The following is a 57,671-nucleotide window of genomic DNA, read 5'->3' on the forward strand; positions in this document are numbered from 1 at the left end:
ACACTAACGGCCATCTGACCCGAAGGATGTTCTAACACAATCTCCAAAGGTCCACGCTCAGGCACTGAACAGAGACCCTCGGCCACTGAGCCGGGCAGCAAAAGGCAACTGGCAAGGCATTGTGCGCCGGTCACCGCCAAGGTCGGATGACAGCGTACGGGCATGAAATACCGCACTGACGCTTGTCCACCCTGCTGTGCGGGCGCGATCAGGGCAAATTTGGGCGTGACGCTATCGGACACGTCTCCCATCCCCATCAGTGCCCCTGCCTGGACTCGTATTCTTTCGCGACGTGCCGTGAAAACCATATTATCGTCAAGCTCTTGCGCCGTCTCATAGCCTGTGAGACCAAAGGTGTCGGCGCGTGCAATCACCACCGGCATCGCAACGTCAAGACAAGTGACTGGAATCCCGTCGATCACATCAAGAGGCAGGCCTGTCGGCAACATCATGCCAGTGCCTGCGCCTACGGTTTCGCGAAACATCAATGAGACGGGGGCCGCAGTGCCTGGAACACCGTCGATCGCAGCAGCGCCTTCATAGTGCATCTGCGCATTTGGCGTCTGGATCACAATGTCAATCAACGCCCCGGTATTAACTGCGCGCACCCTCACCGGGGTTTCCCGCTGTTGCGCCGTTATCAATCCCATCTCAATGGCCGCTGGACCAACCCCCGCCAACATATTTCCGCAGGTTGGTTTGAAATCGACACGCCGCTCCTCCACTGAAACCTGAGCAAAGAAATAGTCGATGTCGACATTGGGATCGTCTGACCGCGACAGCATTGCCACCTTCGTGGTGACGGCCACACCACCGCCAATCCCATCAATGTTGTTGGGTTGCCCCGCGCCCATAACTGCGATTAAGACTTGGGCCAATTGCTTGCTGTTTTCGGGCAGGTCCGCACGATTGAAAAAGGGCCCGCGCGACGTACCGCCACGATAAAACAGAAAAGGGAGGGGATGTTGTGACATGGCAAAGCTCTCCTGTCAGGGCGTCACTGGGGGCGCTCCGTTTGGTTCATGAAAGGGCTGGGGAATGGGCGCGGAGAGGCACCCCTTCGGGCGATCAGGTTAGCGCATCGCGAATATGCAGCCGATAAAGCGGATCTGTCTCAAGCGTTTCGCGATAGGCCAAAAGATGTGGCAGCTTCGGAAGGTTTGGCTCCTGCGCGCTCAAAAGCCCCAATCTATACACTGAGGGGGCCGCCGCGATGTCTGCCAGACTCAATGTGTCGCCTGCGATAAACGGGCTTTGGCCCAATTGCCAATCAAGCAGAGTAGCGGCCTCGATCACCGCAGCCAATTCGCCTTCGCCACCTGCCGCTCGCACTTTGCGCAGCCGAGTCAAAGGTGGCGTCAGTGACAGGGAAGTCCAGTCCATCCAGCCGTCTATTCGGGTCTGTTGCCTCTGATCTTCGGGCCACACGGTGTTGCGCTGTGTGCGTTTGGCAAGAGACCGCAGAATCGCGTTTGATTCCCATGCGACCAGCGCCCCATCGGTGATCACGGGAACCTTGCCAAACGGGGTGAGGCGTTCAAACGCAACAGTGTCCCGCGCGCCAGATCCGCGTCCCATAGGGATAAGATCAAAAGGCAGATCAAGCAGATCGAGTAGCCAAAAAACTTTGGCGCAATTTGAGGAATCGCGGCGAGCGTATAAGGTGATCATCAGCAGGCCTCCTTGGCGGAAACCCGTTGGAGGAGGTCTACGAGACTGTCCTGAGGTTGCAACGCAAGGCAGGCGGAAAAGGCCGCGCACGCACCTTGTTCGCCCAAAGTGCCTGCGGCACAATCGGTGAACTTCTCTTTCAGTTCTGTGTCACTCATTGGGTTGGTCGGGCCGCGGCCAAATCGGGTGGAGGCGTCGGCTTGTAAAATTGTCCCATCCGTCAAGGTCACGGAGACTTGGCCAAAATAGGCGTCCTCCTTTTGATGTCCTGTCGAGGTGATCTTTGGCAAAACGGCGGCACATTCAGGGGTCAAAAAGCTGTCATCCGCAAAATCCCCAAGGCGCAACCGCCCTGCCGTCAATGCTTTGGCGGTGAGGAACTGCACTGAAAACTTCGCATCAAGACCGGACTTTGGGTCGGAGCGATTGGTATGCGCCAAACGGCGTTCGTGGGTCTGAGTGGCAATCGAAGCGATGCGCTCGGGTGCGAAAATGCCATGTTCGGATACCAAGGCCAGCGCGGCATCAATGGCGGAATGGGCACTGCCGCAACAGGGGTGTTGTTTGATCGCAATGCCTGGATCAAGCAGTTCCAACGGCCCGTCCCAGCCCGTCAAAATCGCCTGGATGTCATAGGTGCCCGCACCATTGAACAGGTTGAAAAAACCGTAATTATGTTCAAACGCTTCTGGATTTGCACTCATGCCCTGCTGTGTCAACAGGGCGGCCAAGACGCCGTTATGTGCCGCTTGCCCCACATGTATCGGTTTGACCGGGGTCCCAAAATTGGATTTTAATCCTGTGGCCATTGATGCCGCCATGGCCAAAGTATTGGCCATAGCGGCAGCGTCAAAGCCCAACATGCGGGCAGAGGCGGCTGCCGCGCCAAAGACCCCAAGCGTGGCGGTCGGGTGCCAGCCTTTTTCGTAGTGATGCGGCAAAAGTCCGCGGGCGAGACGGGTTTCGACCTCGACCCCCGTCACATAAGCCTCAATGGCCTGTCCCGCGGAGGCATCAAGTTGCTCTGACAGGGCCAAAACTGCAGGCACGATTGGGGCCGACGGGTGCCCGCCCATCGTTGTCGAGCAATCGTCAAAATCCAACGCGTGCGCTGCCGTACCATTGACCATCGCGGCATGAAGGACCGACGCCTTTGCGCCACCCGCTCCCCAAAGAGTGGCCTCTCCTACGGCTGATGTGATCTCAAGCGTTGCCTCAAGAGTGGTCAGATATGGAACGGAGCGGCCGGCAAGGGCAACGCCAATCGTATCTGCGACAGCGCGGCGCGCGATGTGAAGGGCCGCATCAGGGAGCGTGTCGAGCCGGATCGACAGGGCGCATTCGGAAAGGTGTTTTGCGAAACTCATAGTGTTTTCCTCTGATCTACAGCGTGGCGGAGGCGATGGTGGTTGTGAGCTGTGCCACATCGGGCAACGAGTCGAGGCGCATCAGCATGTCAAACACCTCCGCAGTTCCTGCATCGCTCAGACTGCGGCTGGCGCAGTCGCGAAATTTGGCCTCAAGCATTTCCTGTGGCAGTGGGGATTCTGGTCCGCGCCCCAGGGGAACGTCGACGAACGCGCGAACTGTGCTGCCATTCTTGAGACGTACCTGCACCTCGGCACCATAATCGGAAAACTCGGGGTCGGTTTCTTCCATTCGAATAAGCTCCATCACCCGAGTGACCTCGGGATCGTGCAAGGCGCTCTCTTCGAAATGCTCAAGTTGCACTGCACCGTTCACCAACCCCCGCGCGACAGCATAAGGCAGGCTGAATTTGGCATTCAAAGCACTGGTTGCCGGATTGCGCACATGCGGCAAAAGTCGGCGCGGGTGCATCCGGACCACGACATCCGCGATCTGTGTGCTGTCGCTCAAAGGGCCATTGTGCAGTGCGATCACCGCATCAATCGCCGCGTGAACACTGTACACACAGGGGTATTTTTTGATCGAAATGCCAGGGCTCATCAGATCAAGCGGCGCGCCCCATCCGGTCAGCATCCGCTCAATTTCGTAATGGCCTTTGCCGTTGAAGACCTCCAAAAAACCCTGAGGATGTTCCATTACGGTGGGGGAGGCGTTGACACCGTCTGCGGCCATCAAGGCGGCAAAAAGACCATTTCGCGCAGACAGCCCTGCGTGAAGGGGTTTGGTGTCTGTGCCAAAATTGGCTTTGATGCCGGATGCCAAAGAGGCGGCCATGGAAATCGCATGGGCCATTTTTTTGGTGTCAAGTTTCAACAAAATGCCCGCCGAAACCACGGCGCCAAAAATCCCAAGCGTGGCGGTTGGATGCCACCCTTTTTCGTAATGGGCAAAGTTTACGCCCCGCGCAAAACGGGTCGCGGCTTCGACGCCAATCACATAAGCGTCGAGCAACTCTCGCCCGGTGGTCCCCATGGTTTCTGCCAGTGGAAGAATGGCCGGGATGATGATGACGGTCGGATGCCCTGAAAGCGATTTGCTGGTGTCGTCGTAGTCAAGTGCATGACCGGAGACACCATTCACAAAGGCCGCATCAAGGCGACTCAACCGCTCATGACGACCCAATACATGGCAGGGTCCAGTGCCATGAACGCCGGTCAAAAGCGCGGAGTGTGTGGTTTGGCTTTGGGCGCCCAACAAAGCGCAACCGATCATGTCGGCAATCGCCACACGGGCAAAACCCAAAGCCTCTGGGTCGAAATGTTCGGGATCAAGCGCTTGCGCGCGCGTGGCAAGCTCAAAAGACAAAGACATGGTTTCCTCCGGTCTTTATTTGGGGGGCGGGGGGCATATCGCAGCGGTGATCGGCGCGAGCGAGGGGAAGGTTTCAAGCTGCATCAAGGCGTCAAACAGCGCGGTGCTTTGATCCGAGGGCGGGACGCAATCGTGGAATTTTGCGCGGACCTGTGATTGGGTCATCGGATTGGACGGGTCGCGTCCCATGGCCACGGTCGCCTCTGCGGACAAATGCCGCCCATCCGCGAGCCAGACATGAACAAGTCCCATCGAAAGCCCCTCCTCGTGCGGGACCAAAGCGACCTTGGCGGCCAAAGCGACCACAGTTGGGTCAAGCACCCGTTCTGGATGAAAATCATCCAAGCCGACGGTGCCGTCGATCAGGGCACGGGCTGTGAGGTGCTGGGTTGAAAACTTGGCATCCAACCCGTCTTTTGGCATTGGGCGATCAATGTTTTTGAGCCGTTTGTGATGGAGCGCCACCTCAATGCGCTCAATCTGAGCGGTCTTGATGTCACCGCGCAGCTGAGCGGCGGCATCGATCGCGCAGTGAATAAACGCACAACACGGATATTGCTTGATCGCGATCCCAGGCGACAAAAGTGCAAAGTCTTTGCCCCAGCCGTCCAATGCGGGGCCCGGATCAACATCAAAGCTGTCACCAAAGGCTCGTAAAAAACCGAATTTATGTTCAAGCGCACTCAGGCGCGCGGTGTAGCCCGCTTCGGCCAACAAAGCCGCCTGAACACCATTGCGATTGGCCTGTCCGGCGTGAAACGGTTTGGTCATTGTGCCGGAATTGGCCCGAAGCCCCGCCGCAGAAGAGGCTGCTATCGACATGGCGGTGGCGGTATGTTCCGGCGATAAACGCATGAGATGTGCGGCGGCCACTGCAGCCCCGATCACGCCAAAGGTCACCGTCGGATGCCAGCCACGTTCCGCATGGGCAGGATTGGCGATCCGCGCGAGGCGAATTTCGGCCTCCACCCCGGCGACATAGGCGGTCAGGACCTGTGCACCGGAGGCGTTGCGTGCTTCGGCCAGTGCAAAAAGGCCGGGGACAATGGACACGGACGGATGGCCGTCCATCTCCAAATTGCAATCATCAAAATCCAATGCATGAGCAGCAATGCCATTGATTTGTGCGGCATCCAAAGGATGCAGCCTGTGCCCGGTTCCAAACACCAGGGAGGGGCCGGGGCTTGCGGGCAAAACGCCCACAGCCAGTCGCACCGCAGGTTCATTGACCCCGGCCAAAGCGCAGGCCAGCGTGTCCGTGATGGCGCGTTTGGCCCAGTGCTGAGCAGGGTCAGAGAGGTCACACAATCTGAGCCCTGACGCGAGGCGCGCAAGGTCGAGTGTCAAAGCGGACACGAGGGATCTCCTTTAGCCAAGAGAGTATGTGGGTTGTAAAAATGTGGGGCGGATCAGGGGAGAACCCGCCCTGGGGAGGCCTTAATGTTTGAGGATTTGTTCAAGGAACAAGCGCGTCCGCGGGTTCTTTGGATTGCCAAAGAACTCTTCAGGCGTGCCGCTTTCGACCGTTTTTCCATCGGCCATGAGGATCACATTATCCGCGACAGTACGGGCAAATCCCATCTCGTGGGTGACACAAATCATCGTCATGCCGCTGTCCGCCAGTTCAATCATGGTATCGAGCACCTCTTTGATCATTTCAGGATCAAGCGCAGAGGTTGGTTCGTCAAACAGCATGATTTCGGGTTGCATACAGAGCGAACGCGCAATCGCGACACGCTGTTGTTGGCCGCCAGAAAGTTGAAGCGGGTATTTTTGTGCCTGCTCTGGAATGCGAACCTTTTCAAGGAACTGCATCGCCAACTCTTCGGCGTCTTTCTTTTTCATGTGCCGCACCAGCATCGGTCCGATGGTCAAATTGTCGAGGACATTGAGATGTGGAAAAAGATTGAACGACTGAAACACCATGCCAATGTTGCGGCGGATTTTTTCGATGTTTTTTACATTGTCGGTCATCTCGATACCGTTGACGATGATCTCGCCTTTCTGGTGTTCTTCGAGACGGTTGATGCAGCGAATAAGCGTGGATTTTCCCGACCCGGAAGGGCCACAGATCACCACACGTTCGCCTTTACGGACGTCAAGGCTGACATCGTGTAACACCTGAAAATGGCCATACCATTTGGACACATCCCTGAGCTTGATCATGGGCCCTTGGTCAAGCCTCTGAGAGGGTGAGGGTGAGGGTGAGGGTGAGGGTGAGGGGGATTGAGTTTGGGCGATGATGTTGGACATGAGTATCTCCTATCCGGGCACAGTCAGATGCGACCCGAGTTGATCCATTTTTCGACTTGGCGTGCATAGAGGGAGAGCGCGTAGCCAAAAAAGAGATAGACAGCGGCGACGAATAGATAGGCTTCGATATAATAGCGGCGCCATAGTGGGTCCTGCATCACGGCAGTGGTCGCCGTCAGAATGTCAAAAAGCCCGATGATGATCACGAAAGACGTGTTTTTCATGGCCGCGATGATGTGGTTGGTGATCGCCGGAAGGCTGATACGCAGCGCTTGCGGCAAAATGATTTTGCGGGTGGTTTGCCAATAGCTCATGTTGAGCGATGCCGCTGCTTCATATTGGCCAGTGGGAATGGCCTGTAGCCCGCCGCGGATCACCTCCGCCTGATAGCAGGCAAAGAAGATCGCAATGCCCACTGTGATCCGCAACAGCTTATTGACCTCAACCCCAGCCGGTAGGAACAACGGAAACACGTTGACCGCGACAAAGAGGATGGTGATGAGCGGCACGCCACGGAGCGCCTCGATGAAAACCACGGAGACGCCGCGCGCCACAGGCATCGGCGAACGCCGCCCCAAAGCGAGCACAACGGCAACGGGCATCCCAATCAGAACCGTTCCGGAAAACAAAATCATCGTCAGCGGCAGCCCGCCCCACTCAGACGTCGGAACGTAAACGAGACCCAACACGCCGCCGAACATCAGGATGCCAATCGAGGTCACGGAAAGAATCCACAGTGGGATGAGGATTTTAAAGTTCCAAAGCTTTGGCATCAACGACGCCACGATCGTGGAGAGATAGACCACCATCATAATCACCAGACGCCAATGTTCGTCATAGGGATAAAGCCCAAAGAGCATCGGGCGGTGTTTTTCCACGATCACGGCCCAACAGGCCCCCGCCGCCGCGCGGCAGACGTCCGGGTCAGGGGTGTAGAATACGGCGTCAATCACTCCCCATTTTAACACAAACCAGGCAAAGCGAAGCAGGAGCGCCGCAACGACAAGCGTCATGAGGCTTTGCCAAAGGGAGGTGAACAGGTGTTTTTGCACCCATTTGGCAAAGGGTACTTTTGCATTCGGATCGAATTGCATCACGGGTTCAAGGGGGGTGGCCATTTTCGGCGCGTGTTGAGACTGTGTTGTCATCTTTTAACGCTCCTTGATCGCCACGAGGCGGTTGTAAAAGTTCATAAAGGTGGATGTGATCAGGCTGATGGTCAGATAGACGAGCATCATTACGGCAATCGCTTCAACGGCCTGCCCCGTTTGGTTCATAACTGTATTGCCGATATTGACGAGATCAGGATACCCGACCACCACCGCAATCGAGCTGTTTTTGATCAGACTCACGTATTGGCTGGTCAAAGGCGGAACGATGACACGCAAGGCCTGCGGCAGTACGACATAGCGCGTCACAAACCATGGACGAAAGCCCATCGAACGGGCCGCTTCGATCTGTCCCTTTGGCGTGGCCTGAAGACCGGCACGCACGATTTCTGCGATAAACCCAGAGGCATAGAGTGCGATCCCGATCAAAAGGGCGGTAAACTCCGGCGAGATGGTGACGCCGCCTTGAAAGTTAAAGCCTTTTTGCACAGGATAGCTAATGGCAGTGGGCGCGCCGCCAAACAGCCAAGCCAGAACCGGAAGCCCGATAACAAGTCCGATAGAGGGCCAGAGCATATTTACGTATGTTCCGGTACTTTCACGATGGCGTCTGGCCCAAATCGACCCGAGAATGGCCAAGACGATACCAGCCACAAGTGCAATTCCCATCGTAGAATGGATCGGATGCGTTGCGGGCACAGCAAAGGTCAGACCACGATTGGTGAGAAAGCCGACGCCATACACCTCAACCGCATTGCGCGCATTTGGCAGGTTGCGCAACAGCACCGACCAAAAGATTACCTGCAGGATCACCGGGATATTACGAACGATTTCAACATATCCTGTCGCCACTTTGGACAGCAACCAGTTGCTTGAGATCCGCGAAATCCCGACGGTGAACCCGATAAGGGTCGCCAAAAAGATTCCGGCTGCGGAGACCGACAGAGTGTTCAGCAGCCCGACAACAAAGGCGCGGCCATAGCTATCGCGCGCGCTGTATGTGATCATCTTTTCGCCAATGTCGAATTGCGACGTTTGTTCCAGAAATCCAAATCCCGTCGCGATATTTTGCGCCCGCAGGTTTTCGACAACATTTTGGTAAAGAAAGAGACCGATAAAGATAACGACTGCCGCCATGACCACTTGGGTCACAGCCGTTCGAAAACTCTTACTGTAGAGAAGAGTACTGAGCGTCTGGCGCGGTTTGGCCCCGCGCTGATCACTCCCATCAATATGTGTCACTGATTGCTCCCGTGAGGTTTTGGATATCATGCTTCATACGGCTGTCGCCGGACTTCAAAACGTCACAGCCGGGCGACAGCTCCCGCAAGCGGGTTACTTGATTGGGAAACCGTAAAGCAGACCTCCATCGACCCAAAGAGTGTTCAGGTCGCGATCCAATTCCACCGGGCTGCCCGGGCCAAAATGGCGCGCATAGATTTCTGCATAATTTCCGACTTGGGTGATGACGTTATAGGCCCAATCCTCACTCACACCGAGCTTGGAGCCATAGTCGCCCGTGACCCCCAAAAGCGATTGAATATCCACGTTGTCAGAAGATTTCATGTCGCCAGCATTCTCAGAAGTGACGCCCAACTCTTCGGCGTTAAACGTGGCATAGGTCACCCATTTCACCAAATCGTACCACTGGTCGTCGCCTTGGCGTACAGCCGCGGCCAGCGGTTCTTTGGAAAAGATGCCGGGCAAAAGCACATGTTCTGCCGGGTTTTCGGTGTCATAGGCGCGCACACCTGGAAGAGCGGCCTTGTCTTTGGTCAAGGCGTCACATCGTCCGGTGACATAGGCATCGACAAGCTGTTTGTTGTTTTCGATCACAACAGGTGTGTAGTCCATGCCGCGGGTCGCAAAAATTTGCGCCACATTGCGTTCTGTGGTTGAGCCGGGGGCAACACAAATGGTGGCCCCATCCAGATCTTCGACCGTTTTCACGCCAGAGTCGGCATGCACAAGAAAACCTGTACCAGTGTAGAAAATCGGTGGCGCGAAGTTCAGGCCAAGTGCCGTATCACGCCCCAGCGTTGCAGTCACATTGCGCACCAAGACATCGACCTCGCCAGACTGAATGGCAGGAAAACGTTGTTGCGATGACAGGGCGACAAACCGCACTTTGTCCGCATCGCCAAAAACCGCGGCGGCAATAGCGTGGCAGTAATCCACTTCAAAGCCATCCCAATGCCCTTTGCTGTTTGGCGCAGCAAAGCCGTGACGTGCCGGATGCACGCCGCACAGCACTTCACCACGCTCTTTGACGCTTGCAAGCGTATCGCCCGAATCAGCAAAGCCAGCGCTCCCCAAAGTGGCAAGGCCGATGGCGCACAACGCGGTTTTCAGTTTGAAATCTTTGTTCATTTTTAGTCCTCATCTGTTGGGTCTTTGGCGTTCTTGGGTCCGTTCGCACTGACGGATTTAGTCATGTCGTTGACGCCTTCTGATTCTGTGTATACAAATGTTTTCAGTAGAGTGCAACAGCGAGCAAAAGCATCGCAAAGACGCCGCGCATACCGAAAATGACAAGGAATCCTCGTTTATGACCTCTGATGACATGGAATTTGACACCCAACTCACACAGTGCGGACGCAACCCAGCTCAGCACTTTGGTGCCGTGAATACCCCGGTCTACCGTGCTTCAACGATCCTCTTTCCCACTCTCGCCGCATTGGATGTCAAAGAGGGCGCGCGCCTGCGGTATGGACGTCGTGGCACGCCCACAACCCATGCCCTCGAAGATGCCGTTTGCACATTGGAACACAGCGAACGCGCTCTGGTGACTCCCTCTGGTGTCAGTGCCATTTCAAATATTCTGATGAGCTTTGCAGAACCCGGTGCCCATTTTTTGGTAAGTGACAGTTCCTATGGTCCAACCCGGAAATTTTGTGATTTCGTATTGCGGGGATTGGGTGTGGAAACCACCTATTACGACCCCACGCTTGGCGAACGTATCAGCGAATTGATCCGCCCTGAAACCAAACTCATATGGATGGAATCTCCCGGATCGCAGACCTTTGAGGTCCAGGATGTCGATGCTATCGTTGCTGTTGCGCGCGCGCATGGCGTTGTGACAGCAATCGACAACACATGGAGCGCTGGCTACTTTTTCCAGCCGATGACACATGGTGTCGACATTTCCATGCAAGCTGGCACCAAATACATCTCCGGGCATTCCGACATCATGCTGGGCACCATCGCCTGCACAGAAGAGATTTATGATCGTTTGCGTGAAACCTATCTGCGGTTTGGATTTTGCGTCAGCCCAGATGACGCCTATCTCGCCTTGCGTGGATTGCGGACCATGCCACTGCGGATGCGCCAGCACCACGCCAGCGGGTTGGCCATTGCAGATTGGCTCGCGCAACAAGGTGAGGTGATCCGGGTGATGCATCCCGCGCGCCCACAAGACCCGCATCATGCGCTTTGGAAAAACCAGTTTTCTGGCGCGTCCGGTTTGTTTGGCTTCGTTATCAGTGAAACGGATCGCGGCCGTCTCGCCCGGCTGTTCGATGGCCTGCAATTTTTTGGCATGGGCTCAAGCTGGGGTGGTTTCGAAAGCTTGCTTGTTCCCACAAATCCGACAGTTTATCGCACCGCCACCGATTGGACTCCAATGGGTCAAACCATACGCATTCATGTGGGGCTTGAGGATCCAAAAGACTTGATCCGTGACCTGCGGACGGGATTTGATCGTTTGCATGATGCGTAGCCACACGTGCGACGCACTTGTGGCGCTGTGCGGCATAGTGTCCTTGAGGTCAAGCTTGGCTTTCACTGGGACCTTATGTATACAGACCTGGCGCGGCCCATTCCTTTCCGGGCCGTGTATTAGGGTGCCCCAACAGAAAGTTTCATCGGTCATGAAAGCCATAATGGAAAAAAACATGCATCGCGGCACGCCTTTGGAACAACTCCTGGATGCCATCGAAGATGGGAAACTGACACCGGGCACTCGGCTGCGGGAAACCGAATTGGCCGAGCAACTTGGGATTTCGCGCACCCCGGTACGCGAAGCTTTGCACCGGCTTCATGCGATGGGACTGGCCGAACATGGGCCACAGCGGGGATTGATCGTCTCACATCTGGATTACGACCATTTGCGCCAGCTCTTTGCTGTGCGTGAAGGCTTGGAAGGTATGGCCGCGCGGCTTGCCGCGGAATACGCCACCCCTGCCGAAATTAGCCTGTTGCGAGAACTCGTCAGCTTAGATGTCGGGGTGGACAATCCCGACACGCTCAAAACCCACAACAAACAGTTCCATCTGCAAATTGTGCGCGCCTCTCACAATGCTTATATGATTGATGCGCTCGCAAACCTGCGTATTCATCTCAGCTTGTTGCCCGGTTCAACCTACAGCATTGCGAAACGGCGCGTCCAAGCACAGGATGAACATCAAGCGATCATTGACGCGGTTGCGGCGCATGACGGAGATGCTGCGGAACACGCTGCCCGTGTGCATATTAAATCTGGGTACCGGGCGCGTTTGGAGCTATTGTCGTCTCAGCAAGGCTGACGATCCAAATCCGCTCCAGTCCTTGGACCAAAGATTTCGCCCAAAATGGCAGCATGAGCCCGCCCTTCCCAAGCTTCACAAACTAAGGCCTTTGCCAGAGGTTTTGTCAGCATGGAGCGTGGACGCCAAGCCACGCTTTGTGGCAATGAACGCGGCGAAAAGCTGGATCGCTCCACCATCACCTCGAACGGTGAATGGTCCTGTGTGGATGGCTCCTGCATTGCAAAAAACGACAGACCCTGTGCCCGTTTTAATCGGTGATTGAGGGTGGTATCTTTGCTGCGATTGATCCTGCGGATCTGGAAAGATTTTGTTGTGATATCAATGCTATTTTCTGCAATGCGGCGTGGTGGGTTGAAAAAACTCTCAAAAAAGACTATCTATGCGACGTGGTCCACGCGGCGGACCCGTTCGGTCTCTCATAGATCGACCCGTAGAGCGCGACGCCTTTCTGGCTGGTCTTTGCTCCTTGCCGCGCTGCCTTGGTGATGAGGCGGGTGGGGCGCGCAGAACCTGAATAACAGAACAGACCTTAGAGCACCCAAAAGGAGCTCCCCATCAAGGATTCTATCTCCCATACCCCGTCGCTTCCCTACAACCGCATCGCTGTGCTTGGCGCAGGCAGTTGGGGGACAGCGCTCGCTACCGTTTTGGCCCGCAATGGACGTGAGGTGCGCCTTTGGGCACGCCGCCCCGATCTGGCGGAACGGATCAATCTCACTCATCAAAACTCTGACTACCTGCCCGAGGTCGACCTTCCAAACGGTCTGACCGCCACTGCCGATCTGGCTCATGCGCTTGCGGGTGCTGAGGCCGTTTTGATGGTGACGCCCTCGGCCACGTTACGTCCGATGTGTCAGGCCATAGCAAGCCACCTGCCAACGGGCATTCCGATCGCATTGGCCTGTAAGGGCGTTGAACGTGGCAGCGGATACCTTTTGTCCGAGGTTGTGTCCGAAGAACTGCCCGGCCATCCGGTTGGTGCGGTTTCCGGGCCGACCTTTGCTCATGAAACCGCTTTGGATCATCCGACAGCGGCCACAGTGGCCTTTCCCTTCGCCTATCAGGATCGGCTGACACCGGAAAGCAGCCCGGCTGTCCGCCTCTCAATGTCACTGTCTGGCGGTGGGTTTCGGCCCTATGTTTCTGACGATCTTGTCGGGGTTGAAGTCGGTGGGGCAGTTAAAAACGTGATCGCCATTGCCTGTGGGATGATGTCGGGCGCGGGTTTTGCCGAGAACACCCGCGCGGCGTTTATCACCCGTGGCACCGATGAGATGAAGCTTTTGGCCCAGACGCTTGGCGGCAAACGCGAAACCGTCACCGGCCTGTCCGGGGCGGGTGATCTGACGCTGACCTGTTCTTCGACCACCTCGCGCAACATGTCCTTGGGCTATCAATTGGGTCAGGGCATCGCACGCCCGTCCTGTTTTGAGGGGCGTTCGGTCGTGGTCGAAGGCGAGGTCAACGCCGCCTCTGTGACCGATCTCGCGCGTCGTCTTGGAGTCTCCATGCCGATCTGTGAGACGGTGAATGCGGTGTTGCACAAAGGGTCCGATTTGCGTGAGGCCTTCACCGCATTGTGGTCTCGCCCGATTGAGGCCGAACCCTATGCGCTTGATCTCTCAATAGATCATCCTTCCCCCGATCTTCCGCTACAATTCGGAGCCGTTTGACTCATGAACGTACACACCACACCGCGCCCGGCCATCGCCGCGCGCCGCTTTACCCTTGCGACCGACCTTGATGGCACTTTCTTGGGCGGCACGCCTGAGGATCGCCAACGCCTTTACTCTTGGATCGAAGAGAACCGCGACAGCGTGGGTCTGATCTTTGTCACCGGACGCGACCCGGAATTTATCATGCAGATGTGCCGCGAGCAGGGCCTGCCGTGGCCGGAATTTGTTGTCGGCGATGTTGGCACGACGATTGCCGAGGTCCGCCCGGACGGGTCCATCGCCCCGATTGCCACCCTCGAAGAAGACATCGCCGCACGGTGGAACGACCAAGGCCAAGCCGTGCGCGAGGCCTTTGCCGATCATCCGGGGCTCAAGCTCCAGCCCACCGAATTTCGCTATCGCGTCAGTTACGATCTGACGCCGACCGGCTATGACGTGACGGCGGAAGCGAAGGTCGAAGCGATGGGGCTCGATTGGCTCATCTCCGACAATCGTTATTTCGATGTCCTGCCAAAAGGTGTGTCAAAAGGCCCGTCGATCCGGCGTTTGATCGACCATCTAGGCATTCCAGAGGAGCGTGTTCTTTGCGCCGGGGACACGATGAACGATCTGTCCATGTTGATCTCTGGCCTCCCATCCGTGGCCGTCGGCAATTCGGAAACCGCCCTCATGCAGCGGCTTCATGACATAGATACCGTGTATCACGCCAAGGCCCATGGGGCCGCCGGTATTTTGGAAGCCATCGCCGCGTTCGAGCTTCACGATATCCCAAAAGGAGTCTGATATGTCATCTAATCTTGTCATCGTTTACCACCGCCAACCTTATGAAGAGGTCGAGGTGGATGGGAAAATCGAATACCGCGAAAACAAAAGCCCCAACGGCATTGTGCCCACGCTCAAAAGCTTTTTCGGGCGTGTCGACAAAGGCGCGTGGATCGCGTGGAAACATGCGAAAGACCCCGCCAACCCCGAGTTTGAGCGGGTGATCGAAATTGACGATGCCTATGGCACCTATACCGTCTCGCGCCTGCCGCTGACGCCGGAACAGGTTAAAAGTTTCTATCATGTCTCTTCGAAAGAGGCGTTTTGGCCGATCCTGCACGGGTTCAAAGAACGCTACAACTACGATCCCGTCGATTGGCCGACCTTTCGCGAGGTGAATTGGGCCTTTGCCGAAGCTGCCGCCGCCGAAGCCGCCGAAGGGGCGGTTGTGTGGGTCCATGACTACAACCTCTGGCTGGTGCCGGGCTATTTGCGCACGCTGCGCCCGGATGTCAAAATCTCGTTTTTCCATCACACGCCCTTTCCGAACGCCGATATTTTCAATGTGCTGCCCTGGCGCAAAGAGATTTTGGAAAGCCTCTTGGCCTGTGATGTCATCGGCTTCCACATTCCGCGCTACGTGAACAACTTTGTGTCCTCCGCCCGCTCCCTGTTGGAGGTCGACACGTTGAAACGCGAAAAGGTTCACCCGGATATGGTGCCCGAAACCTCTGCGCTCTCGGAACAAAGTGTGGTCACCGAAATCGGCTATGAGGGCCGCACGGTGCGCCTTCAGGCCAGCCCCGTGGGCGTTGATGTCGATTATATCGAAGAGGTGGTGGCCAATGAGGCCACGGCCAAACGGGTCAAAGAGATCAAGCAAGAAATCGGCGACGGACAGCTCATCCTTTCGGTCGGGCGCACCGATTACACCAAGGGCGGGATCGAACAGCTGCAAAGTTTTGAGCGGATTTTGGAAACCCGTCCTGACCTGCGCGGCAAGGTGCGTTTGATGCATGTCTCGGTGGCGGCCAATTCCGAAATGACCTCCTATGAGGAAATCCAGCGCGATCTTGAACATCAGGCGGGGATGATCAATGGCCGCTATGGTAGCTTCGATTGGCAACCCGTCGCGCTGATTTCCCGGCCGGTGAAATTCACCGATCTCGTGGCCTATTACCGCGCGGCCGATGTGGCGTGGATCACGCCTTTGGCCGATGGGATGAACCTTGTGTGCAAGGAATATTGCGCGGCGCGCACCGATGGTGACGGGGTCTTGGTGCTGTCCGAATTTGCCGGGGCTGCGGTGGAATTGGCCTCGGCGGTGCCGACCAATCCGTTCTCGCATAAGTCGATGGATGGCGCGATCCAATTTGCTTTGGAAATGCCAGAAGAAGAACGCCGTGGTCGGATGAAGAAAAACCGCGAAAAGGTCCGCACTCAGGACATTCGGTTCTGGGCCGAGGACCAAATGCGCGCCTTTGGCGAAGAGATTTTGCCCGCGCGTCACGCAGAGAATGCAGCGTAATCTCCTCTCTCTTTGGCTCGGTTCGAAAGGATCTCTCTCGATCTTACGCCTGATCCACGCTCTCACGCGGGATCGGGCGTTTTTTTCCAAAGTGCAGATCATCCAAAACCGCGACCACAGCGGGCGTCACAAACAGCGACAAAACCGTCGCAACCGTTAGGCCAAAGGCAAGGCTGGCGACAATCGGGCGCAGAAATTGCGCCTGTGTGCTTTGCTCAAAAAGCAATGGTCCAAGCCCGACCACCGTGGTCAAGGAGGTTAGGAAAATCGCCCGAAACCGTTCCCGCACCGCCTCGCGTCCGGCCTCGATGATCCCGCTCCCAGCGTTGCGTTTGTCTTGCATGAAGGCATCCAAAAGGATCGAGTCATTGACCACGATCCCGGCCAGCGTCGCCAGTCCCACAAGGCTCGGTAGCGACAGTTGCAATCCCAAGGCCATATGCCCCCAAACCACGCCGACCAGCCCAAGCGGGATGGCGGCGAGAATGGCGACGGGGCGCAGGAAACTTTTGAGATGAAACGACAAAAGCAGGAAAACCCCGATCAAGCCGACGATCATATTGCGGCCCAGGGAGGCCCCAGTGGTGGCGGTATCTTGGGCCTCACCCAAGATCGAAACAAAGACGCCGGGATGGCGCTCTGGCAAGGTCGGTAGGTAGTCCGATTTGAGCGCGACCATCAGTTCGCGCGCATTGGCAATGGCCGGATCAATCGAACCCTGCACACGCACCGTGCGTTTGCCGTCGACCCGCGTGATCGTGTCAAAGCCACGGGTCAGGCGCAGATCGGCCACGGCGCTCAGCGCCACATGAGTGCCATTCGCGGCGGGAACGCGCAGGTCAAGGATATCGGACAGGCTGCGCCGATCGGTGGCGGCAAGGCGAGCAACCACATCGACCTGACCGTACCCATCGACAAAACTCACGGCACTGTCGCCCTTGAAGGCTGCGCGCAGTTCGTTCCCGATGGCTTGAGGCGTGACGCCAAGAGCATTGGCGACTTCAGAGCGCAGGGTCACAACAATCTCGGGCTTGCCGGGTTGCAGATCAAACGTCACATCGCGCACACCGTCAAAGTCGCGGAAAAACCGCCGAATTTCACGCGCGGTGACGGAGAGTTCATCCAGATCATCGCCGGTCAAGCGCAGGTCAATCGGCTTGCCGCCCGCACCGCGTTCTTTGTCGGTAAAGCGTAGCGCGGCCATGTCCGGCATCGGCCCGGTGAGTTTTTTCCATTGGCCGAGGATGTCTCCGACCGCGGTTGTGCGCACACCTGCGGGTAAAAGCGCGGCGCTGACCGTGGCCATATGCGCGCCCGATCCCGCCGCATCCGTATTGACGCCATAGGTGATCGTGTAGCTTTGGACCAAGGCCTGTCCGTCCGGTTGATCCGGGGTCCAGTCGGCGTTCATCTGTTCAAGGGCTTTGACGACCTTGGCGACCCGTTGCTCGGTCCGTTCCAGAGGTGCACCTTGCGACAGCAATAGCCGCGCTTCGACCGTGTCGCTCTCAAGCGTCGGGAAACTTTGATATTTGATGAAACCGCCGGTATAGGGCGCCACGGAAAACAGAATGACAAACAGCGTCAGCCCAACAGTCAGATAGCGATAGCGCAGCGCCAGTTCGGCCAAAGGCACGATGGCGCGATCTCTGAGGCGCTCAAACAGACCATTGATCCACCGGCTGATCTGCCCCGGACGCATATCGCGGTCCAGCGCATGACGCATATGCGCCGGCAAGATCAAAAACGCCTCAACCAAACTGACGGTCAGCGTGATCAACAGCACAATGGGAATGTATTTCAGGATCGCGCCAATACTGCCCGCCATATAGGCCAGCGGCCCAACGATCATCGCAGTGGTCAGAAACGAGGCGATGACACTGGGCAACACCTGACGCGTACCATTGACGGCGGCATCGCGGGCGCTTTCCCCGGCCTGGCGGCGGCGCACAATGTTTTCAGAGATCACAATTGCATCGTCCATCAACAGCCCGACCGCGACCAACAGTGCCACCATGGTCATCATGTTGATGGTGTAGCCCAAAAGCTGCATCGCAAAGATTGCGCCGAGGAAGGACACCGGAAGCCCAAGGGCGACCCAAAACGACATGCGAAATCCGAAAAACAGCCACATGGTGAAGAACACCAAAATCAGCCCCTGAAGGCCGTTGTCTCCGATGATCCGAAGCCGATCACGAATATTGCCTGTTGAGTCTTGTGAAATGGCGAGGGTGATGTTGCCGGGGGCGTCGCGTTGCGCCTCTGCAACTTGACGGTCGAGCGCGGCTTTGACCCTGAGGGCGTCTTGGCTCGCGGTTTTGCTCACGGCAACAATCGCGGCGCGGTTCTGGCCGAAATAGCTGGCCTGAGACGGATCATCAAAGCCCGCGCGCACCGTGGCCACATCGCCCAAGCGCACATCTCCGCCGCCGGAGCGGCTGATCAAAGGGATGGTTTCCAACTCGGCGGGCGTGCGTTTTTCGGCCAAGAACCGGATTGCGGCATCGCCGGAGGCGCTTTCGAGCGAGCCTGCGGGCATATCGAGGCTGTGTTTGGCCAAAAGAGCGGTGATTTCAGACATGTCGAGGCCGAAGCGTTCGAGCGCAGATGCATCGAAAGTGATGGCAATTTCGCGATCCGAGAAGCCGTTGACTGTGACTTGCGAAATCTCGGGGTCGGTGCGCAGGCGATCTGCGAATGTTTGGGCATAGGCAAAGAGTACCGCCGGATCATCCGGCCCGATGACCGCGACAGAGGCCACAGATGCCACACGTTCGACCACGCGGGTGACCGGGTCATTGGCCTTGGCGGGTAGGGTGGAAATGCCGCCCACCGCGTCTTTGATGTCATTGTGGAACCGTGTCATATCGGCCCCCTCAAAGATCACAGCGGTCAACACGGCGGCGTTTTCTTGCGACAGACAGGTCAGTTCATCCAGGTTGTCGATCTGCAAAAGCGGCTCTTCGACCACGCTACAAATCCCGGTTTCGACCTCAGAGGGCGCAGCGCCGGGATAGGGGATGCGAATTTCGACATCCGTTGGCGCGACCAGAGGAAAGGTGTCACGTTGCAACATCGGCAGAGCCAAGAGGCCCAGCCCCATGAGGATGATCATCAGGATATTGGCCGCCGTCGGGTGCGTGGCGAAAAGACGGATCATTCCTGCGGCTCCGATTTTTTACCCATGCCGGATCCTTGGCCGGATCCTGCGCCTGACCCGCCACCTGAACCGGGAACAGGCGCACCCGCGGGTGTCCCCAAAGCGGCGGCGGCGAGACTGGCGATCAGGGCCGTATCTTCGACGGGTTTGACCGCCATGCCGGGCACCGCAATGGTCGGATCGGTGACGACAAGCACGTCGCCCGCGCTCAGGCCTTGTGTGACCACCGCGATGTCATCCGAGGTGAAGCCAACCACAACTTTGCGGTTTTCAAGCGTGCCCTCGGCGGAGACCACTAAAGCCGTGCCGTCGCGCACCGCGTCACTTGGCACAACAATTTGCGCTGATTTGGGGGCGGACAGAACCACCTCCACAAACATATTGCGGCGCAATGGCGGGCGTTCCCCGGCCACGCTTTGCCCCAGCGGATCAGTAACGCGCACAACGATGGCCGCGCTTTGGGTTTGGGCATCAATCGCCTCGCCAACACGTTCGACTGTGGCGGGCCAGATCACGGCATGGTCCGGCGCGGGAATGCGCACCTGAGCCCGTAGATCGAGCGCGCTCGTGCCCTCTCCCGCCAGTCGCAACAGCGGGCCAATGCGGCCAATCGGAAACTGCGCAGCAATGTCCACAGCTTCGGTGCCCTCTGCGGACAAAAGTGTTTGCCCAGCCCCGACAAATTGACCCAGATCGGCGGTCACCTCCGTGAGACGCAACTCATAAGGCGCGCGAATTTCGGTAAAGCCAAGGGCACGTTCGACGGAGGCGCGTTGGGTGGCAAGCACATCGCGATTGGCGACATTGAGCGCGCGCTGATGTGTCAGCTCAAGATGTTTGGTGCGGGCTGTCAACTCTTGTCGCCGGGTCGCGTCAAGCGCGGCTTGGGTGACCACGCCTTGCTCCGCCAGCGTTTGTTGCCGCGCCAATTCATTTTGCATCAGGCTCAGGTCGGCCTGCGCCAATTCAAGACTGGCACTGATCGTGTCGTCTTGCAGCCGGGAGGAGGCCAGCTGCGCGTCGATTTGCGCCAAATCCAGACGCAGATCGCTGTCATCTATCCGAAACAACAGTGCGCCTTCGGGCATCACCGCGCCGGGGGCAAGCCCTTTCGCTGTCTCGATGATGTCCCCCGGAACCCGCGCCACGGCGCGCCATTCGCGCACCGGGGCAACGGAGCCATAGCCGATCACATGCGGCACCATGTCGATCGGCTGCACGGTGATCACGCGCACGGCGGTGGGCGGACGTTTGACCTCTGCGGCGGCGGGGGCCTGTCGCAGGGTGTCCGAGTACAAAACACTGGTGATCCCAAGGGCTGTTGGCAGGGCAACAGCCAAAGCCCGAAGAAGAAGTGTGGTTGATCGTGCCATGGTGCCCCCGGTGTCCGAATCTGATATTCATATAACTCTATACAAAAGATTGGGCCCCGGGATGTGAATTAAAAAATTTCAAACAATCCCGCCGCGCCCTGGCCACCGCCAATGCACATTGAGACCACACCATAACGTGCAGCGCGGCGTTTGCCCTCAAGCAAGATATGCCCGGCCATGCGCGCGCCCGACATGCCATAAGGATGGCCGATGGAGATCGCACCGCCGTTGACGTTGAGTTTTTCATCAGGAATGCCAAGCGTGTCGCGGCAATAGAGCAATTGCGCGGCAAAGGCTTCGTTGATCTCCCAAAGATCAATATCGTCGATGGTCAGGCCTGCACGTTTTAAAAGTCGCGGAATGGCATAGATCGGACCGATGCCCATTTCTTCGGGGGCGACCCCTGCCACGGCAAAGCCTCGGAAGGCGCCAAGCGGCTCTAATCCACGTCTTTCCGCCTCTTTGGCCGACATGACGATACAGGCAGAGGCCCCATCCGACAGTTGGCTGGCGTTGCCCGCCGTGACGGATTTGTCCGGGCCAAGCACGGCTTTGAGACTGCTCAACCCCTCAAGCGTTGTACCGGGGCGATTGCATTCATCCGCCTCCAGCCGCACGGTCTCCTCATGGCTTTCGCCTGTGGCTTTATCCGTCACGGTTTTAATCGCCTCAACAGGGACGATTTCATCGGAGAATAGACCCAAATCCTGGGCCATTGCGGTTTTTTTCTGCGAGGCCAAAGCATAGGCATCCTGCGCCGCGCGCGTAACGCCATAACGTTCGGCCACCACTTCGGCGGTTTCGATCATCGACATGTAATAGGCATCCGGCACGCCCGGAGATGGGTAGCGGTAGCCGTTCCAGTGAGTGTTTTGAACCAAGGAAATAGAGTCTAATCCCCCTGCAAGCGCCACATCGACGCCCTCCGCCATGACCATATGGGCAGCCGATGCGATGGCATTGAGACCCGAGGCGCATTGCCGATCCAGAGTGACCCCCGCGACCGTATCGGGCAGCCCTGAGGCCAGCACGATATGGCGCGCGACGTTGATGCCGGTGGAGCCTTGGGTCAGGGCCGATCCGAAAATGGCCTCTTCAATCTCACCCCCTTCAAGACCTGCACGCGCCACGGCAGCACGCACCGCATGGGCGGCCATGGCCGGGCCTTCGAGGTTGTTGAACGCGCCACGATAGGCTTTGCCAATCGGCGTGCGGGCGGTGGAAACGATAACGGCTTCGCGCATGAGTTCGGTCCTTAAATATTTTCGACGCCGCACCAATCGGCGATGAACAGGGCCGTGGCCCCTGTGATGCGGCGGATGCTTTCCAGCTCCACGCGTTCGTTAAATCCGTGGATGGCCTCGGCGCGCGGGCCGTAGACCAGCGCGGGCGTGTCGGCGTAAAGGCCAAAGAACCGCGCATCGGTCGTGGCGGTGATGGCCGCGTGATCCAAGGCCTCGCCCGTGGTGGTCAAATGTGCGCTCTCCAATGCCCCAATCGCGGCCTGTGCCGTGGCGGATGTGTCTTCTGAAAGCGCATATCCTTCGGCCATAAAGCCGTGATAGATTACCTCCGGCAGTGCATTTTTGAGAAAAGCGTTTTGCCGCGCGGCCTCATAAATGGTCTGTTCGATCTCCACCTTTGCGGCCTCGATGTCCTGGCCCGGAAAAATCGCCATGCGCACGTCTATGACCGACCATGCGGGCACGGAACTGGTCCAGTCGCCGCCTTGGATTTTACCGATATTGAGGTTCAGCGCATGGTCGTGATGGGCGAAATCTTTGTGCCGTTTGTCGGCAGCGTTCCAACGATGTTCCATTTCGTGCAGCGCATGGATCAATGGGATCGCCGCCTCAATCGCGTTCGCGCCACTGCCCGCATATGCAACGTGGGTCGGCACGCCCTTAAGATGCACCTGAAACCAAATCACTCCGATCTGCGCGGTGACGAGTTTTTCCTCAAACGGCTCGGGGATCAGCGCGGCATCGGCTGTATAGCCCCGCGCGAGACACGCCAGCGCGCCGTTGCCGGTGCATTCTTCCTCGACGACGGATTGAAAAAGCACGTCGGCAGCGGGGGCAAGGTTCAGATGACGCAGGGCATCAAGGGCGAAGAGGTTTGACGCCAGTCCCGCCTTCATATCACCACCGCCGCGCCCATAGAGCCAGCCATCGGCCACATGCGGTTCAAACGGCGGCTTGTCCCACATGTCGAGCGGCCCGGCGGGCACCACGTCGATATGGCCATTGAGGATCAAAGAGCGGCCCTTTTGGGTTCGGCTTTTATGGGTGCCGACGACGTTTTGGGCATCCTCATACGGGCCAAGCACGGGGGAGAAGCCGGGCAGATGGCTGATGTCATCGACGTTGATCTGCCATTGATCGACCGCCATACCGCGCGACGTCAGTTCGGAGGCCATAAAGGCCTGCGCGCTTTGCTCAAAGCCACGCGTCGAGGGGTGCGATGTCAGCTCAGATAGAAACGCGATCTCCTGATCAAACAGGTCATCGACCGCTGACAAAATGCGGGTGGAAAGCTCTTGATCCATGGGATGCCTCAAAAGGTAGGAATGTCAGTGTCAGGTACGATCAATGGCGCGCCCGTGGCCTCGGTGACCTCTTGGACGGTGACGCCCGTCGCCAATTCGCAAAGCTCAAATCCATGTGCCGTTACGTCGATCACCGCCAGATCGGTAAAGATCCGTGCCACGCGGCGCTGGGCGGTCAGGGGCAACGTACACTGTTGCAGCAGCTTCGGATTGCCGTGCCGATCCGTGTGCGTGGTCATCACCACCACACGCCGCGCCTTTTGTGCCAATTCAATTGCGCCGCCTGCGCCGGGGGAGAATTTTCCGGGGATTTTCCAATTGGCCAAATCGCCGTTTTGTGCCACTTCGAACGCGCCCAACATGGTCAAATCCAGCCGACCAGAGCGCACCAACGCAAAGGACACGGCACTGTCGAAATAGGCGGAGCCGGGGATGGGCGAGACATAGGCCCCGCCCGCGTCGATCAGGTTTCGGTCAGCACGCTCATAGGGCAGGGTGGCGCCAATTCCGGTCATGCCGTTTTCGGTATGAAGGCAGACGGGCAAATTGGCGGGCAGGTGATTGATCACTTTGGTCGGCAAACCGATGCCAAGATTAACCACCATACCGGCGGTGATTTCACGGGCGGCGCGGGCGATCATGCGGGCGCGTGCGTCAAGGGGGTTAGCGTCTGACAATGCCGTAATCCTCAGAAAGTTCAGAGAGTTCCGCGACGTGATCGACAAAGGCTCCGGGGGTTTCAACGGCCTCGGGGGAGAGACTTCCCAAAGGCCCGAGGGTTTCGACTTCAGCGATCACCATAGGGGCAGCCATGGCCATCAGCGGATTGAAATTCCGTGCCGTGGCGGCATATGTGAGATTGCCAAACGGATCGGCGCAGTCGGCATGAATGAGGGCAACATCGGCGCGTAGAGCGCTTTCGACCAAAAGGCGTTTGCCGTGCATCTCCACCACCTGTTTGCCCTCGGCCAATTCTGTGCCGAGACCAATATCGGTGACAATTGCGGAAAGCCCCGCCCCCCCGGCGCGAATGCGTTCGGCCAGGATGCCTTGGGCACAAAATTCGACCCTAATCCGGCCCGAATTGAGGGCGGAGATGGCATTGGCGTTGAGGCCGATATGGGTTGAAATCAGGGTTTTCACCTGTCCATTTGCAATCAAAAGGTCGATGCCCATCCCGGTTTCATTGGCATCGTTTTTGATCAGGGTGAGGTCTTTTTGACCCTGACGCACCAATTCACGGATCAACGTAAAGGGCGTGCCGGGCACGCCAAAGCCCCCGACCATGATCGTCGCCCCATCAGGGATGCGCGCCACGGCCGCCTCGATCGTGGTGGTTTTGTCCGGCAGGCTCATTGGCCCATCACCGGCAGGTCGTGGTTGGCGGCAAAGGCGTCCAAACTGTCGATCAAAATCGCCATGATCTCGTCAATCTGCGTCTCAGTGATGATCAGTGGCGGGCAGACGAGGAAGTGATCGCCCTCAACGCCGCCACGGGTGCGGCGGGAATAGAGGATGAGACCGCGCGCATAGGCCAGTTCGACCAGCTCGGAATGGGCGTTCATCTCTTTCGGCAGGGGATCTTTGGTGTCGCGATCCGACATGAGTTCAAAGGCCTGCAACAATCCCTTGCCGCGCACATCACCGATAAAGGGATAGCGGTCCATCAGGGTCTTGAGCCGGGCGTGTAAAACCTCCCCCATCGCCGCGCAATTCTGAACGATGTTCTGTTCTTCCATCTCTTCCAAGACGGCCAAACCGGCGGCGCAAGCCAAGGGGTTTCCAGCATAGGTGAACCCGTGCAAAAAGCCTCCGGCCTCCATCAAAGCATCGACCATCTCGCGACGCGCAGCGACCGCACCCAAAGGCGCATAGCCCGCGCCCAAGCCTTTGGACATGGCGATGATGTCGGGGGTGGCACCCCAATGTTCACAGGCCAAAAACGTCCCCGTGCGGCCCGCGCCGGTCATGACCTCATCAAAAATCAGGATCACGCCGTATTCGTCGCAAATCTCGCGGATGCGTTTGTAATAGCTGTCCGGGGCGACCAGCGCGCCAGTTGACGCGCCGCCCACGGGCTCCATGATAAAGGCCAAAACCGTGTCCGCGCCCTCCGCCTCGATCCGCTCGCGCAGCATTTCGGCGTATTTGATCCCGCGGTCTTCGTCACTCAGGTTGTCACGATCCAAATAACAGGTCGGCGCTTTGACATGCGGCATATCTTGGAACATCGGCGCAAAGGGGCCAGCAAAGAGTTTACCCCCGGTGAGCGCCAGCGCGCCCAAGGTGCCGCCGTGGTAGGCGGGCGTGCGGGCGATGACTTTCCAACGGCTGCTTTGGCCCTGGGTCACGGCATATTGGCGGGCGAGTTTTTCGGCGGTTTCCACCGCTTCCGAGCCCCCGGAGACAAAGAAAATCCGGTCCAACCCCTCGGGCATCAAACCCGCAAGTTTTGTGGCCAAATCTTCGGAGGGGTGGGTGCGGAAATGGAGGCGGTAGCCGAATGTGGCTTTGTCCATCTGCGCTTTCATCTTGGCCAGAACGCGTGGGTTTGAGTGGCCAATGTTGGACACCATCGCGCCGGATGAGCCGTCGATGTAGCGCTTGCCGCTTTCGTCATAGAGGTAAATCCCCTCGCCATGATCCAGAAACGGTCGCGGTTGGGTGGCGAGGTAGAACAGGTTGGACTGCTCGGTGGTCATTTTGCACCTTCGTTGGTTTGTGCGGCAGTAAGGGCCGCCGCTTCGGCGGCGTTTTGGGCGTGATGCTGGGCAAGATGTTTGCGCAGAAATTCTTTGGTCCGCTCTTCTGTCGGGTTTTGAAACACGACGCTGGGCGGGCCTTGTTCAACGACAACGCCCTTGTCCATAAAGATCACCCGGTCACAGACGGAGGCGGCGAAATCCATTTCGTGGGTCACGATGATCATCGTCATGTGTTCTTCGGCGAGGCGTTTCATCACCAGATTGACCTCTTCGACCAGCTCCGGGTCGAGCGCCGATGTGGCCTCATCAAACAGCATCAATTTCGGCTGCATCGCCAAGGCGCGCGCGATGGCGACGCGCTGTTTTTGACCGCCGGAAAGTTGCGAGGGATAGTAATCAATCCGCTCCAACATGCCGACGTGATTGAGCTGTTCTTCGGCCAGCTTGTCGGCCTCTTTGTCGGAGAGACCTTTGAGCAGCTTTGGCGCCATGGTGACGTTGTCGCGCACCGAGAGATGCGGGAAGAGGTTGAAGTGTTGAAACACCATCCCGACCTGTTGGCGCATGGCATTGATATGTTTTTCATATTGGCGATAGGGCAGGTCTTTGTTGATCTGCACGCCATCAAGCCAGACCTCGCCGCCGGTGAGCGAATCCAGATCATTGATCGCCCGCAACAGCGTGGATTTGCCCGACCCAGATGGGCCGATGATGGCAACGATTTCGCCTCGGTCCACGGTAAGGGAAATGTCTTTGAGCACCTCAAGATCGCCATAGGCTTTCTGGGCGTGACGGATGTCGACGAATTTATGAGCTTCGGTCATGTCAGGTCCTTAAAGCTTAGCGAGAGAGGGAGGTTTTACGTTCGATGCGGCGCATAACGGCCTCCATGCCGAGATTGACGACGTAGTAAAACACGGCCGCGACGGCGTAGAATTCAAACGGGCGATAGGTGCGGCCAATGGCGAGTTGTGACGAAAGCGTCAGTTCCGATACGCCGATCACGGAGACCAGGGCGGAGTCTTTGAGCAGCGCGATCATGTTGTTGCCAATCGGCGGGATCACATCACGCACAGCTTGGGGGATCACCACCTTGCGCAGGGCTTGCGCGCGGGAACAGCCAAGGGTGCGCGCGGCCTCCATCTGACCGTTGTCTACGGCCAGGATCGCGGTTTGGATCAGTTCAGAATTATAGACCGCAAAGTGCAGGCCCAGCCCGATCACACCGGCGACAAAAGCAGGCAAATCAATGCCAAGCTCGACCAGCCCGAAATAGATCAGAAACAACTGCAACAACAACGGCGTGCCCATAAAGAGCCATGCGAAAAGCCGCACCGGAAGCCGGAGGAACCACGGCGCGTAAAGCGCGATCACGGCAAAGAGGATACCACCGAAAAAGCTCAGGAGGGCGGCGCAGACGGTGATGGCGATGGTCCACAACACACCGATCAAAATCGTGTCGAGGTAGGCGGGGACAACGGTGAAATCAAGACCCATGGCGCGCGCCTTTCATGCTGGATTTCAGGACAGGACAATGGCTCATGGCAGGCGCACCTTTCGGTCGAGATAAGAGATGCCTTTGCCCGTCACGGTGATGATGAGGATGTAAAGCACGCCCGCCAAAAAGAACATTTCGAACGGCTTATAGGTTGAGCCGATATAGCGCTGGGCAGTGTAAGTCAGTTCGACCACAGAGATCGCGGCGACAAGGGCGGTGCCTTTGATCTGGGCGTTGATGTTGACCCCCAAGGGCCGGATCATCAGGCGCATGGCTTGTGGCAATGTCACCTTTCGAAACGCCTGAGTGCGCGACAGACCCAATGTGCGCGCCGCCTCGGTTTGACCTCCGTCCACGGACACAATCGCCCCGCGCATGGTTTCGGCCATATAGGCCCCGATATTGAGGCCAAGCCCAATCACCCCCGCCTCGAACGCGTCGAGTTGGATGCCGATTTGCGGACCGCCGAAGTACAACAGGAACAGTTGGATCAGCGCAGGCGTGCCGCGAAAGACGCTGACATAGACCGCGCCGATGATGCGCAACAGGCGAAAGCGCGACATCCGCGCCGCAGCCGCCAGCGCGCCACAGATCAGCCCAAGCAGAACCGTGAGCACGGACAGCTCAATGGTCACCACCGCAGCTTCGAGAAAATAGGGATAAACCTTGAGGATAAGCTCTATGTCCATAGCGACAGAGGTCTCTTTGGGTCAGGGAAAGAAGGGGCGCAAACGAGAGGTCAAAGGGGACGCGCAGATCACGCGCCCCCTATCGAGACCCTGTGCGGCTTAGCGGATGTCTTCGCCGATCCACTCTTTGGCAATGGCAACGTAGGTGCCATCGGCCATCATCTCGTCAAGGGCGGCTTGCATTGCGGCCTTCAATTCGGGGTTGCCTTTGCGAATGGCGATGCCGGCACCAAAGGGTTCGGTGTCCGGGTCGTCAAAGCTCGTGTAGGCGTAGCCGTTTTCTTTGAGCGCCAAAATCGCAGCGATGGAGTCGTTGACGATCACATCAACGCGACCGTTTTCAAGCTCCATGATCAGCTCCGGCAGACCTTTGTAAGTGCGTACGGTGTAGCCTTTGTTCTTGGCCCATTCCTCGTGGGTTTCGCCCAAAGTCACGCCAACTTTTTTGCCGTCCAGATCGGCGAGGGTTTCGATGCCGCTGCCGGGTTTGGAGAAAATAGCGCGGCCCGTGGTGTAATAGGGGCCAACAAAATCAACCACTTCGGCGCGCTCATCGGTGATGGTCATTGAGCCGACGATGGCGTCATATTTATTGGCCAAAAGCCCACCGATGATGCCGTCCCATGCCGTGGTGACGATTTCGGTCTCAAGACCCATGCGTTTGGCGATCTCGGTCCCGATGGCCGGATCAAAGCCCACGACTTCATTTTTGTCATTCACAAAGTTGAACGGAGGATAAGCGCCGGACATGGCGATCCGCATCACGCCTTTTTCTTTGAGGGTCTCAAGCTCGTCTGCGGCCACAGGGGCGGCAAGGGTCAGCCCGGTCAGTGCGAAAGCCGAAACGGCGACAGCGGTTTTCAAGAAAGTTCTACGTTTGGTCATCGTCTTCTCCAGTTGGATCCGAACCGCCTTTGAGGGTGGACCTCTCGGCGGGGATGGTTTGAATGGTGGTTCTGGCCACCTTGGTGAAAAGGCTTGCATGTGTGAATACATTGCGCAAATAAATAATAAGAATGTTCAACATAGATGTAATTTATGGCTAAACCTTACGAACAACGCTTTCCTTGGCATCTCGACTGGAACCTGTTGCGCACATTCATGGTGGTGGTCGAACAACGCGGCATTTCGCGCGCGGCTGATTTTTTGGGCCTGAAGCAACCGACAATCTCCTCCGCTCTCAAGCGTCTCGAAGACACGGCCGGGCATCAGTTGATCGTTAGAAAATCGAATGAATTCAAAGTGACGCGAGCCGGGCAGTTGCTTTATGCCGAATGTTCGTCGATCTTTGGCGCGGTGTCGCAATTGCCGTCTTTGTTGGAAACGGGCACCGAAGACTTGCGTGGCCATATTTCCATTGTCACCACCTCCCATGTGATTTCGGATCACTTTGATGAGGTGTTGCACCGCTTTGTCACGCGTCATCCAAAGGTCAGCTTTTCTTTCACAGTCGCGGAAAGCGACGAAATTGTCAGCCGTGTCAGTCAAAATCGCGCCAGCCTTGGGATTTGTTTGCTGCATAAAATTCCGGCAGGTTTGAAAGCGGACGTGTTGTACCGTGAATATTTTGGTCTGTTTTGCGGCCCCAAACATTGGCTGTTTGGGCGTGATATGATTCCCCTGTCCGAACTCGAAGGCGAGAGGTCGGTGTCATTTCAAACGGAAACCGATGGCGGGCCTTTGGAACCCGTGGCAAAGCTGCGGATGCGGGCCAAAATCGCGACGGGGTGGAGCGGGGTGTCTTCGAACTTGCATGAACTCAGGCGCATGATCGTTGCCAATATCGGCATTGGCGCGCTGCCATTGCATGTGGCCAAGCGCGATGTCGATCTGGGGCGGTTGCGTCAATTGCCGCCCTATGACGCCTTGCCTTTGGTCAGCATCTATCTTTTGACTAACCCGCGCCGCAAGTTGTCAGAAGCCGAGGCCGGGTTTTTGACTATGTGCGACGAGATGCTTTCATCCGTTGATTTAGAATTGCGCACCTATCGATAAAGCGCATCGGGATAAACGTGCTCAAGGCGTTTGTCCCGAAACGCCCACACCCTAAATCAAGTTTCGCGTGTTTCGGATTTAAGTCGTGTCTCAACTTAAATCCGAAACACTTTAAAGGCTAAACGACCTTCATTTTGTTAGGATCAATTTTTGCGCGCGCGTGATCCGCAGGGTGTAGATTTGGCCATCAAGGATGATTTGCCGGGTTGAGCCGTCTGAAATCAAACTGCGGGCATCAATTGGGGGAAGCTGGGTCTCCGCAGCTTCCATCTTCGTTACATGTAGGGTCATTGGCTTGCCTTTTGTCATGTCCGTATTCCAGGCCAAGGGCCTGTCGCCCCTCTGTGGGAAGCGGATGGTGTGTCAGTAATTGAAACACCAAGACTGGCTGGGCTTTGCGCCATGGCGTGCCATTGGATGTCGCGGTTCAAGGCGCCGGACGGCGCGATCTCTAGGAAGATAAATTAACCTTAGTCTTTTTGTCAACTTATGGATGCAAAATTTTAGACTCCAACATATGTGCAGAAAAGACACGCGACATACCTTTGGTCTTCAGGGAGACTACACCAATATGGCCGAAAATCAGGGAATCTGTACGAACCGGGAAAGTTAGATTTGACAAAACTGTCAATTCGGCTAAATGAGAGGCTTAGCTTTTCGATATGTCAGGGATATTCATGAAAGTTCCAACGCTCTTGGGTCTGATCTGGCTCATCCTAACCCCGACGCACATTTTGGCCGAAGTGCCTTTGGCGGTCGAAATTATTTCCGCCAAAAGCGCAACAGTCGTTCACGAGATCAAGGTTGTTGGCTCTGTCGAGGCGAAAGACAGCTTTCCGGCCGCCTTTCGCAGAGGCGGTCAGATCGACTATCTGGATGCCGAGGTCGGGCGCCAATTGAGAGCCGGCGAGGTGATTGCACGCATTGATGCGACCAATATTTCCGCTGCACTTGATGCGGCCCGGGCCAATTTGAATGCTGCCGAAGCCGCATGGGTTCAGGCCGAACAAGCCCGCGCCCGAATGGATACGCTTTTGGCGCGCGGCGTGGGCACGCAGGCGCAATATGATGAGGCGCAGCAGGCCTTTCTGGCGGCGCAGGCCAGTCGAGATCAGGCCCGCGCCATGTTGGAAACCGCCGAACAAGCGCTTGACGATACAGAGATTCGTGCCGAAGAGGACGTGACCGTGATCGAAAAATATGTCGATCTGGGCGAGATCGTTTCCGCCGGGGCTCCTGTTGCCACCCTCGCGTTGAAGGGCAAAAAACAAGCGGTGTTTTTGGCCCCGGATGCGGCAGGGCTGTCGAAAATTCTCAACCATGAGGTCGAGCTTGATCCCAGTGGTGCGGATGCGCCGTTCACATCGACGATCACCGAAGTCTTGCCGGTTTTGACCTCCACCGGAACAGTTGAAATTCATGCGGATATTCCCGAAGAGATGTCGACGCAGATCCCGATCGGCACGTCGATCTCAGGCCGCTCCACGATCGAAATCGACCAACGCATTGTTCTGCCATGGAGCGCGTTGACGTCGGATTCCAAAGGCCCGGCCGTCTGGGTGGTCGATCCTGCGACCTCCACCGTGTCACTCAAATCTGTGCGCGTGGGCTCTTATAACGATAAGACCGTTGAACTCACGGAAGGCCTTGTCGAGGGTGATCTTGTGGTCGGGGCCGGATCACAAATGCTGTTCGACGGCCGCCCGGTGGTCGCAGGGGAGACGATGCAATGATCAAACCGATGCGGCTCTTGGCTGTGATGCTTGTTTTTTCGGGTCTGGGACAAATGGGGCTGGCTCAGTCCGATATGGGTGAAACTCCGGCGCTGCGCCCGGTGATTTCCGAATTCGTGTCAACCGACCCGGTGGTCAAACGTCAATACTCCGGGGTGATCCGGGGCCAGGATGTGACCGCTTTGGCGTTCCAAACCAGCGGCCGTTTGGCGACGCTCAATGTGGCCGCCGGGGATCGCGTGACCAAAGGGCAGGTGCTTGCAACCCTTGATCAAATCACATTGGCGCAAGATGTCGCCGTGGCCGAAGCCGCTGTGTCGGGGGTCCAAGCGCAGGCCGAATTTGCGCAGACCCAATATGAACGTGTTTCGGCGCTGGTGGCGCGCAATGTGGCCACCACCGCCCAACTCGAAGCGGCGCGCGCCAATCGCGATGCCACGGCGGCCAAACTCGAAAGCGTGCGTGCCGATCTGGCCCAAACCACGGAGGCGGCCCGCTATGGTAGCCTTGTCGCGCCACGGGATGGGATTGTCCTGTCCACCTCAGTCGATCCCGGCACGCTTGTTAGCCCCGGCGTGAGTGTGATGGAGATTGCCGATCCTTTGGGGCGCGAGGCGATCATTGATGTGCCCGCCTCTGTCGCCGCGATCATGCCGGAAGGCGCGGGATTCGTGGTGCGTCACCGTTCGGGTGGTGTTGCCCCGGTGATGGCGCGGCTGAGTGTGATTGAACCCGTTGCCGACACAAGTCTGGAGACCCGTAGATTGCGGCTTATGCTGATTGCGCCGCCTGAGGATTACCGTATCGGCACCTTGATCACGGCGGCCTATAATCGTGGTGCGGCCCCTGCGATGACCCTGCCCATCAGCGCCATTGCGGGCACGCAAGACAGCCCTGGCGTTTGGCGCGTCACGCCGGATCGTATGGTGACATTTGTGCCGGTGACGCTGGGCGCCATTGTGGGAGACCGGGTGGTGATTTCCGCAGGGCTTTCTGAGAATGATGAAATCGTCGTGCGCGGAGTACACGCACTTGAAGACGGACAAAAAGTTGGGGAGCGGCTCGAATGAAGGGGTTCAACCTATCGGATTGGGCACTGGGGCACCGCTCCTTTATCTGGTTCATGATGATCATTGCTGTGGTCGCCGGATCGCTCAGCTACATGAGGCTTGGGCGCGAAGAGGACCCGTCGTTCACCATCCGCACCATGGTGGTGACTGCGAGTTTGCCGGGGGCCACCGCCGAGGAAACCGTGACGCAGGTGACCGATCGCATTGAACGCAAACTGCAAGAACTCGCGACCCTCGATGGTACGCGCTCGGTGACCTATCCGGGGATCGCATTGGTCTATGTTGATTTGCGCGACAATGTTCCCGCCTCCGAAGTGCGCCCGTCCTGGACGCGTGTACGGCAAATGATGTCGGATATCCGAAGCCAGTTCCCTCAGGAGTTTCAAGGCTTTGCCTATGATGATGACTTTGGGGATGTGTTTGGGACGGTCTATGCCTTTACCTCGGATGGCTATGCGCCCGAGGAGGTCAAAGATTATGTCGAAGACGTCCGCGATGTGGTTCAAAGTCTTGATGATGCTGGCAAAGTCGAAGTGTTTGGCACTCGTGATCAGGTCATCCATATCGAATTTTCTGCCCGTCGTTTGGCCGCTTTCGGCCTCGATGGGCAAACCGTTTTGGGCTCTCTTGCGGCGCAAAACCAGATCGTTCCATCGGGGATGATCAGCACCGACGATGAAAACATTTTGCTGCGGGTTACCGGGCAATTCGACAGTGTAGACGCCCTCGCCAATGCGCCGCTGCGCTCGGGCGATATTTTTTTCACGCTGGCCGATGTGGCCAATGTGACCTCGGGCTACGATGATCCGCCGTCCGAATTGTTTCGTTACAATGGCGCGCCCGCAATCGGTCTGAAAATCGGGATGCGCGAAGGCGGCAATGTGCTCGATTTTGGTGCGGCTTTGGATGAGACCATGGCAGAACTCACCACGACATTGCCAGTGGGTATCAATGTCCACCATGTCGCCGACCAGCCGAAAGTGGTTGAGGAGTCGGTGGGCCATTTCGTGAAGGCGCTGATCGAGGCGGTGGTGATCGTGCTTGCCGTGAGCTTCGTGTCTCTCGGTGTGCGCGCGGGGTTTGTCGTCAGCCTGACGATCCCCTTGGTGTTGGCCCTGACCTTTGTGTTCATGGAGGTTTTGGGCATCACGCTTCAGCGGATTTCGCTGGGCGCTTTGATCATCGCGCTGGGCCTTTTGGTGGATGACGCCATGATCGCGATTGAAACGATGATCTCGCGTCTCGAACTGGGTGAAAGCCGTCACAAGGCGGCTGCCTATGCCTGGACATCGATCGCTTGGCCGATGTTGACGGGCACGTTAATCACCACCGCTGGTTTTATCCCCATCGGTCTCAACAGCAGTAATGCCGGTGAATACACCATCACCTTGTTCTATGTGATTGCCATTTCGTTGGTGCTGAGCTGGATTGTCGCCGTGTTGTTTGCGCCCGTGTTGGGGGCAACCTTTTTGCCGAAACAGTGGAAACATGTACACGGCGAACCGGGATGGTTGCGGCGTCGGTTCCATCATTTGTTGCGGCTTGCGATGCGGTTCCGCCTTTTGACGGTGGTCATTACATTTGCGGCTTTCGCACTGGCTGTGATCGGTATGAGCAAGGTCGAACAACAGTTTTTCCCAAGTTCGGATCGCCCGGAGGTTTTGATCGATGTGACGCTGCGCCAAAACGCCAGTATTTATGCAACCGATACGGAGATTGCGCAGTTTGAAACATGGCTGAGCGCTCAGGACGAGGTTACATTTTGGACGACCTATATCGGCAACGGTGCGCCTAGGGTTGTGTTGACCTTGGAGGCGCTGACGCCGGGGCCGAACATTGGTCAGCTCTTGATCCTGACGACCGACCTTGAGGCGCGTGATCGCCTTTTGGCGAAAGTACGGGCCTATTCCGAGGCCCGGCTTGGCGTCGAATTCTATCCCAAAACCTTTGAGCTTGGGCCGCCAGTTGGCAAGCCCGTGCAATACCGGATTTCCGGTCCTGATTACGCTGAATTGCGTGACCACGCGCGTGAACTGGCTGCGGTTTTGTCGAAAGAGGAGCGGTTGAGCGCGATTTCACTCGATTGGAATGAGCCCTCTCGGGTGGTCCGTGTCGATCTGGATCAGGCGCGGTTGCGGCAACTTGGGTTGACCCAATCGGATGTGGCGGGGGTGATGTCGAGCCTGTTTGAAGGCTCCACCGTGACTCAAATTCGCGATGCGCGCACATTGATTGATGTTGAAATTCGCGGCGCCGAGGAGGATCGCAAAACCTTGACGGCCTTGGAAAACCTGCAATTTGCCAATGCGCAGGGTGTGTCCATTCCACTGTCCTCGATTGCGACATTGGATTGGGTGACCGAACAGCCGCTGATCCGGCAAGAGGACCGCGCGCCTGTGATCACCGTGAAAGCGGCGATTGGGTCGGATGACTTGCCCGCAACCTTGGTCAATGCGCTCAAACCGGCGATTGCCAGCTTTGAACAAACCCTGCCGCGTGGCTATACTGTCGAGGTCGGGGGCACGGTGGAAAGCAGCGCCGAAAGTCAGGGTCCAATTGCCGCCGTCATGCCGATTATGGTGTTGATCATGCTGACGCTGACAATGATTCAGGTCCAAAGTTTCCGCCTGATGTTTGTCGTCATTGCGGTGGCGCCATTGGGCCTGATCGGCGTTGTTGCGGCACTTTTGAGTGCCAGTGCGCCAATGGGGTTTGTCGCCCTGCTTGGGGTGCTCGCCCTCGTCGGCATTTTGATCCGAAATTCGATCATCCTCATTCAAGCCATCGAAGATTTACGCCGCGAAGGCAAATCGCGTTGGAACGCCGTGTTTGAGGCCTCCGACAGCCGGGCGCGTCCGATCCTGTTGACCGCAGCGGCGGCCTCTTTGGCCTTGATCCCGATTTCGCGTCAGGTGTTTTGGGGCCCGATGGCCTTTGCGATGATGGGCGGCATTATCGCCGGGACATTGATCACATTGCTCTTCGCGCCGGCGCTCTATTGTCTTGTGTTCCGGGTCAAACCGGAGGCGAAGGAGGCGACGTGACCGAAGAGATCCGTCAAACAGAACCCGTCGATTACCGTACCCGGATCGGACAGGAGCGCCGTCAGCGCACCTATGATCGTCTGGTCGAAGCGGGCACCATGGTCTTTGCCGACCGTGGGGTGAATGGCACGGTGATTGATCATGTCGTGCGCCGCGCGGGTGTGTCGCGCGGCACGTTTTACAACTATTTCGACACGATTGATGATGTCTTGGTTGCGGCCAAACGGGCCCTCGCGCGCGAAATCGTCTCGCTGATCTTCGAGGCGATTGATGAGGATTTGCCCCCGGCGGAACGGCTGGCCTATGGCGTCAAAGCCTTTGTCGAACTGGCCCGCGCGCATCCGCTTTTCCTCGAATTTACCGCGCGGATTGGTCGGCATGCCTATGGGTTTGGTCAGGTCTTGGATGAGGTCGCGCCCTGTTTCGTGCGCGACTCAATCATGGCGGGTGACTTTTGCCCGATGCCGGAAGAGATGGTGACCGACCTCTTGGAGGTCGGCACGCTCGCGCTTTTGCGCCGGATCGTGGCGGGTGAAGACGTCGATGTTCCGGCCTTTGTCGCCGCGATTTTGCGCATGTTGGGGGTCGCGCAGGAAGAGGCCACGCGCATTGCGGCGCTTCCGGTGGTTTGTCCCGTGGTGCCGAGTGAGGCGCTTTTGGCGCAAAGCAACGCCGCGTGGATCAAATCACACTGAGCTTTGATCCACCACCAATGCCTGCGCCAAAAGCGTGGCCGCCCGGACTCCGTCGATCAGAACCACGCCTGAGCGTTTCGTCAATGTGCCGTGATGCGCGGACATGCCCGCGCATCCCAAAATCACCGTCTGCGCCCCGCGCGCGCCCATGGCTTTGATCTCGGTTGTAAGGTGATCCAAGACGGCAGGGCGGCCCTCTTCGACGTCTAAAACCGCAATGCCACTGGCCGAAACCGCGAGGCAGGCGGCCTCAAACCCATGACGGCGGATATTGCCCTCAATCACCGGGACAGAGACGCCAAGGGTCGTCACCACGCCGTAGCTTTGGCCTTTGAGCAGGGCAAAATGATAGGCCGCTTCGCCGATCCCGATCACCGGACAATGCGCCGCCGCGCGCAGGGCCTCCAATCCCGTGTCATCGAAACAGGCGATGACGATGGCTTCAACACCCTCGTCGCGCGCTTTCGGCAACACTGCCATTAGGCCAGGGATCGCCGCCGCACCATCTTCAGGACCTTGAATGGCGGGCGGGCCGTCGGCATTGGTCCAGCCTAAAATCTCCGCCTCAGGCAAAAGCGCGCGCGCGGTCGCCACAACACTCTGCGTCATATGGGCGGAGGAGTTTGGATTGAGAAACAGGATTTTCACCTCAGACCCCTTTGCCCGCATCGGACCCAAGCCGCGCGCGGCGTTTGCCCAAAACCCACACGGTCAAAAGAAACGCGCCGATGATCAAAAGCGAAAACAGCGTGGTCATGGTGCCAAGCGCGTAGATCACCGGCGTGGTCACATTGGTGGTCATGCCGAAGATTTCCAGCGGCAGCGTGTTGTACGATCCTGCCGTCAACAAGGTGCGGGCGAATTCGTCATAGGACAGGGTAAACCCAAACAGGCCTACGCCAATGAGCGAGGGCGCAATGATCGGCAAAACCACATAGCGCACCGTTTGCCACGGCGAGGCGCCTTGGTCGCGCGCCGCCTCCTCAAAGGATTTGTCAAAGCGGTTGAACACGGCAAACATGATCAGCAAACCAAAGGGCAGCGTCCATGTCAGCTGTGAGCCGAAACCCGAGGTGGCCCAATGGATTTTAAACCCAAGCTGGCTAAAGATCAGACCGACGCCAAGCGAGATCAGGATCGACGGGATCACCAGCGAGGCGATGATCAGGTAAAACAAGATGCCCGAACCATAGAACCGTTTGCGAAAGGCAAAGCCGCCCATGACCGACACCACGACGGTCGTCACCATGACCATCAGCCCAAGCGCGAGAGAGCGTCGGAAAGCGCCCCAAATATCGCCCACCGCCTGTTGTTCAAACAGGTCGCGGAACCAATGCAGTGACACGCCGCGCATTGGAAAGGTCAATCCCCCGGTCGGCCCCTGAAACGACAGGATGCCAATGGTCAGGGTCGGACCGTAGAGGAACAGGATGAACAGGGCAAAGACCGCGCTGAGGACGTAGAAGGAACCGGGACGTTTTTCCATGATCAAAGCTCCTTGCGAATATCGACAAAGCGCAACAGGATGCCGATCACGATCAACACGGTGATCAACAGGATCACGGCGGTGGCGGCGGCGGAGGGGTATTGCAACAGGGCGATGTCATTGGAAATCAGCCGTCCGACATTGGCCTTTTGCGACCCTGACATGAAGCGCACGGTGATGAAATCGCCCATCACGAGCGTGAGCACAAAGATCGTGCCAATCATGATTCCCGGCTTGGTCAGCGGTACAATCACATGCCGCAGCGTTTGAAATCCGCTCGCACCATTGTCCCGCGCCGCCTCGATCAAGCTGTGGTCAATCCGTGTCATCGTGTTGAAAATCGGCACGACCATGAACAGGGTGTAGAGATGGACAAAGGCCAGGATCACCGAGAAATCCGAATATAAAAGCCACTCCAGCGGCTGATCAATCACACCCCAGGATTGCAGTGCAGAATTGGCAATGCCGTTGCGGCCAAGGAACGGAATCCAAGAGATCATGCGGATGATATTCGAGGTCCAGAACGGGATCGTGCAGAGCAAAAACAGCGCGATCTGCATGGTCTGGCTGCGGATGTGAAAGGCCAGATAATAGGCGACGGTAAAGCCGATCAAAAGTGTGAGCGCCCATGTGATCGCCGCATATTTCAATGTGGCGTAAAACACTTTGTAGGTGACCGATGAGCCAAACAGGAATTCGTAATTTTCTAAAGAGAAGTCGGGGATGATCGAAAACTCGGTGGCGCGCCAAAAGCTGACCACCACGATGGTGAGGATCGGCAAGATCAGGAATCCAATAAGGACAAGCGTCAGGGGAGAGGCCTGTAGCCATCCTTGGATGTGACGGTTTTTCAACATCTGTCCTCACTTAACACCGGGCCCGGCCCGCGCGTTTCTTTTGTCTGAAAATATCCCGGGGGAGGAAGGTGCGGCCCCGTGGGGCAGCACCGGAGGGGGCAGCGCCCCCCTCATGTTAGGAGGCGATGAATTCGTTCCATTTGCGGACCATGTACTGGTTCTCATCCATGACCGCGTTCCAACAGGCCACTGAGCCCATCCGATCGTAGAAAGATCCGCCATCGCGCGTCTCGCCCGCTTTCGCCAACACGTCGCCAAACGGCGAGGTGATGTCGCCCGTGGCCGGTTTGCCTTCAAACCAATAGCCCCATTCATTTTCGGACATATAGTCTTTCGAGGTTTCCGGCACGGCGGAGTAATAGCCTTGACGCATCAGGAACCCGCCGACCCAGCCATCAAGATACCAGTTGATGTATTCGTACGCCGCATCCAATTCCATGCCCGTCAGGGATTTCGAAAGCCCGATGCCGCCGCCCCAGGAGCGATAGCCCTCTTTCAGCGGCTGGTAGACACAGTCGATGCCGCGCGATTTCACTGCGGTGATCGCCGGCGACCACATGGATTGGATCACAACTTCGCCCGACGCCATCAGGTTCACCGACTCGTCAAAGGTCTTCCAAAATGCGCGGAACTGACCGGCTTTTTTGGCTTCGGTGAAGATCGCAAAGGTCTTGTCGATCTCGTCCTTGGTCATGTTGCCTTTGTCGGCATATTTGATTTCACCCATCGCTTCACAGACCATTGCCATGTCCATGATGCCGATCGAGGAGATGTCGAGAATCGAGGCTTTGCCTTTGAATTCCGGGTTCAGAAGCTCGGCCCATGTGTCGATCGGACGACCGATCAGGTCGGGGCGGATGCCCAGTGTATCGGCATTATAGATCGTTGGGATCAGGGTCATCCAGCCGGTTTCTTCGGTGGCGAAAGCGGTTGCGCCCGGACCTTCGACAAAGCCGACGGTGGAGGGCGCGGTGCCTTGGGCGATCACGCTTTCGGGGGTCAGTTTGCCGGATTTGAAAATGCCGACGATCTTGTCGTAATTCTTGATTTTGGAGGTGTCCATGGCCTGAAGATTGCCCGTCGGCCAGACCTTTTTACAAATCCAATATTCAATATCAGCGATGTCAAAGCTGTCCGGTTGGGTCGCGGCGCGTTGGGTCACGGAATCGGAATCCAATGCGGTCATCTCAAGCGTGAAGCCCAGGTCTTCTTTCACTTTTTGCCCAACTTCATTGAGGTTGGACACGCCGGTGCCGAATTGGCGCAGGGTGATATCTTTGATTTCCTGTGCCCAGACCATGGGCGCGGGGAGGGCTGAGGCCGCGGCCGCGGCAGCCCCACTCTTAAGCACCGCGCGGCGCGAATAACGCATTTTAGACATGACAATCTTCCCTTGTTGCAGAGGTTTTGGAGGAGAGGTTAGGCTTGGAGGCGGTGGACCCGCCCCTCGTCCCAGGCAAGCCGCACGGCATCGCCCGGATTTTTCGGCGTTTGAAAAAATTGCTCTTCGGGCACGAGGGCCAGGACCTCTTCGCCCGCGTCGGTCATCGAGGTCATCGCCACATGCGCGCCCTGATATTCGACCGAGGTCACAGTGGCGAGCAGTCCGGCCTCGCCCAATGTCACCTCATCGGCGCGCAGGGCCACCTTGGCACCATTCAGAGAAATCACATTATGCCCGCCCATGAACCGTGCCACGAATTCTGTGCGCGGCGTGTTCCACACGCTGCGCGCGGGGCCGGCCTGTTCGATCACCGCATTGTTCATCACCACGATCTCATCGGCCAGCGCCAGCGCTTCGTCCTGCCCATGGGTGACGTGCAAAAAGGTGATGCCCAATTCGCGTTGAATGCGTTTCAATTCGGCTCGCACTTTGATGCGCAAAAACGGATCAAGGGCGGAGAGCGGTTCGTCGAGCAACAACACCCGCGGCTTGGTCACCAAAGCCCGCGCCAACGCGACACGTTGCTGTTGTCCGCCCGAAAGCTGCGCCGGAAGGCGATCGGCAAAGGCGGTCATGTGCACCAGATCCAACATTTCATTGGCGGCCTTATGGCGCTCTGGCCTGTCGATGCCTTTCATCCGCAGCGAGAAGGCCACGTTGTCACGGACGTTCAAATGCGGGAACAGCGCGTAGTTTTGAAACATCATTGCGGTGCCGCGTTTGGCCGGGGGGAGATGAGAAATATCGAACCCGTCCAACAGGATAGACCCGTCAGAGACGCTTTCATGCCCCGCGATCATTCGCAGCGTCGTGGATTTACCGCACCCAGATGGCCCCAAAAGACAGACATAGCTGCCATTCTCAAAGACATAATTGATGCGATCAACGGCGACAGTGGTGCCATAGCGCTTTGTCAGAGTGACGAGTTCAAGATCTTTGCCAGAGCGCATGTGCTATCCATCCTTTGAGGTCCGAATGGTGTTTACGCTTGTCCGGTTTTTTGCACGGCAGAAGATTTTTTCGCAGTTACAGTGGGGGCGCACATCAAATGCCTATGGATTGGGCGCTCTGTACATAAAGGTGCATTAATTATGCGCCAAATTCGTATACAATCTTGTGGACGATATAATTCAATCAACGGGCTTGAGAATCAGGTCGCACGGCGAAAAGCTCCAAACACAAAGACACGAAGGATATTGGTGATGCAGGTTATGGTGGAGCACAGCGGCGGTGGCAGCGGCAAAGTTGCGGACAGTCTGGCGACGGCCATTCATGAACACCGTCTGTCGCCGGGGATGAAGCTGAACGAAGACGAGGTGGGCGAGATTTATGGCGTGAGCCGCACCGTGGTGCGGGCCGCCTTGCAACAGCTTGCCCATGAGCGCCTTGTCGAACTCAAGCGCAATCGCGGTGCCTTTGTTGCTCAGCCTTCAGTGCGCGAGGCGCGCGAGGTGTTTGAGGCTCGCGCGCTTTTGGAACCGCGCACCGCACGTTCCGCCGCAGAACGGGCCAAAGCGACCGATATAAAGGTCCTGCAAAAGCATATAGACGCCGAACATGCCGCATTGCATGCGGGCGACACCGGACGCGCGTTGCATCTTTCGGGGATGTTTCACATCGAAATGGCCCGGATCGCAGATCAAACCACCATTGCGGACTTCATCGCCCAGCTTGTGTCGCGCTCCTCGCTGATCATCGCGCTGTATTGGCAACGCCGCACGGCGCTTTGCGAAAGCCACGCCCATGATGCGTTGATCAAGGCGCTCGGACGCAATGATCCTGACGCGGCCGAGGAATTGATGAAACACCATCTGGTCGATCTGTTGACCTCACTCGATCTGCGCGATCAGCCCTCTGTCGCGAAATCGTTGAAAGATGCGTTGAAATGAACCTGCGACCCGCGACCCCAAGAGATCTGGTACAGGTTTTGCAATGGGCCGCCGCAGAAGGGTGGAACCCCGGACTGGACGACGCATCGGCGTTTTGGGGCGCGGATGGGGACGGGTTTTATGTGGCCGAGGTCGAGGATCAAATCGTCGCGGCGATTTCTGTGGTCAATCATAATGCGGATTTTGCCTTTCTGGGCCTCTATCTGTGCCAACCTGCATTCAGGGGGCGCGGGATTGGTTATGCGCTTTGGACCGAGGCGTTGAAACACGCCGGATCGCGCACGGTTGGACTTGATGGGGTGGCCACGCAAGAGGCCAATTATGCCAAATCCGGCTTTGTCAAAACCGGGTCCACGGCGCGGTTTGAGGGGGAATTTCCTGCGGTGACCTGGGTCGGTCTGCGGCCTGCAGCGCAGGATGATCTTGCCGCGATTGCCACTCTGGATCGGCTGGCCAATGGCTATATGCGCCCGCGTTTCCTGTCTGGATGGCTTCTGGGAACCGAGACACGGCAGAGCTTTGTTTGCGAGACCGACGGTCAGATCGCCGGCTTTGCCACGGCGCGTCTGTGCGGCCACGGATGCAAGATCGGACCGGTGATTGCCCCGGATCAGGCAACGGCTTTGGCATTGATGAGCCGTGCGGTGCAGGCCTTGGGGGCCTCATATGCCATCGTCGATGTTCCTGATCTGCAACAGGACTTTCGGAAGGCACTCATCGCCCAAGGCTTTGAGGTGACGTTTGAGACCGCGCGCATGTATCGCGGCACACCACCCAGTCCCCTTGCGGCACAGACGCTGTATGGTATCGCGACGATGGAACTTGGTTGAAAGTCGGTTTGCAATTGTCTCCCCGCACCTGCCTCGCTACCCTGTGTCGGGCTGAGGGGCTGGAAGAAGGGGGTGACATGTTTGATCTGGTGATCTTTGATTGCGACGGCGTGTTGATTGACAGCGAAGTCATTTCCGCGCGGATGTTGATCTCAGAACTCGAGGGCTATGGCGTGAGCATCGACACCGCCTATGTCGCCCGGCATTTCCTTGGCCGCAGCTATCCCGTGGTGCTGGATCAAATCCAAAAGGAATTTGGCATTGCCTTGCCCTATGGGTTTGAGGCCGAGTACCGTGCCCGGTTGATGGCGGCGTTTGAGGCGGATTTGAAAATCATGCCGGGGGTGCGCGAGGTGATCGAACGGCTGCGCGTGCCCTATGCATTGGCGACCAGTTCAAGCCCGCCGCGGCTGGCACAATCTCTGTCAATGGTGGGGTTGACCGATCTGTTTGAGGGTCGCACTACGACGTCCAAAGAAGTGTCGCGCGGCAAACCCGCTCCGGATATGTTCCTTTTGACGGCTCAGAAAAACGGGGCCGCACCCGAGCGCTGTTTGGTGATCGAGGATTCTTTGGCGGGGGTTCAGGCCGGGCTTGCTGCGGGAATGACCGTGTGGCGGTTTGTCGGCGGAAGTCACCTGATGGGACTGGATCTCGAAGCGTCCGCACCTTCGCAGGCCCATCGTATATTTGCATCCTATGGCGACTTTTTTCATTCTGCCGAAAATCTTATGAAGGACATGTCCGACCATGATGCAGGCTAAACCTAAGGGTAACGTCGACGATACAGACATCTCGCCGCGCGATTTGGCGGCGCGTGCGGCGTGGTTGTCCTTTGTCGGTGGGCTGACCCAAGATCAGATCGCGCAGGAGCTTGGCATTTCGCGGCAAAGGGCGCAGCGGCTTGTGGCGCGGGCTTCCTCGGAGGGGTTGATCCGGGTGCGGATTGAACATCCGATTGCTGAATGCCTCGAATTGGAGAGGGCCTTGAAGGCGCGGTTTGGTCTGACCTCAGCTTGGGTGTCGCCGGGGCTTGGGGCGGGCGTTGATCCGCTTCAGGGCCTCGCCCCTTTCGTTGCCCCGGTGCTGGAGCGGCTGTTTTCCTCTGATGAGCCGAAAGTCTTTGCTTTGGGCACGGGGCGGACGCTCAAAACTGTGGTCGATCAATTGCGCGCGGTCGATGGCTCGCGCCACAAACTTGTGTCTTTGATTGGCAATGTTGCGCCCGACAGTTCGGCTTCGTTTTATGAGGTGATCATGCGGTTTGCCGAAAAGATTCAGGCCCGCCATTACCCAATGTCGGTGCCCGTTGCGGCGCGCGATGATGTTGAACTGAACCTGTATCGCTCTCTGCCACATGTCGCGGCCTCGCGCGAATTGGCGAAATCTGCCGATCTTGCGATCGTCGGGATTGGTCAAATGGGGGATGACGCGCCGCTTTATGTGGATGGGTTTCTGACCGCCGATGAACTGACCGCTTTGCGCGCTTCTGGAGGTGTCGGCGAGATCTGCGGTCACATTTTTGACGCCGAGGGCCGATACCTTGATCACCCCGTCAATGACCGGATGGTGGGGGTGCGTGTGCCCGAAGGAGACATGCCAGTTTATTGCATTGGTGCGGGCGCGAGTAAGCTTGCGGCGCTCAGTGCTGCGCTGCGAGGCGGATTGATCGACGGATTGTTCACCGATGAGTGGACAGCTAAGGCTCTCATATCTCAATAAGAAACACCTTCCAAAGGGCTTTTGTTTAATCGCTCTTGACAGAATCCATGTTTATGAGTGAGCATTGGTCCATGAAATGAGCAAATGCTCAGATCGTAAGGGAGGATACCATGAATACGACATTCCGCACCCTCATGGGGGCGTGTGCTCTTGCTGCATTGTCAGCGGGCGCTTTTGCCGAGACCATCACCGTCGCCACCGTGAACAACGGCGACATGATCCGCATGCAGGGTCTGATGGATGATTTTTACGCCAAACACCCGGATATTGAGGTTGAATGGGTGACCCTTGAGGAAAACGTGCTGCGTCAGCGCGTGACCCAAGATGTTGCCACCAAAGGCGGCCAATTCGACGTGATGACCATCGGCACCTATGAGGTTCCGATCTGGGGCGAACGTGGCTGGCTCGTGTCGCTCAATGATCTGCCGGACAGCTACGACATTGACGACATTTTGCCTGCGATCCGCGATGGTCTGACTGTAGACGACGAACTTTATGCGGCACCGTTCTACGGCGAAAGCTCGATGGTGATGTATCGTACCGACCTGATGGAAAAAGCCGGTCTGACCATGCCCGAAGCCCCGACTTGGGATTTCATCAAAGAGGCTGCGGCCGCGATGACTGACAAAGAGGGTGAAGTTTACGGCATCTGTCTGCGTGGCAAGGCGGGCTGGGGCGAAAACATGGCCTTCCTGACCGCCATGTCCAACTCGTTTGGCGCCAAGTGGTTTGACATGGATTGGAAACCGCAATTCGACTCGGAAGAGTGGAAAACCACGCTCAACTTCTACCTCGATCTGATGAACAACTACGGCCCTCCGGGCGCATCCGGCAACGGGTTTAACGAGAACCTCTCGTTGTTCCAAACCGGCAAATGCGGCATGTGGATCGACGCCACGGTTGCGGCCTCTTTCGTAACCAACCCGAACGACTCCTCGGTTGCGGACAGCGTTGGTTTCGCACTTGCTCCCGACAATGGGCTTGGTAAACGCGGCAACTGGCTTTGGGCGTGGAACCTCGGTATCCCGGCCGGCACCCAAAAAGTCGATGCGGCGAAAGCCTTTGTCGAATGGGCCACCTCGAAAGAGTACACCGCTTTGGTTGCGTCGAAAGAAGGCTGGGCCAACGTTCCTCCGGGCACGCGTCAGTCGCTTTACATGAACGAAGAGTATCAAAAAGTGCCCTTTGCGAAAATGACGCTGGAAAGCATCCTTTCTGCCGATCCGCAGCATCCGACCGTGGATGAGGTGCCTTATGTCGGAGTCCAATTTGTCGCCATCCCCGAATTCCAGGGCCTCGGCACTGCCGTGGGGCAACAGTTCTCCGCCGCATTGGCTGGACAAATGTCAGCGGAACAAGCGCTTGATAACGCTCAAAAACTCACAGAACGCGAAATGATGAAAGCCGGTTACATCAAGTAACCGCGCCCGCTTTACGCTTCTCCCAGTGACGGGCCGGTTCCTCAAATCCCGGCCCGTCCATATCCCTCACGCAGACACCGAGGCACCCCATGGCCACGAAACATTCTCGCGCCAGCGCCCGGATTATGATCTCCCCCGCAGTGATCTTGCTGCTCGGGTGGATGCTGATCCCGCTCTCCATGACGCTCTATTTCTCCTTCCTGCGCTACAACCTGTTGATGCCGGGCATGGAGGAATTCACCGGGCTGACCAATTATAAATACTTCCTCACGGACCCCGCGTTTTTTGCCGCGCTGACCAACACGATCCTTTTGGTGTGTGGCGTGCTTTTGGTCACGGTGATTGGCGGTGTGTTTTTGGCGCTGTTGCTCGATCAGCCGTTTTTCGGTCAGGGCATTGTGCGCATTCTGGTCATCGCGCCGTTTTTCGTGATGCCGACCGTCTCCGCACTGGTGTGGAAAAACATGTTCATGAACCCGGTGAACGGGCTGTTTGCGCATCTGTTCAAATTCTTCGGGCTTGAACCGTTTGATTTCCTCGCACAGGCGCCTTTGGCCTCAATCATCGGCATTGTGTCCTGGCAATGGTTGCCCTTCGCCACGCTCATCCTGTTGACCGCGTTTCAGTCGCTCGACCAAGAGCAATTGGAAGCCTCAGAAATGGATGGCGCGCCGTGGATTAAACGGTTTTGGTTCATCATGCTGCCGCATCTGTCGCGCGCGATCACCGTTGTGATCCTTATTCAAACCATCTTTTTGCTTTCGGTTTTCGCCGAAATCCTTGTGACCACCAACGGCGGTCCGGGCACTGCGTCGACCAACCTCACCTACCTCATTTATATGCAATCTCTGTTGCAATTCGATGTGGGCGGAGGCTCCGCCGGTGGCGTCGTTGCCATCATTCTCGCCAATATTGTTGCGATCTTCCTGATGCGGATGATCGGCAAAAACCTCGACGCGTAAGGAGGCGATCATGGCACGTTCTGTTTCGACCAACCGCAAACTCGTCACCACATTTTTCGCCTGGGTTGTCGGTCTCGCGATCTTCTTTCCGATCCTCTGGACCATCCTGACCTCGTTCAAAACCGAGGCGCAGGCCATCGCAGACCCGCCGATTTTCTTCAATTTCCACTGGACCTTGGAGAATTACGTCACGGTGCAAGAGCGCTCAAACTACTTCCGCCATTTCTGGAATTCGGTGGTCTTGTCCGGTGGCTCAACGCTGTTGGGGCTGATCATCGCCATCCCGGCTGCATGGTCCATGGCCTTTGTGCCATCGCGCCGGACCAAAGATATTTTGATGTGGATGCTCTCCACCAAAATGTTGCCGCCGGTGGGGGTTTTGGTGCCGATGTACCTGATCTTCCGCAACCTCGGCCTGTTGGACACGCAGATTGGTTTGGTCATCGTTTTGACCCTGATTAACCTGCCGATCATCGTCTGGATGCTCTACACCTACTTCAAAGAAATTCCCGGCGAGATTTTGGAAGCCGCACGGATGGACGGGGCCACGTTGCGCTCGGAAATCCTCTATGTGCTCACGCCCATGGCGATTCCCGGCATCGCCTCGACGGTGCTTTTGAACATCATTCTGGCCTGGAATGAGGCGTTTTGGACGCTCAATTTGACGGCTGCCAAAGCCGCGCCTCTGACCGCGTTCATCGCCAGCTATTCAAGCCCTGAAGGCCTTTTTTATGCCAAACTTTCGGCGGCCTCGACGATGGCAATTGCACCGATCCTGATCATGGGCTGGTTCAGCCAAAAACAACTTGTCCGCGGCCTCACCTTTGGTGCCGTGAAGTAAAATATCGACAGAAGGAGCGGACATATGGGACGCATTACACTTGATAAAGTCAGTAAGGCTTTTGGCGATGTCGAAGTCATCCCGCCATTGGATTTAACGATTGAAGACGGCGAGTTCGTGGTCTTTGTCGGGCCCTCTGGCTGTGGCAAATCCACGCTTTTGCGCCTGATCGCCGGGCTCGAAGATGTCTCTGGCGGCGAGATCCGCATCAACGGTCAGGACGCCACCCAAACCCCTCCGGCCAAACGCGGTCTAGCGATGGTGTTTCAAAGCTATGCGCTGTACCCGCATATGTCGGTGCGCAAAAACATCGCCTTTCCGATGCGCATGGCCGGGATGCCGAAAGACGAACAAGACCGCCGGATCGAAGCGGCGGCCAAGGCGCTCAACCTCACCGATTATCTCGACCGTCGTCCGGGGCAATTGTCCGGGGGGCAACGTCAACGGGTCGCCATTGGCCGCGCCATTGTGCGCGAACCGGATGCGTTTTTGTTTGACGAACCGCTGTCCAACTTGGACGCAGCACTTCGGGTCGGGATGCGGTTGGAAATTTCTGAACTGCACAAACGCCTGACCACAACCATGGTCTACGTCACCCATGACCAAGTTGAAGCCATGACCATGGCCGATAAAATTGTCGTGTTGCAAGCGGGGCGGATCGAACAGGTCGGCTCGCCGATGGAGCTGTACCGCAGCCCGCGCAACGTCTTTGTCGCGGGCTTTATCGGCTCGCCCAAGATGAACCTTTTGACGGGCCCCGAGGCAGACAAACACAGCGCCACCACCATCGGCATCCGACCGGAACATATCGCGATTTCATCGGATGCGGGGGCATGGAAAGGCACGGTTGGCGTGTCGGAACATTTGGGGTCGGATACGTTTTTCCACGTCACGGTTGAGGGGTTCCATGATCCGCTGACTGTGCGGGCTTCGGGCGAGGTGGCGCTCTATTATGGCGATACGATCTATCTGACGCCCGACCTCGCGCACCTGCATCGGTTTGACGCACAGGGGCTTCGCATCGCATGAACAGGCTTTCAGGAAAGACCGCGCTGATCACGGGTGCGGCGCGCGGCATCGGCTATGAATTCGCCAAGGCCTATCTGGCGGAGGGTGCGCGGGTCGCCATCGCTGACATCAACATCGCCCGCGCGCGTGAGGCCACCGCAGAGTTGGGGCAGGGGGCCGTGGCGGTTGAAATGGATGTGGCCTCGCAAGATAGCATTGACGCGGCGGTCGTGCAGGCGGCTGAGGCGTTGGGCGGGATCGATATCCTGATCAACAACGCCGCGTTGTTTTCGGCTGCACCTTTGGTCGAGATCACCCGCGACGATTTTCACCGCCTGTTTGACATCAATGTTGGCGGGACGTTGTTCACGATGCAGGCGGTCGCCAAACATATGATCGCGCGCGGTAAAGGCGGCAAGATCATCAACATGGCGTCGCAAGCCGGACGGCGCGGCGAGGCGCTTGTCGCCACCTATTGCGCCACCAAAGCGGCGGTGATTTCGCTGACCCAATCGGCGGGGCTGAACCTGATTTCCCATGGCATCAATGTCAACGCGATCGCCCCCGGCGTGGTCGATGGCGAGCATTGGGACGGGGTTGATGCGTTCTTTGCGAAATATGAGGGCAAGCCTTTGGGTCAAAAGAAAAAAGAGGTCGGTGATGCAGTGCCTTATGGCCGCATGGGCCGGGCCTCTGATTTGACCGGAATGGCGATTTTCCTCGCCACGCATGAGGCCGATTACATTGTCGCCCAGACGTATAACGTCGATGGCGGCCAGTGGATGAGCTGAGGTTCAGATGAAGACACTTTCAAACGCAACGCTCGCCTCTTTGCCAGATGCAATCACGGTTCCGACCTATGATCGCGCGCGCCTTTCGGCCGGTATCGTTCACATCGGTCTGGGCAATTTTCACCGCGCGCATCAATCGTGGTATCTGCATCGTTTGATGCAACAGGGATTGGCGCATTCTTGGGCCATCGTCGGCGCGGGCGTGCGGCCCTATGACGAAGACATGCGGCGTAAATTGGCGGCGCAGGATTACCTGACCACTCTGATCGAACTGGACCCGAACGGATCGTCGGCGGAGGTGGTTGGCGCGATGATCGACTATGTGCCAATTGAAGAGGGCAACGGGGCCTTAATCGAACGCATGGCGCAGCCAGACATTCGCATCGTCGCCCTGACGGTCACAGAGGGCGGGTATTTCATCGACCCGGCAACCAAAGGCTTTGACGCCAGCCATCCCGACATCGTCCATGACGCCGCCCAACCGCGGCAGCCGCGCACGGCCTTTGGGGCGATGGTCGCCGCTTTGAAACGGCGCCGGGATCGTGGGATTGGCCCTTTTACCGGGCAATCCTGTGACAATTTGCAGGGCAATGGTCATGTGCTGCGGCAAACGGTGGTCTCATTGGCGCGCCTGTCTGACCCGGAACTCGCGGACTGGATCAATACGCACTGCACCTTTCCGAATGCCATGGTTGATTGCATCGTGCCCGCGACCGGACCAAAGGAGATCGCACTGGCGCAGGGGTTTGGCGTCGATGATGCCGTGCCGGTCAGCCACGAAAACTTTCGCCAATGGGTGATCGAAGATGCGTTTTGCGCCGGACGCCCGGATTGGGACCGCGCGGGTGCGACGTTTTCCGAGGATGTTCACGCCTATGAGACGATGAAAATCCGCATTCTCAATGGCGGTCATCAGGTGATTTCTGACCCCGGAGAGTTGCTGTCTGTCGAGACGATTTCCGGCTGTATGGCCCATCCGCTGATCTCCGCGCTGTTTGAAAAAGTCGAGCGAGAGGAGATCATGCCGCATGTCCATGCGGTGCCGGAATTCACGCCAGAAGCCTATGTCGATCTGATCAAAGCGCGGTTTTCCAACCCGAAAATCATCGACACAACCCGGCGCGTGGCCTTTGACGGCTCCTCGCGGCATCCGGGCTTTATTGTGCCTTCGATCCGCGATGGTTTGGCCAAAGGCACCCCGGTCACTGGCCTTGCCCTCGTCTCCGCACTCTGGGCGCGCTATTGCCTTGGCACCCGCGAAGACGGGTCGGAGATTGCGCCGAACGATCCGTTTTGGGCCGATCTCACCGCGATGGCAGCCAAGGCAAAATCTGACCCGACGGCTTGGCTGTCGATGCGCCATATTTATGGCGATCTGAGCCAAGAGCCTCGGTTCGCAGACGCTTTCACCCACTGGCTGACACTGATTTATAGCGAGGGTACAGAGGCCGCTTTGGCCGCTTATCTCGCAGACTGACCGCGCAACACGCGGACCAGATTTGCCAATGTAAACAACAGGGCCGCCACGCAAACGATGGTTGGCCCTGTTGGCGTATCAAAGGCAAAAGCGCCCTCTATTCCGCCAAAAATGGCGATACCGCCGATCACCATGGCAATCACCGCCATGCGTTCGGGCGTGCGTGCGAAAGGGCGGGCGGCGGCGGCGGGGATCAACAACATGGCGGCGATCAACAGGGTGCCAACGACCTTGATCGCGACCGCAACCACAAGGGCGAGTGCCAGTGACAGGATCAATTGTTCGCGTTTGGGCGAGACGCCAGAGGCCATCGCCAAATCCGGGTTCAGCGTTGCGGTTAAAAGTGCCGACCAGCGCCAATACAAAAGCCCACTGACCAAAGCGGCCCCGACCCAGATCACCGCCAAATCGCTTCGCCCCACGGCCAAAATATCGCCGAACAGATAGGCCATCAAATCGACCCGCACACCATGGACAAAGGACACGGCAACAAGGCCAAAGGCCAGGGAACTATGCGCCATCACGCCCAAGAGCGTGTCCATGGCAAAGCCGCGGCCATTCAGGCTTGAGACCGCCAGGGCCATGATCAAAGCCACAACCAAAACACCGGCGAAAATCGACACGTTGAACGCCAGCGCCAAGGCAACGCCGAGAATTGCGGCGTGGGCGGTGGCGTCGCCAAAATAGGCCATCCGCCGCCAGACCACGAAACAGCCCAAAGGGGCCGCCGCGATCACAAGGCCGAGGCCCGCAAGGATGGCGCGCACCATAAAATCATCAAGCAGGCTCATGCGCTTTGCTCCTCATCTGTGTGTGCGCCGATCTGAGGGGCGTGATCATGATCATGATCGCAATGCTCATGACTGTGTTCGTGGCGATAGAGCGCCAGCGCGCCATGGGTTCCGTTGCCAAAGAGCGCGCGGTATTCTGGGGCGGAAGCCACATGTTCGGGGGTGCCGTGGCAACAGACGTGGCCATTGAGGCAAATCACCCGATCCGAGGCCGCCATGACGACATGTAACTCGTGGCTGACCATCAAGATGGCACAGCCCTTGTCGCGGCGCACCGCTTCGATCTGGGTGTAGAAATCTGCCGATCCGGGTTGATCCAGTCCCTGCGTGGCCTCATCCAAGATCAGTAGATCTGGATTTGAGAGAAGCGCGCGGGCCAGCAAGACACGTTGAAACTGTCCACCGGAAAGATCCGTCATTTGGTGATGACACAGATGCCCCGCACCTGCGTCGTGAAGCGCAGTATGGGCGTCATCATCGCTGACACGTTTGGGCAGCGACAAAAACCGCCGCACGGTGAGGGGCAAGGTGGGATCAATATGCAGCTTTTGCGGCACATAGCCGATTTTCAGCCCTTTTTGGCGCAAAACCATGCCGTCGGAGGGCTTTATCGCGCCAATGATGGTGCGCAAGAGCGTGGATTTACCCGACCCATTCGGCCCAACGATGGTGACAATCTCACCGGGTTCCAACGCCAGCGATACGTCTTCCAACACTGTCCGCCCGCCAAGGCGCACATTGACGTTCGCAAGGGTGATCAGGCTCATTTATCGGCCTTTTCACGACAGTTTGGACAGGTGCCTTCGGCCTCCAAAACGGCGCGCGCGATCGTAAAACCGGTGGTTTCTGCGATCTGGCTGAGCAGACTGTGGGACGGATCGGTTTCCGCCTCGGCTACGGCGTGACAGGTCGTGCAGATCAAAAAGGCAGGCGTGTGCAATTCGTTGGGGTGGGCGCAGGCGATAAAGGCATTCAGGCGCTCGATTTTATGTGCCAAGCCATGTTTGGTCAAAAAATCCAACGCCCTGTAGGCCACCGGAGGTTGCGCGCCAAAGCCCTCTTCGGAGAGCCGCGCCAACACGTCATAGGCGCCAAGCGCACGATGTTCTTCCAACAAGATGGAAAGCGCGCGTTTGCGCACAGGCGTCAGTTGCAATCCGGCATCGCGGCACATCCGGTCGGCCGCTGTGATGGCATCGCTGATGCAATGGTCGTGATCGTGTTTGGCAAATCCAACGGTGTTCGGGTCCATGGCGCGGTCTTTTCTAAGAATCTGGCTGTGAGGGCTTGATATGTTATAGCATGCTCTTTATCAAGGCGCTTGATGTAATAACATAACGTTTGAGGCTGTCATGACCCTTCGCCCCTCCCTTTTTGCTTTGGCGCTTTGCTCCACCGCTGCCGTGATCACCGCCGCCGCACAGGCCGAGGTTCCCAATGTTGTCACTGACATCGCCCCGATCCAGTCGCTTGCAGCGCTGGTCATGGGCGATCTCGGTGCGCCCGTCGCGTTGATGCGCCAAGGGGCTTCGCCGCATGATTACGCCCTGCGCCCTTCTGATGCAGAGGCGTTGCAATCTGCCGATCTGGTGCTTTGGACCGGGCCGGAGCTAGCGCCCTGGCTGGCAGAAATGGTCGGAAAGGTTGCACCGGAAGCCGTGTCTGTTCCGTTGGCGGAACTTGACGGGGCTGTTGAGCTGCCGTTCCGCGAGGGTGCGACGTTTGAAAAGCATGTACATGGGGAAGAGGGGCATGATGATCATGCGGATGACGATGACCACGATGCACATGATGACCACTCAGACGATGACCATGCGCATGATGATCACGCAGGCGATGACATTGCGCATGATGATCACGCAGGCGACGATCATGCAGATCATGACCACGCGGGCGAAAGCCATGATCCGCACAGCTGGTTGGACCCGATGAATGGTCGAATTTGGTTGGGCGAGATCGCCACGCAACTGGCGGCGCTCGACCCGGACAATGCCGAGACCTATCGCGCCAATGCCACCACGGCTCAGGCGCAGTTGGACGAGATGATCCAAACCATCTCAACCGAGATGGCGCCTTTGCAGGACATGAAGTTCATCGTTTTCCATGATGCCTACCAGTATTTCGAAAACCGATTTGGTCTCTCTGCCGCTGGGGCGATTTCTTTGAGCGATGCCTCGGCACCAAGCCCCGCGCGCATCCGCGAGATTCAGGACGAGATCAAAGCGCAAAACGTCACCTGCGTGTTTTCTGAGCCGCAATTTAGCGCCGCTTTGGTCGAAACCGTATTGGATGGCACTTCGGCCAAATCCGCCGTGATCGACCCGCTTGGCGTTGCAATCACCCCCGGTGCGGAGTTTTACGGCGATTTGATCCAAGGGGTTGCGGCGGCTTTTGCCAGCTGCGCCGCAGAATAGTAAAAAAAGGGCGCGGCGCATGGGGTCGCGCCCTTGTTTGACCGGCCTTGGGGATTTACATCCCAAGGCATGAAAACACACATCCCCTTTCTCAACACCCCTCCACGGGTCAATGTTTTGCGCCTCAATGGCGCAATCATGACCCGTCAGGGCGGATTGAATGACCAAAGCCTCGCCTCCTCCATTGAACGCGCCTTTCGCAAAGGCAAACCTGTGGCTGTGGCGCTGTCGATCAACTCGCCCGGTGGCTCGCCGGTGCAATCTTCCTTGATTGCCGCGCGGATCACGCGGTTGGCAAAGGAAAAGGAGCTGCCCGTTTATGCCTTCGTCGAAGACGTGGCGGCTTCGGGTGGCTATTGGTTGGCTTGTGCGGCCGATAAGATTTTCGTTGATTCAAGTTCGGTTGTCGGCTCCATCGGCGTGATTTCGTCGGGATTTGGGTTTGATCAATTCATCGCCAAACATGGGGTCGAGCGGCGGGTCCATACCTCTGGGCGCTCGAAATCCATGCTGGACCCGTTTCGCCCGGAAAATCCCGAAGATGTGGTGCGGCTCAAAGCCTTGCAAGAAGAGATTCACCACGCTTTTATCGCCCATGTCAGCGCCGCGCGCTCTGAGAGACTGAGCAAAGAGGTCGAGCTGTTTGATGGCTCCTTCTGGACTGGCAAAACAGGTGTGGATTTGGGGCTGGCCGATGGGATCGGCCATTTGGTCCCGACGCTCAAAGACATCTACGGCGATAAACTGCGCCTGTCGGTTTTTGGCCCAAAACGTCCGCTGTTGCGCCGGTTTGGGGCCGAATTGTCGGCGGGACTTGTTGCTTCGGTCGAAGAACAGGCGCTTTGGTCACGGTTCGGGCTCTGACATGGTGTTCAAAATCATCACGGTCTTTTTGATCTTCATGATGGTTCTGGCCATTTTCGGACGCTTGCGTTTCCCCGGACAAGACAAGCTCAAAGATATGAAATGCCCGCGCTGTGGGCGCTATAAAATTGGCAAAGGCGCGTGCGCCTGTGGAAAAGGTGGACGCTGATGGATTTTTTGATGGCCGTAGCCGGGCTGGTACTGTTGTTGGTGGCGGGCGACCTTTTGGTGCGCGGGGCGGTCAATTTGTCCTTGCGCCTCGGTGTTCCGGCGCTGATCGTGTCCCTGACCGTTGTGGCCTTTGGCACCTCCGCGCCTGAGTTGCTGGTTTCTGTATCCGCCATTGTCGATGGCGTACCCGGACTTGCGCTTGGCAACGTGATTGGGTCGAATACGGCCAATATCCTGTTGGTTTTGGGCATTCCGGCGATGATCACAACGCTGCATGTGATCGACAATTCCACTCGTGCGTCATACCTCCAAATGCTTGCTGCGACGGTGTTGTTCATCCTGCTCGCGCTGCGCGGCGAGTTTGATTGGATTGCCGGTGTGACCCTGTTGGCGGCACTGGCCGCCATGCTTGGCCATGCGGTCTATGAAGCGCGCTGTCACCGGGCTGCGGTCAAAGAGGCGGCGTCTTTGGCCTGTGAGCCCTCAGAGGTCGAAGGCGCTGACCCCGACATGCCATGGTGGAAAGTCATCACCTTTTTGATCCTTGGCTTGATCGGCCTGCCTATTGGTGCGCAGCTTTTGGTGGACGCTTCCACTAATATCGCCCGCGCCTATGGCGTGTCTGAGACGGTGATCGGGCTGACTTTGGTGGCGCTGGGGACCTCCTTGCCGGAGCTTGCGACCACTGTGATGGCGGCGCTGCGCAAACAGGCGGATGTGGCTTTTGGCAACGTCATCGGATCTAACATGTTCAACTTGTTGGGCATTATTGGCATATCGAGCCTTATTGGCAAAATCCCCGTCGATGTCGAAATTATGAAGTTTGACATTTGGGTGATGTTGTCCGTGTCGGTTCTGCTTGGGATTTTCGTGCTGCGCCGGATCGATATCACGCGGATCTGGGGTATTGTTCTTTCCGCCCTATATGTCCTCTACGTTTTGGCGGTGCTGAACTAACGCGTCTCGGGAAACGCCTGACACGAGAGGGCCGCACGCGACAGAGGAGAGGATCATGGCTTTGAAAAAGGCGCTTGTGACGGGTGCGGCTCGACGGCTTGGCCGGGCGATTGCGCTGTCGCTGGGGCAGGCGGGCTATGACGTTGCCGTGCATTACCATCGCTCAAAAGAGGAGGCCGACACGGTAGTTGCCGAATTGCGCACAATGGGTGTCCGGGCCGAGGCGGTTCAGGCCAATCTTTTGTTGGAGAGCGAGGTGGAGGGCCTCATGGCGCGGGCGCGTGAAGTCCTTGGCGGGCCGGTGACGCTTTTGGTCAACAACGCGTCTGTGTTTGAACCCGATGAGATCGACACCGCCACGCGCGACAGTTGGGATAGGCATTTTGAAAGCAATCTGCGCGCGCCGTTTGTGTTGATTCAAGACCTGGCGGCACAGGCGCCTGATCCGGTCATGGATGATGCAGGCCATCCTGTTGCACAGGCGCTTGTGGTCAATATGATCGACCAGCGCGTGCGCAAACTCACGCCGCAATTCATGTCCTACACTCTGGCCAAATCCGCGCTTTGGACCCTGACCCAAACGGCGGCGCAGGGCCTTGCTCCGCGTGTTCGGGTCAATGCCATCGGTCCGGGGCCGACCCTTAAAGGCGCGCGCCAGTCGCCCGAAGGCTTTGCCGCCCAACAGGATGCCACAGTTTTGCGCCGGGGATCTGCACCCGCCGACGTGACCGCAGCGCTCGCGTATTTCATCGCTGCCGAGGCGGTGACAGGACAGTTGATCTGCGTTGATGGCGGGCAACATTTGGCTTGGGAGACGCCGGACGTTTTGGGGCCTGAGTGATCCAAATCAAACAGGTGCGACAAAAGTTTTGCACGGGGCGCAGATTTGTTTCAGCTTTGTTACCAAAATGTAAATAAATTCAATGATTTGCGCGGCGTTTGAAAAAAATACAACAAAAACAGCGCCTTGAT

General features: G+C 57.4%; 53 protein-coding genes. 24 read left to right on the top strand and 29 right to left on the bottom strand.

Annotation, left to right across the window (positions count from 1 at the left end; all coding sequences use genetic code 11):
- From B30_RS11645 to B30_RS11685, 9 genes are all read right to left on the bottom strand, one after another.
- The coding region (locus B30_RS11645) for a PrpF domain-containing protein (protein ID WP_009572275.1) at window positions 1-974 on the bottom strand (974 nt) is incomplete at its 3' end.
- Window positions 975-1,068: 94 nt separating this feature from the next.
- Window positions 1,069-1,671, bottom strand: a complete 603-nt coding sequence (locus tag B30_RS11650) for a glutathione S-transferase family protein (RefSeq protein ID WP_009572276.1) — start codon at window positions 1,669-1,671, stop codon at window positions 1,069-1,071.
- Window positions 1,671-3,038: an MmgE/PrpD family protein gene (locus B30_RS11655; RefSeq protein ID WP_009572277.1), complete on the bottom strand. Its 1,368-nt coding sequence runs from the start codon at window positions 3,036-3,038 to the stop codon at window positions 1,671-1,673. The genes B30_RS11650 and B30_RS11655 overlap by 1 nt, the downstream gene beginning before the upstream one ends.
- Before the next feature lie 16 nt (window positions 3,039-3,054).
- Window positions 3,055-4,410 (bottom strand): MmgE/PrpD family protein, encoded by a 1,356-nt coding sequence (locus B30_RS11660; protein WP_009572278.1) that lies wholly within the window; start codon window positions 4,408-4,410, stop codon window positions 3,055-3,057.
- 15 nt (window positions 4,411-4,425) lie between these two features.
- The gene (locus tag B30_RS11665; RefSeq protein ID WP_009572279.1) at window positions 4,426-5,766 is read right to left on the bottom strand and encodes an MmgE/PrpD family protein; all 1,341 of its coding nucleotides are present in this window, start codon (window positions 5,764-5,766) and stop codon (window positions 4,426-4,428) included.
- Window positions 5,767-5,847: 81 nt separating this feature from the next.
- Window positions 5,848-6,576: an amino acid ABC transporter ATP-binding protein gene (locus tag B30_RS11670; RefSeq protein ID WP_009572280.1), complete on the bottom strand. Its 729-nt coding sequence runs from the start codon at window positions 6,574-6,576 to the stop codon at window positions 5,848-5,850.
- A 110-nt stretch (window positions 6,577-6,686) separates the two neighbouring features.
- A complete protein-coding gene (locus B30_RS11675) occupies window positions 6,687-7,811 on the bottom strand; it encodes an amino acid ABC transporter permease (RefSeq protein ID WP_009572281.1) in 1,125 nt (374 codons plus the stop codon).
- Window positions 7,812-7,814: 3 nt separating this feature from the next.
- Window positions 7,815-9,014, bottom strand: a complete 1,200-nt coding sequence (locus B30_RS11680) for an amino acid ABC transporter permease (protein ID WP_226946231.1) — start codon at window positions 9,012-9,014, stop codon at window positions 7,815-7,817.
- 93 nt (window positions 9,015-9,107) lie between these two features.
- Window positions 9,108-10,142, bottom strand: coding sequence for an amino acid ABC transporter substrate-binding protein (locus tag B30_RS11685; RefSeq protein ID WP_009572283.1), 1,035 nt, complete (start codon window positions 10,140-10,142; stop codon window positions 9,108-9,110).
- Between the two features lie 178 nt (window positions 10,143-10,320).
- On the opposite strand from B30_RS11685, the gene metC reads away from it, so the two are divergent.
- The 5 genes from metC to ggpS all read left to right on the top strand — a co-directional run bounded on the left by metC (window position 10,321) and on the right by ggpS (window position 16,264).
- The gene (gene metC, locus B30_RS11690; protein ID WP_009572284.1) at window positions 10,321-11,490 is read left to right on the top strand and encodes a cystathionine beta-lyase; all 1,170 of its coding nucleotides are present in this window, start codon (window positions 10,321-10,323) and stop codon (window positions 11,488-11,490) included.
- A gap of 163 nt (window positions 11,491-11,653) precedes the next feature.
- Entirely contained in the window at window positions 11,654-12,295 is a 642-nt protein-coding gene (locus B30_RS11695; RefSeq protein WP_040402392.1) for a GntR family transcriptional regulator, read from the top strand.
- Between the two features lie 608 nt (window positions 12,296-12,903).
- A complete protein-coding gene (locus B30_RS11700; protein WP_040402394.1) occupies window positions 12,904-13,971 on the top strand; it encodes an NAD(P)H-dependent glycerol-3-phosphate dehydrogenase in 1,068 nt (355 codons plus the stop codon).
- Window positions 13,972-13,974: 3 nt separating this feature from the next.
- Complete coding sequence (locus B30_RS11705) at window positions 13,975-14,757, top strand: HAD-IIB family hydrolase (RefSeq protein ID WP_009572287.1); 783 nt, start codon at window positions 13,975-13,977, stop codon at window positions 14,755-14,757.
- Between the two features lies 1 nt (window position 14,758).
- Window positions 14,759-16,264, top strand: a complete 1,506-nt coding sequence (gene ggpS, locus B30_RS11710; protein ID WP_009572288.1) for a glucosylglycerol-phosphate synthase — start codon at window positions 14,759-14,761, stop codon at window positions 16,262-16,264.
- Between the two features lie 43 nt (window positions 16,265-16,307).
- Here the strand turns inward: ggpS and B30_RS11715 are convergent, their stop codons facing one another.
- The 11 genes from B30_RS11715 to B30_RS11765 form a co-directional block, all read right to left on the bottom strand.
- A complete protein-coding gene (locus tag B30_RS11715) occupies window positions 16,308-19,424 on the bottom strand; it encodes an efflux RND transporter permease subunit (RefSeq protein WP_009572289.1) in 3,117 nt (1,038 codons plus the stop codon).
- Complete coding sequence (locus B30_RS11720; RefSeq protein WP_009572290.1) at window positions 19,421-20,797, bottom strand: efflux RND transporter periplasmic adaptor subunit; 1,377 nt, start codon at window positions 20,795-20,797, stop codon at window positions 19,421-19,423. The genes B30_RS11715 and B30_RS11720 overlap by 4 nt, the downstream gene beginning before the upstream one ends.
- 68 nt (window positions 20,798-20,865) lie before the next feature.
- Window positions 20,866-22,041: an acetyl-CoA C-acyltransferase gene (locus B30_RS11725; protein WP_009572291.1), complete on the bottom strand. Its 1,176-nt coding sequence runs from the start codon at window positions 22,039-22,041 to the stop codon at window positions 20,866-20,868.
- Window positions 22,042-22,052: 11 nt separating this feature from the next.
- Complete coding sequence (locus tag B30_RS11730) at window positions 22,053-23,345, bottom strand: ArgE/DapE family deacylase (protein WP_009572292.1); 1,293 nt, start codon at window positions 23,343-23,345, stop codon at window positions 22,053-22,055.
- Window positions 23,346-23,353: 8 nt separating this feature from the next.
- The gene (locus B30_RS11735; protein WP_009572293.1) at window positions 23,354-24,022 is read right to left on the bottom strand and encodes a 3-oxoacid CoA-transferase subunit B; all 669 of its coding nucleotides are present in this window, start codon (window positions 24,020-24,022) and stop codon (window positions 23,354-23,356) included.
- The gene (locus tag B30_RS11740; protein WP_009572294.1) at window positions 24,009-24,701 is read right to left on the bottom strand and encodes a CoA transferase subunit A; all 693 of its coding nucleotides are present in this window, start codon (window positions 24,699-24,701) and stop codon (window positions 24,009-24,011) included. The genes B30_RS11735 and B30_RS11740 overlap by 14 nt, the downstream gene beginning before the upstream one ends.
- Window positions 24,698-26,047 (bottom strand): aminotransferase family protein, encoded by a 1,350-nt coding sequence (locus tag B30_RS11745; RefSeq protein ID WP_009572295.1) that lies wholly within the window; start codon window positions 26,045-26,047, stop codon window positions 24,698-24,700. The genes B30_RS11740 and B30_RS11745 overlap by 4 nt, the downstream gene beginning before the upstream one ends.
- A complete protein-coding gene (locus B30_RS11750; RefSeq protein ID WP_009572296.1) occupies window positions 26,044-26,874 on the bottom strand; it encodes an amino acid ABC transporter ATP-binding protein in 831 nt (276 codons plus the stop codon). Before B30_RS11750 ends, B30_RS11745 begins: the two co-directional genes overlap by 4 nt.
- Before the next feature lie 16 nt (window positions 26,875-26,890).
- Window positions 26,891-27,547, bottom strand: a complete 657-nt coding sequence (locus B30_RS11755) for an amino acid ABC transporter permease (protein WP_009572297.1) — start codon at window positions 27,545-27,547, stop codon at window positions 26,891-26,893.
- Window positions 27,548-27,589: 42 nt separating this feature from the next.
- Window positions 27,590-28,237, bottom strand: a complete 648-nt coding sequence (locus B30_RS11760) for an amino acid ABC transporter permease (protein ID WP_009572298.1) — start codon at window positions 28,235-28,237, stop codon at window positions 27,590-27,592.
- A gap of 99 nt (window positions 28,238-28,336) precedes the next feature.
- Window positions 28,337-29,122, bottom strand: a complete 786-nt coding sequence (locus B30_RS11765; RefSeq protein WP_009572299.1) for a transporter substrate-binding domain-containing protein — start codon at window positions 29,120-29,122, stop codon at window positions 28,337-28,339.
- Between the two features lie 153 nt (window positions 29,123-29,275).
- On the opposite strand from B30_RS11765, the gene B30_RS11770 reads away from it, so the two are divergent.
- The gene (locus B30_RS11770) at window positions 29,276-30,232 is read left to right on the top strand and encodes a LysR family transcriptional regulator (RefSeq protein WP_009572300.1); all 957 of its coding nucleotides are present in this window, start codon (window positions 29,276-29,278) and stop codon (window positions 30,230-30,232) included.
- 129 nt (window positions 30,233-30,361) lie between these two features.
- Here B30_RS11770 and hemP read toward each other — a convergent pair whose 3' ends face one another.
- On the bottom strand, window positions 30,362-30,523 hold the full coding sequence (gene hemP, locus B30_RS21755; protein ID WP_009572301.1) for a hemin uptake protein HemP: 162 nt from the start codon (window positions 30,521-30,523) through the stop codon (window positions 30,362-30,364).
- A gap of 386 nt (window positions 30,524-30,909) precedes the next feature.
- Between hemP and B30_RS11775 the strand changes: the two genes are divergently transcribed.
- The 4 genes from B30_RS11775 to B30_RS11790 are packed head-to-tail and all read left to right on the top strand — an operon-like array spanning window position 30,910 to window position 36,774.
- A complete protein-coding gene (locus B30_RS11775; RefSeq protein ID WP_009572302.1) occupies window positions 30,910-31,965 on the top strand; it encodes an efflux RND transporter periplasmic adaptor subunit in 1,056 nt (351 codons plus the stop codon).
- Window positions 31,962-33,035 (top strand): efflux RND transporter periplasmic adaptor subunit, encoded by a 1,074-nt coding sequence (locus B30_RS11780; RefSeq protein ID WP_009572303.1) that lies wholly within the window; start codon window positions 31,962-31,964, stop codon window positions 33,033-33,035. The genes B30_RS11775 and B30_RS11780 overlap by 4 nt, the downstream gene beginning before the upstream one ends.
- Window positions 33,032-36,079 (top strand): efflux RND transporter permease subunit, encoded by a 3,048-nt coding sequence (locus tag B30_RS11785; protein WP_009572304.1) that lies wholly within the window; start codon window positions 33,032-33,034, stop codon window positions 36,077-36,079. The genes B30_RS11780 and B30_RS11785 overlap by 4 nt, the downstream gene beginning before the upstream one ends.
- Window positions 36,076-36,774: a TetR/AcrR family transcriptional regulator gene (locus tag B30_RS11790; RefSeq protein ID WP_009572305.1), complete on the top strand. Its 699-nt coding sequence runs from the start codon at window positions 36,076-36,078 to the stop codon at window positions 36,772-36,774. Before B30_RS11785 ends, B30_RS11790 begins: the two co-directional genes overlap by 4 nt.
- Here the strand turns inward: B30_RS11790 and B30_RS11795 are convergent.
- The 5 genes from B30_RS11795 to B30_RS11815 form a co-directional block, all read right to left on the bottom strand.
- Window positions 36,766-37,422, bottom strand: a complete 657-nt coding sequence (locus B30_RS11795; RefSeq protein WP_009572306.1) for an aspartate/glutamate racemase family protein — start codon at window positions 37,420-37,422, stop codon at window positions 36,766-36,768. The genes B30_RS11790 and B30_RS11795 overlap by 9 nt on opposite strands.
- Window position 37,423: 1 nt before the next feature.
- The gene (locus tag B30_RS11800) at window positions 37,424-38,260 is read right to left on the bottom strand and encodes an ABC transporter permease (RefSeq protein ID WP_009572307.1); all 837 of its coding nucleotides are present in this window, start codon (window positions 38,258-38,260) and stop codon (window positions 37,424-37,426) included.
- A 2-nt stretch (window positions 38,261-38,262) separates the two neighbouring features.
- Window positions 38,263-39,117, bottom strand: coding sequence for an ABC transporter permease (locus tag B30_RS11805; RefSeq protein WP_009572308.1), 855 nt, complete (start codon window positions 39,115-39,117; stop codon window positions 38,263-38,265).
- Window positions 39,118-39,232: 115 nt separating this feature from the next.
- A complete protein-coding gene (locus B30_RS11810; protein ID WP_009572309.1) occupies window positions 39,233-40,498 on the bottom strand; it encodes an ABC transporter substrate-binding protein in 1,266 nt (421 codons plus the stop codon).
- 38 nt (window positions 40,499-40,536) lie between these two features.
- A complete protein-coding gene (locus tag B30_RS11815; protein WP_009572310.1) occupies window positions 40,537-41,511 on the bottom strand; it encodes an ABC transporter ATP-binding protein in 975 nt (324 codons plus the stop codon).
- A gap of 252 nt (window positions 41,512-41,763) precedes the next feature.
- Here B30_RS11815 and B30_RS11820 point away from each other — a divergent pair, with 252 nt between their 5' ends.
- The 10 genes from B30_RS11820 (at window position 41,764) to B30_RS11865 (ending at window position 51,502) form a co-directional block, all read left to right on the top strand.
- Window positions 41,764-42,450, top strand: a complete 687-nt coding sequence (locus tag B30_RS11820) for a GntR family transcriptional regulator (RefSeq protein WP_009572311.1) — start codon at window positions 41,764-41,766, stop codon at window positions 42,448-42,450.
- Window positions 42,447-43,280: a GNAT family N-acetyltransferase gene (locus tag B30_RS11825; protein ID WP_009572312.1), complete on the top strand. Its 834-nt coding sequence runs from the start codon at window positions 42,447-42,449 to the stop codon at window positions 43,278-43,280. Before B30_RS11820 ends, B30_RS11825 begins: the two co-directional genes overlap by 4 nt.
- 77 nt (window positions 43,281-43,357) lie before the next feature.
- The gene (locus B30_RS11830; protein ID WP_009572313.1) at window positions 43,358-44,044 is read left to right on the top strand and encodes an HAD family hydrolase; all 687 of its coding nucleotides are present in this window, start codon (window positions 43,358-43,360) and stop codon (window positions 44,042-44,044) included.
- Entirely contained in the window at window positions 44,031-45,002 is a 972-nt protein-coding gene (locus B30_RS11835) for a sugar-binding transcriptional regulator (protein ID WP_009572314.1), read from the top strand. Before B30_RS11830 ends, B30_RS11835 begins: the two co-directional genes overlap by 14 nt.
- 110 nt (window positions 45,003-45,112) lie before the next feature.
- On the top strand, window positions 45,113-46,423 hold the full coding sequence (locus tag B30_RS11840; RefSeq protein ID WP_009572315.1) for an ABC transporter substrate-binding protein: 1,311 nt from the start codon (window positions 45,113-45,115) through the stop codon (window positions 46,421-46,423).
- A gap of 89 nt (window positions 46,424-46,512) precedes the next feature.
- Window positions 46,513-47,385: a carbohydrate ABC transporter permease gene (locus tag B30_RS11845; RefSeq protein WP_009572316.1), complete on the top strand. Its 873-nt coding sequence runs from the start codon at window positions 46,513-46,515 to the stop codon at window positions 47,383-47,385.
- Between the two features lie 10 nt (window positions 47,386-47,395).
- The gene (locus B30_RS11850) at window positions 47,396-48,226 is read left to right on the top strand and encodes a carbohydrate ABC transporter permease (protein ID WP_009572317.1); all 831 of its coding nucleotides are present in this window, start codon (window positions 47,396-47,398) and stop codon (window positions 48,224-48,226) included.
- Window positions 48,227-48,250: 24 nt separating this feature from the next.
- Complete coding sequence (locus B30_RS11855; RefSeq protein ID WP_009572318.1) at window positions 48,251-49,255, top strand: ABC transporter ATP-binding protein; 1,005 nt, start codon at window positions 48,251-48,253, stop codon at window positions 49,253-49,255.
- On the top strand, window positions 49,252-50,025 hold the full coding sequence (locus B30_RS11860; RefSeq protein ID WP_009572319.1) for an L-iditol 2-dehydrogenase: 774 nt from the start codon (window positions 49,252-49,254) through the stop codon (window positions 50,023-50,025). Before B30_RS11855 ends, B30_RS11860 begins: the two co-directional genes overlap by 4 nt.
- 7 nt (window positions 50,026-50,032) lie before the next feature.
- Window positions 50,033-51,502 (top strand): mannitol dehydrogenase family protein, encoded by a 1,470-nt coding sequence (locus tag B30_RS11865; protein ID WP_009572320.1) that lies wholly within the window; start codon window positions 50,033-50,035, stop codon window positions 51,500-51,502.
- Here B30_RS11865 and B30_RS11870 read toward each other — a convergent pair.
- From B30_RS11870 to B30_RS11880, 3 genes are read right to left on the bottom strand one after another with little or no spacing between them, the layout of a single operon-like run.
- Window positions 51,487-52,293, bottom strand: coding sequence for a metal ABC transporter permease (locus B30_RS11870; RefSeq protein ID WP_009572321.1), 807 nt, complete (start codon window positions 52,291-52,293; stop codon window positions 51,487-51,489). The two genes, B30_RS11865 and B30_RS11870, sit on opposite strands and share 16 nt — an antisense overlap.
- Window positions 52,290-53,060 carry an ATP-binding cassette domain-containing protein gene (locus tag B30_RS11875; protein WP_009572322.1) on the bottom strand — a complete coding sequence of 257 codons (771 nt, stop codon included), beginning with the start codon at window positions 53,058-53,060 and terminating at the stop codon, window positions 52,290-52,292. Before B30_RS11875 ends, B30_RS11870 begins: the two co-directional genes overlap by 4 nt.
- On the bottom strand, window positions 53,057-53,545 hold the full coding sequence (locus B30_RS11880) for a Fur family transcriptional regulator (RefSeq protein WP_009572323.1): 489 nt from the start codon (window positions 53,543-53,545) through the stop codon (window positions 53,057-53,059). The genes B30_RS11875 and B30_RS11880 overlap by 4 nt, the downstream gene beginning before the upstream one ends.
- A gap of 100 nt (window positions 53,546-53,645) precedes the next feature.
- On the opposite strand from B30_RS11880, the gene B30_RS11885 reads away from it, so the two are divergent.
- The 4 genes from B30_RS11885 (at window position 53,646) to B30_RS11905 (ending at window position 57,540) form a co-directional block, all read left to right on the top strand.
- Window positions 53,646-54,707, top strand: a complete 1,062-nt coding sequence (locus B30_RS11885; RefSeq protein ID WP_009572324.1) for a zinc ABC transporter substrate-binding protein — start codon at window positions 53,646-53,648, stop codon at window positions 54,705-54,707.
- 69 nt (window positions 54,708-54,776) lie between these two features.
- Complete coding sequence (locus B30_RS11890; protein ID WP_009572325.1) at window positions 54,777-55,571, top strand: S49 family peptidase; 795 nt, start codon at window positions 54,777-54,779, stop codon at window positions 55,569-55,571.
- Window positions 55,572-55,739: 168 nt separating this feature from the next.
- The gene (locus B30_RS11900) at window positions 55,740-56,699 is read left to right on the top strand and encodes a calcium/sodium antiporter (RefSeq protein WP_009572327.1); all 960 of its coding nucleotides are present in this window, start codon (window positions 55,740-55,742) and stop codon (window positions 56,697-56,699) included.
- 52 nt (window positions 56,700-56,751) lie between these two features.
- Window positions 56,752-57,540: an SDR family oxidoreductase gene (locus B30_RS11905; protein WP_269771047.1), complete on the top strand. Its 789-nt coding sequence runs from the start codon at window positions 56,752-56,754 to the stop codon at window positions 57,538-57,540.
- The last annotated feature ends 131 nt before the right edge of the window (window positions 57,541-57,671 follow it).

It is taken from the genome of Celeribacter baekdonensis B30, assembly GCF_000299875.1.
Taxonomy (GTDB): domain Bacteria; phylum Pseudomonadota; class Alphaproteobacteria; order Rhodobacterales; family Rhodobacteraceae; genus Celeribacter; species Celeribacter baekdonensis_A.

What these genes read in the sequence shown, in the direction of transcription:
- B30_RS11650 (WP_009572276.1), bottom strand. Translation starts at nt 1,671, where the DNA reads ATGATCACCTTATACGCTCGCCGCGATTCCTCAAATTGCGCCAAAGTT.
- B30_RS11655 (WP_009572277.1), bottom strand. Translation starts at nt 3,038, where the DNA reads ATGAGTTTCGCAAAACACCTTTCCGAATGCGCCCTGTCGATCCGGCTC.
- B30_RS11660 (WP_009572278.1), bottom strand. Translation starts at nt 4,410, where the DNA reads ATGTCTTTGTCTTTTGAGCTTGCCACGCGCGCGCAAGCGCTTGATCCC.
- B30_RS11670 (WP_009572280.1), bottom strand. Translation starts at nt 6,576, where the DNA reads ATGATCAAGCTCAGGGATGTGTCCAAATGGTATGGCCATTTTCAGGTG.
- B30_RS11675 (WP_009572281.1), bottom strand. Translation starts at nt 7,811, where the DNA reads ATGACAACACAGTCTCAACACGCGCCGAAAATGGCCACCCCCCTTGAA.
- B30_RS11685 (WP_009572283.1), bottom strand. Translation starts at nt 10,142, where the DNA reads ATGAACAAAGATTTCAAACTGAAAACCGCGTTGTGCGCCATCGGCCTT.
- metC (WP_009572284.1), top strand. Translation starts at nt 10,321, where the DNA reads ATGACCTCTGATGACATGGAATTTGACACCCAACTCACACAGTGCGGA.
- B30_RS11695 (WP_040402392.1), top strand. Translation starts at nt 11,654, where the DNA reads ATGGAAAAAAACATGCATCGCGGCACGCCTTTGGAACAACTCCTGGAT.
- B30_RS11705 (WP_009572287.1), top strand. Translation starts at nt 13,975, where the DNA reads ATGAACGTACACACCACACCGCGCCCGGCCATCGCCGCGCGCCGCTTT.
- ggpS (WP_009572288.1), top strand. Translation starts at nt 14,759, where the DNA reads ATGTCATCTAATCTTGTCATCGTTTACCACCGCCAACCTTATGAAGAG.
- B30_RS11715 (WP_009572289.1), bottom strand. Translation starts at nt 19,424, where the DNA reads ATGATCCGTCTTTTCGCCACGCACCCGACGGCGGCCAATATCCTGATG.
- B30_RS11720 (WP_009572290.1), bottom strand. Translation starts at nt 20,797, where the DNA reads ATGGCACGATCAACCACACTTCTTCTTCGGGCTTTGGCTGTTGCCCTG.
- B30_RS11725 (WP_009572291.1), bottom strand. Translation starts at nt 22,041, where the DNA reads ATGCGCGAAGCCGTTATCGTTTCCACCGCCCGCACGCCGATTGGCAAA.
- B30_RS11730 (WP_009572292.1), bottom strand. Translation starts at nt 23,345, where the DNA reads ATGGATCAAGAGCTTTCCACCCGCATTTTGTCAGCGGTCGATGACCTG.
- B30_RS11740 (WP_009572294.1), bottom strand. Translation starts at nt 24,701, where the DNA reads ATGAGCCTGCCGGACAAAACCACCACGATCGAGGCGGCCGTGGCGCGC.
- B30_RS11745 (WP_009572295.1), bottom strand. Translation starts at nt 26,047, where the DNA reads ATGACCACCGAGCAGTCCAACCTGTTCTACCTCGCCACCCAACCGCGA.
- B30_RS11750 (WP_009572296.1), bottom strand. Translation starts at nt 26,874, where the DNA reads ATGACCGAAGCTCATAAATTCGTCGACATCCGTCACGCCCAGAAAGCC.
- B30_RS11755 (WP_009572297.1), bottom strand. Translation starts at nt 27,547, where the DNA reads ATGGGTCTTGATTTCACCGTTGTCCCCGCCTACCTCGACACGATTTTG.
- B30_RS11760 (WP_009572298.1), bottom strand. Translation starts at nt 28,237, where the DNA reads ATGGACATAGAGCTTATCCTCAAGGTTTATCCCTATTTTCTCGAAGCT.
- B30_RS11765 (WP_009572299.1), bottom strand. Translation starts at nt 29,122, where the DNA reads ATGACCAAACGTAGAACTTTCTTGAAAACCGCTGTCGCCGTTTCGGCT.
- B30_RS11770 (WP_009572300.1), top strand. Translation starts at nt 29,276, where the DNA reads ATGGCTAAACCTTACGAACAACGCTTTCCTTGGCATCTCGACTGGAAC.
- hemP (WP_009572301.1), bottom strand. Translation starts at nt 30,523, where the DNA reads ATGACCCTACATGTAACGAAGATGGAAGCTGCGGAGACCCAGCTTCCC.
- B30_RS11775 (WP_009572302.1), top strand. Translation starts at nt 30,910, where the DNA reads ATGAAAGTTCCAACGCTCTTGGGTCTGATCTGGCTCATCCTAACCCCG.
- B30_RS11780 (WP_009572303.1), top strand. Translation starts at nt 31,962, where the DNA reads ATGATCAAACCGATGCGGCTCTTGGCTGTGATGCTTGTTTTTTCGGGT.
- B30_RS11785 (WP_009572304.1), top strand. Translation starts at nt 33,032, where the DNA reads ATGAAGGGGTTCAACCTATCGGATTGGGCACTGGGGCACCGCTCCTTT.
- B30_RS11800 (WP_009572307.1), bottom strand. Translation starts at nt 38,260, where the DNA reads ATGGAAAAACGTCCCGGTTCCTTCTACGTCCTCAGCGCGGTCTTTGCC.
- B30_RS11805 (WP_009572308.1), bottom strand. Translation starts at nt 39,117, where the DNA reads ATGTTGAAAAACCGTCACATCCAAGGATGGCTACAGGCCTCTCCCCTG.
- B30_RS11810 (WP_009572309.1), bottom strand. Translation starts at nt 40,498, where the DNA reads ATGTCTAAAATGCGTTATTCGCGCCGCGCGGTGCTTAAGAGTGGGGCT.
- B30_RS11815 (WP_009572310.1), bottom strand. Translation starts at nt 41,511, where the DNA reads ATGCGCTCTGGCAAAGATCTTGAACTCGTCACTCTGACAAAGCGCTAT.
- B30_RS11820 (WP_009572311.1), top strand. Translation starts at nt 41,764, where the DNA reads ATGCAGGTTATGGTGGAGCACAGCGGCGGTGGCAGCGGCAAAGTTGCG.
- B30_RS11825 (WP_009572312.1), top strand. Translation starts at nt 42,447, where the DNA reads ATGAACCTGCGACCCGCGACCCCAAGAGATCTGGTACAGGTTTTGCAA.
- B30_RS11830 (WP_009572313.1), top strand. Translation starts at nt 43,358, where the DNA reads ATGTTTGATCTGGTGATCTTTGATTGCGACGGCGTGTTGATTGACAGC.
- B30_RS11835 (WP_009572314.1), top strand. Translation starts at nt 44,031, where the DNA reads ATGATGCAGGCTAAACCTAAGGGTAACGTCGACGATACAGACATCTCG.
- B30_RS11840 (WP_009572315.1), top strand. Translation starts at nt 45,113, where the DNA reads ATGAATACGACATTCCGCACCCTCATGGGGGCGTGTGCTCTTGCTGCA.
- B30_RS11845 (WP_009572316.1), top strand. Translation starts at nt 46,513, where the DNA reads ATGGCCACGAAACATTCTCGCGCCAGCGCCCGGATTATGATCTCCCCC.
- B30_RS11850 (WP_009572317.1), top strand. Translation starts at nt 47,396, where the DNA reads ATGGCACGTTCTGTTTCGACCAACCGCAAACTCGTCACCACATTTTTC.
- B30_RS11855 (WP_009572318.1), top strand. Translation starts at nt 48,251, where the DNA reads ATGGGACGCATTACACTTGATAAAGTCAGTAAGGCTTTTGGCGATGTC.
- B30_RS11860 (WP_009572319.1), top strand. Translation starts at nt 49,252, where the DNA reads ATGAACAGGCTTTCAGGAAAGACCGCGCTGATCACGGGTGCGGCGCGC.
- B30_RS11865 (WP_009572320.1), top strand. Translation starts at nt 50,033, where the DNA reads ATGAAGACACTTTCAAACGCAACGCTCGCCTCTTTGCCAGATGCAATC.
- B30_RS11870 (WP_009572321.1), bottom strand. Translation starts at nt 52,293, where the DNA reads ATGAGCCTGCTTGATGATTTTATGGTGCGCGCCATCCTTGCGGGCCTC.
- B30_RS11875 (WP_009572322.1), bottom strand. Translation starts at nt 53,060, where the DNA reads ATGAGCCTGATCACCCTTGCGAACGTCAATGTGCGCCTTGGCGGGCGG.
- B30_RS11880 (WP_009572323.1), bottom strand. Translation starts at nt 53,545, where the DNA reads ATGGACCCGAACACCGTTGGATTTGCCAAACACGATCACGACCATTGC.
- B30_RS11885 (WP_009572324.1), top strand. Translation starts at nt 53,646, where the DNA reads ATGACCCTTCGCCCCTCCCTTTTTGCTTTGGCGCTTTGCTCCACCGCT.
- B30_RS11890 (WP_009572325.1), top strand. Translation starts at nt 54,777, where the DNA reads ATGAAAACACACATCCCCTTTCTCAACACCCCTCCACGGGTCAATGTT.
- B30_RS11900 (WP_009572327.1), top strand. Translation starts at nt 55,740, where the DNA reads ATGGATTTTTTGATGGCCGTAGCCGGGCTGGTACTGTTGTTGGTGGCG.